The 57,249-nt window shown below is 70.8% G+C and carries 42 protein-coding genes and 3 pseudogenes; 20 read left to right on the top strand and 25 right to left on the bottom strand.

The genetic code is table 11. From position 1 onward, the window contains the following. Positions 1–836 precede the first annotated feature (836 nt). The 3 genes and pseudogenes from EF879_RS15635 to EF879_RS15625 all read right to left on the bottom strand — a co-directional run bounded on the left by EF879_RS15635 (position 837) and on the right by EF879_RS15625 (position 1,804). Positions 837–1,085, bottom strand: a complete 249-nt coding sequence (locus EF879_RS15635) for a GntR family transcriptional regulator (RefSeq protein WP_233604501.1) — start codon at positions 1,083–1,085, stop codon at positions 837–839. Positions 1,086–1,124: 39 nt separating this feature from the next. Further along, a pseudogene (locus EF879_RS15630) lies at positions 1,125–1,337 on the bottom strand (GntR family transcriptional regulator); the annotation flags it as partial. A gap of 233 nt (positions 1,338–1,570) precedes the next feature. After that, entirely contained in the window at positions 1,571–1,804 is a 234-nt protein-coding gene (locus EF879_RS15625) for a GntR family transcriptional regulator (protein ID WP_123559167.1), read from the bottom strand. 189 nt (positions 1,805–1,993) lie between these two features. Here EF879_RS15625 and EF879_RS15620 point away from each other — a divergent pair, with 189 nt between their 5' ends. The 5 genes from EF879_RS15620 to EF879_RS15600 all read left to right on the top strand — a co-directional run bounded on the left by EF879_RS15620 (position 1,994) and on the right by EF879_RS15600 (position 4,141). Next, entirely contained in the window at positions 1,994–2,194 is a 201-nt protein-coding gene (locus tag EF879_RS15620) for a hypothetical protein (RefSeq protein WP_123559165.1), read from the top strand. A 284-nt stretch (positions 2,195–2,478) separates the two neighbouring features. Next, positions 2,479–3,021: a hypothetical protein gene (locus EF879_RS15615; RefSeq protein WP_148086455.1), complete on the top strand. Its 543-nt coding sequence runs from the start codon at positions 2,479–2,481 to the stop codon at positions 3,019–3,021. 147 nt (positions 3,022–3,168) lie between these two features. Beyond that, on the top strand, positions 3,169–3,405 hold the full coding sequence (locus tag EF879_RS15610; RefSeq protein ID WP_233604487.1) for a hypothetical protein: 237 nt from the start codon (positions 3,169–3,171) through the stop codon (positions 3,403–3,405). Further along, positions 3,402–3,683, top strand: coding sequence for a DivIVA domain-containing protein (locus tag EF879_RS15605; RefSeq protein WP_123559161.1), 282 nt, complete (start codon positions 3,402–3,404; stop codon positions 3,681–3,683). Before EF879_RS15610 ends, EF879_RS15605 begins: the two co-directional genes overlap by 4 nt. Before the next feature lie 77 nt (positions 3,684–3,760). Beyond that, complete coding sequence (locus EF879_RS15600; protein WP_123559160.1) at positions 3,761–4,141, top strand: hypothetical protein; 381 nt, start codon at positions 3,761–3,763, stop codon at positions 4,139–4,141. A 126-nt stretch (positions 4,142–4,267) separates the two neighbouring features. On the opposite strand, the gene EF879_RS15595 is transcribed toward EF879_RS15600, so the two are convergent. From EF879_RS15595 to EF879_RS15570, 6 genes are all read right to left on the bottom strand, one after another. Then, a complete protein-coding gene (locus EF879_RS15595) occupies positions 4,268–5,161 on the bottom strand; it encodes a hypothetical protein (protein WP_148086454.1) in 894 nt (297 codons plus the stop codon). Continuing rightward, on the bottom strand, positions 5,161–5,712 hold the full coding sequence (locus EF879_RS15590; RefSeq protein WP_123559156.1) for a SigE family RNA polymerase sigma factor: 552 nt from the start codon (positions 5,710–5,712) through the stop codon (positions 5,161–5,163). The genes EF879_RS15595 and EF879_RS15590 overlap by 1 nt, the downstream gene beginning before the upstream one ends. Positions 5,713–5,847: 135 nt before the next feature. After that, positions 5,848–6,570, bottom strand: a complete 723-nt coding sequence (locus EF879_RS15585; protein ID WP_123559154.1) for an ABC transporter — start codon at positions 6,568–6,570, stop codon at positions 5,848–5,850. Beyond that, positions 6,567–7,367: an ABC transporter permease gene (locus EF879_RS15580; protein ID WP_123559152.1), complete on the bottom strand. Its 801-nt coding sequence runs from the start codon at positions 7,365–7,367 to the stop codon at positions 6,567–6,569. Before EF879_RS15580 ends, EF879_RS15585 begins: the two co-directional genes overlap by 4 nt. A gap of 135 nt (positions 7,368–7,502) precedes the next feature. Continuing rightward, positions 7,503–8,543, bottom strand: a complete 1,041-nt coding sequence (locus EF879_RS15575) for a sensor histidine kinase (RefSeq protein ID WP_148086453.1) — start codon at positions 8,541–8,543, stop codon at positions 7,503–7,505. Between the two features lie 86 nt (positions 8,544–8,629). Further along, the gene (locus EF879_RS15570) at positions 8,630–9,625 is read right to left on the bottom strand and encodes an aldo/keto reductase (RefSeq protein ID WP_123559148.1); all 996 of its coding nucleotides are present in this window, start codon (positions 9,623–9,625) and stop codon (positions 8,630–8,632) included. A 127-nt stretch (positions 9,626–9,752) separates the two neighbouring features. Here EF879_RS15570 and EF879_RS15565 point away from each other — a divergent pair, with 127 nt between their 5' ends. After that, the gene (locus EF879_RS15565; RefSeq protein ID WP_123559146.1) at positions 9,753–10,613 is read left to right on the top strand and encodes a helix-turn-helix transcriptional regulator; all 861 of its coding nucleotides are present in this window, start codon (positions 9,753–9,755) and stop codon (positions 10,611–10,613) included. Positions 10,614–11,150: 537 nt separating this feature from the next. Here EF879_RS15565 and EF879_RS15560 read toward each other — a convergent pair. Next, positions 11,151–13,853 carry an NACHT domain-containing NTPase gene (locus tag EF879_RS15560; protein ID WP_148086452.1) on the bottom strand — a complete coding sequence of 901 codons (2,703 nt, stop codon included), beginning with the start codon at positions 13,851–13,853 and terminating at the stop codon, positions 11,151–11,153. Positions 13,854–14,096: 243 nt separating this feature from the next. Between EF879_RS15560 and EF879_RS15555 the strand changes: the two are divergent. After that, positions 14,097–14,479, top strand: a pseudogene (locus EF879_RS15555) (hypothetical protein); the annotation flags it as partial. A gap of 69 nt (positions 14,480–14,548) precedes the next feature. On the opposite strand, the pseudogene EF879_RS15550 reads toward EF879_RS15555, so the two are convergent. Then, positions 14,549–14,719 (bottom strand): annotated as a pseudogene (locus EF879_RS15550) (GntR family transcriptional regulator); the annotation flags it as partial. Positions 14,720–15,176: 457 nt separating this feature from the next. Here EF879_RS15550 and EF879_RS15545 point away from each other — a divergent pair. Next, the gene (locus tag EF879_RS15545) at positions 15,177–16,319 is read left to right on the top strand and encodes a hypothetical protein (protein ID WP_123559142.1); all 1,143 of its coding nucleotides are present in this window, start codon (positions 15,177–15,179) and stop codon (positions 16,317–16,319) included. A 199-nt stretch (positions 16,320–16,518) separates the two neighbouring features. Here the strand turns inward: EF879_RS15545 and EF879_RS15540 are convergent, their stop codons facing one another. The 4 genes from EF879_RS15540 to EF879_RS27250 all read right to left on the bottom strand — a co-directional run bounded on the left by EF879_RS15540 (position 16,519) and on the right by EF879_RS27250 (position 20,785). After that, complete coding sequence (locus tag EF879_RS15540) at positions 16,519–17,223, bottom strand: phosphodiester glycosidase family protein (RefSeq protein ID WP_199736441.1); 705 nt, start codon at positions 17,221–17,223, stop codon at positions 16,519–16,521. An 18-nt stretch (positions 17,224–17,241) separates the two neighbouring features. After that, positions 17,242–18,066: a phosphodiester glycosidase family protein gene (locus EF879_RS15535; RefSeq protein ID WP_148086451.1), complete on the bottom strand. Its 825-nt coding sequence runs from the start codon at positions 18,064–18,066 to the stop codon at positions 17,242–17,244. A 1,466-nt stretch (positions 18,067–19,532) separates the two neighbouring features. Beyond that, on the bottom strand, positions 19,533–20,000 hold the full coding sequence (locus EF879_RS15530; RefSeq protein ID WP_123559139.1) for a transposase: 468 nt from the start codon (positions 19,998–20,000) through the stop codon (positions 19,533–19,535). Positions 20,001–20,068: 68 nt separating this feature from the next. After that, a complete protein-coding gene (locus EF879_RS27250; protein ID WP_233604486.1) occupies positions 20,069–20,785 on the bottom strand; it encodes a HEAT repeat domain-containing protein in 717 nt (238 codons plus the stop codon). Between the two features lie 184 nt (positions 20,786–20,969). On the opposite strand from EF879_RS27250, the gene EF879_RS15525 reads away from it, so the two are divergent. From EF879_RS15525 to EF879_RS15510, 4 genes are all read left to right on the top strand, one after another. Next, a complete protein-coding gene (locus EF879_RS15525; RefSeq protein ID WP_233604485.1) occupies positions 20,970–22,058 on the top strand; it encodes a hypothetical protein in 1,089 nt (362 codons plus the stop codon). A gap of 94 nt (positions 22,059–22,152) precedes the next feature. Continuing rightward, complete coding sequence (locus EF879_RS15520; protein ID WP_123559137.1) at positions 22,153–24,312, top strand: UvrD-helicase domain-containing protein; 2,160 nt, start codon at positions 22,153–22,155, stop codon at positions 24,310–24,312. 97 nt (positions 24,313–24,409) lie between these two features. Then, positions 24,410–24,733 (top strand): multidrug efflux SMR transporter, encoded by a 324-nt coding sequence (locus tag EF879_RS15515; protein WP_123559292.1) that lies wholly within the window; start codon positions 24,410–24,412, stop codon positions 24,731–24,733. Beyond that, on the top strand, positions 24,730–25,341 hold the full coding sequence (locus tag EF879_RS15510; RefSeq protein WP_123559135.1) for a TetR/AcrR family transcriptional regulator: 612 nt from the start codon (positions 24,730–24,732) through the stop codon (positions 25,339–25,341). The genes EF879_RS15515 and EF879_RS15510 overlap by 4 nt, the downstream gene beginning before the upstream one ends. A 219-nt stretch (positions 25,342–25,560) precedes the next feature. Here EF879_RS15510 and EF879_RS15505 read toward each other — a convergent pair whose 3' ends face one another. Next, on the bottom strand, positions 25,561–28,689 hold the full coding sequence (locus EF879_RS15505; RefSeq protein WP_123559133.1) for an EAL domain-containing protein: 3,129 nt from the start codon (positions 28,687–28,689) through the stop codon (positions 25,561–25,563). Between the two features lie 304 nt (positions 28,690–28,993). Between EF879_RS15505 and EF879_RS27670 the strand changes: the two genes are divergently transcribed. The 4 genes from EF879_RS27670 to EF879_RS15490 are packed head-to-tail and all read left to right on the top strand — an operon-like array spanning position 28,994 to position 32,370. Then, positions 28,994–29,968 (top strand): hypothetical protein, encoded by a 975-nt coding sequence (locus EF879_RS27670; protein WP_233604484.1) that lies wholly within the window; start codon positions 28,994–28,996, stop codon positions 29,966–29,968. Beyond that, entirely contained in the window at positions 29,965–30,528 is a 564-nt protein-coding gene (locus EF879_RS27665; RefSeq protein WP_199736440.1) for an ABA4-like family protein, read from the top strand. The genes EF879_RS27670 and EF879_RS27665 overlap by 4 nt, the downstream gene beginning before the upstream one ends. A gap of 10 nt (positions 30,529–30,538) precedes the next feature. After that, complete coding sequence (locus tag EF879_RS15495) at positions 30,539–31,720, top strand: sensor histidine kinase (protein WP_233604483.1); 1,182 nt, start codon at positions 30,539–30,541, stop codon at positions 31,718–31,720. Beyond that, on the top strand, positions 31,717–32,370 hold the full coding sequence (locus EF879_RS15490; RefSeq protein ID WP_123559131.1) for a response regulator transcription factor: 654 nt from the start codon (positions 31,717–31,719) through the stop codon (positions 32,368–32,370). Before EF879_RS15495 ends, EF879_RS15490 begins: the two co-directional genes overlap by 4 nt. A 108-nt stretch (positions 32,371–32,478) precedes the next feature. On the opposite strand, the gene EF879_RS15485 is transcribed toward EF879_RS15490, so the two are convergent. Next, on the bottom strand, positions 32,479–33,459 hold the full coding sequence (locus tag EF879_RS15485) for a hypothetical protein (protein WP_123559129.1): 981 nt from the start codon (positions 33,457–33,459) through the stop codon (positions 32,479–32,481). 579 nt (positions 33,460–34,038) lie between these two features. Between EF879_RS15485 and EF879_RS15480 the strand changes: the two genes are divergently transcribed. The 3 genes from EF879_RS15480 (at position 34,039) to EF879_RS15470 (ending at position 40,150) form a co-directional block, all read left to right on the top strand. Then, positions 34,039–37,143, top strand: a complete 3,105-nt coding sequence (locus tag EF879_RS15480; RefSeq protein WP_123559127.1) for a discoidin domain-containing protein — start codon at positions 34,039–34,041, stop codon at positions 37,141–37,143. Between the two features lie 480 nt (positions 37,144–37,623). Further along, on the top strand, positions 37,624–38,991 hold the full coding sequence (locus EF879_RS27660) for a peptidoglycan-binding protein (RefSeq protein WP_199736439.1): 1,368 nt from the start codon (positions 37,624–37,626) through the stop codon (positions 38,989–38,991). Between the two features lie 88 nt (positions 38,992–39,079). After that, positions 39,080–40,150: a metallophosphoesterase gene (locus tag EF879_RS15470; RefSeq protein ID WP_199736438.1), complete on the top strand. Its 1,071-nt coding sequence runs from the start codon at positions 39,080–39,082 to the stop codon at positions 40,148–40,150. Positions 40,151–40,225: 75 nt separating this feature from the next. Here EF879_RS15470 and EF879_RS28630 read toward each other — a convergent pair whose 3' ends face one another. Further along, a complete protein-coding gene (locus tag EF879_RS28630; RefSeq protein WP_123559125.1) occupies positions 40,226–42,706 on the bottom strand; it encodes a PEP/pyruvate-binding domain-containing protein in 2,481 nt (826 codons plus the stop codon). A gap of 464 nt (positions 42,707–43,170) precedes the next feature. Between EF879_RS28630 and EF879_RS15460 the strand changes: the two genes are divergently transcribed. After that, on the top strand, positions 43,171–45,633 hold the full coding sequence (locus EF879_RS15460; protein ID WP_123559123.1) for a tetratricopeptide repeat protein: 2,463 nt from the start codon (positions 43,171–43,173) through the stop codon (positions 45,631–45,633). A 61-nt stretch (positions 45,634–45,694) separates the two neighbouring features. On the opposite strand, the gene EF879_RS15455 is transcribed toward EF879_RS15460, so the two are convergent. The 7 genes from EF879_RS15455 to EF879_RS15425 form a co-directional block, all read right to left on the bottom strand. Then, positions 45,695–46,633 (bottom strand): serine protease, encoded by a 939-nt coding sequence (locus tag EF879_RS15455; protein WP_123559121.1) that lies wholly within the window; start codon positions 46,631–46,633, stop codon positions 45,695–45,697. A gap of 246 nt (positions 46,634–46,879) precedes the next feature. Continuing rightward, on the bottom strand, positions 46,880–48,034 hold the full coding sequence (locus tag EF879_RS15450; protein WP_148086450.1) for a hypothetical protein: 1,155 nt from the start codon (positions 48,032–48,034) through the stop codon (positions 46,880–46,882). Positions 48,035–48,045: 11 nt separating this feature from the next. After that, on the bottom strand, positions 48,046–49,593 hold the full coding sequence (locus tag EF879_RS15445; protein ID WP_199736437.1) for a glycosyltransferase family 2 protein: 1,548 nt from the start codon (positions 49,591–49,593) through the stop codon (positions 48,046–48,048). After that, positions 49,590–51,086, bottom strand: a complete 1,497-nt coding sequence (locus EF879_RS15440) for a glycosyltransferase family 39 protein (RefSeq protein ID WP_158624182.1) — start codon at positions 51,084–51,086, stop codon at positions 49,590–49,592. The genes EF879_RS15445 and EF879_RS15440 overlap by 4 nt, the downstream gene beginning before the upstream one ends. 163 nt (positions 51,087–51,249) lie before the next feature. Further along, positions 51,250–51,798, bottom strand: a complete 549-nt coding sequence (locus EF879_RS15435; protein WP_123559115.1) for a hypothetical protein — start codon at positions 51,796–51,798, stop codon at positions 51,250–51,252. Further along, a complete protein-coding gene (locus tag EF879_RS28835; RefSeq protein ID WP_370375509.1) occupies positions 51,795–52,169 on the bottom strand; it encodes a galactose oxidase early set domain-containing protein in 375 nt (124 codons plus the stop codon). The genes EF879_RS15435 and EF879_RS28835 overlap by 4 nt, the downstream gene beginning before the upstream one ends. 1,984 nt (positions 52,170–54,153) lie before the next feature. Next, the gene (locus EF879_RS15425) at positions 54,154–57,144 is read right to left on the bottom strand and encodes a family 16 glycoside hydrolase (RefSeq protein ID WP_123559114.1); all 2,991 of its coding nucleotides are present in this window, start codon (positions 57,142–57,144) and stop codon (positions 54,154–54,156) included. Between the last annotated feature and the right edge of the window lie 105 nt (positions 57,145–57,249).

Genomic DNA, 57,249 nt, shown 5'->3' with positions numbered 1-57,249 from the left:
ACTCATGAGCAGCTGCCTTATGGTCGATTCGGACAGCCTCGAGGCGCGGCTGACTGCCATTACCGACAGCCGGCGGTTCCGCATAAGCCCTTGAAGAACCCCGGAAAAATCGACGCTCATTCCTGCAGCTTATACCGAAACGGATCGACTCCACCGCCCCGACGAAGCTGCGAACTGATTGCCAAGGCCGCCGCTAACCGACGCCGAGCACTTCCGCCTTGGGAAGGACAGCTACCCCTGATACTGCCGTTGCAGTACTTGGGGAAGGTTAGCGCCGCCAGGTTCCCTGGCGACACCGAACTTCGGCGGCGTCAACGTACGCGGAGCAGGACGCGCATCAAGGAGGTGATCTCTCGTAGGACACGGACGGCATCGGCGCGGCGAGATCGATCCGGGTGAACTGCTGCCACCCCAGCTACCACGCAGAACAGTAGAGTCATCATCGCCATCATGCCGGCCAGCACCGCAATGGCGAGATTCATAGGGCACCTCTTTCTGGAGCGCACTAGGCACGCCGAACCAGAGGTGGGATGGCTGGCCTCGCACGGGCACTGATCGACCACCAAAGACGAAGTATGGAGTTGGGTGGTGGGCCGAATCCGGGTACTTTTGCCCCCGGTGGCGTTCCGTTACCACGCCGTACAGCGTGGTTTGGCCCGGGAAGTTGCGAGTACAAAGCAGTTGCCGCAAGCGGCAACCCCAGCCGATGCCATGGTATCGGGTATGTCCCTCCAGCAGCCAATACTAGGAGTCTCTATCAAGAGCACCGAGAGAGCATCTCGGATGCCAAGAGGGCGTGATCCGCCTCATCGCCGGCGGCTGCCCCAGCCAGTCGGTCATCGTGTCTGTTGCTCGTCTTCGGCGGCCACGAAGACTCCGAGACCTTGCCTGCCGACAAGTTCACCAGCCTCGATCATCGAGTCGACCGCTCGCCGGACAGTCGGCGAGGTGGTCGAGTACTGAGCCATCAGCTCACGTGTCGTCGGGAGCTTCTGCCCTGGCTTGAGCAGACCGACATTGATCTGGGCACGGAGATCATCGCGGATCGACCTCCACAGCGGCTTGCCATACCGAATGTTGTGCACCGGATTGGCAAGCCGCCACCTGCCCGGCCCGGAGCTCTCGGCAACGAAGACTCCTACCCCCTGCCGGCCCTTCAGGATGCCCGCCTCGATCAGCACCTCGACCGCTCTTCTGACAGTCCCGCGTGATGTCTGGTAGTGGTCAGCAAGCTCCTCGGTCGTGGGCAGCTTGTCTCCAGGCCGCAAGATCCCAGCATCGATCTTGGCCCAGAGCTCCTGCCGTATCCGCCGCCAGAGCGGCACGTAGGACGCCATGCGGCGAGTCCACCACGGACGGGCAACAGGTTTCGCTGCTCGCTTCCGGCAAGCCTGTCACACCCGTCGTCGGGCACGAGTGCTACGGAACGAACCGGTCGAACCCAACCGCCAAGATCGCCCGCCAGGTATGGGAGGGAGCTGCGAGCTGGCAGCCACGGCAGGCAGGAGACATCCAGCAGCTCCTGCACATCCTGGCTCGCCACCAGGCAGACCCCCGTGGGCTGCCGACGTCAGGACTCGTCCTGATCCTCGGCGACGAAGATCCCGATGCCCATCCGGCCGACCAGCTCTCCCAACTCGATCATGGAGTCGACGGCCCGCCGGACGGTCATGTGACTCGTGTCGTACTCCTCAGCCAGGAGTCGGACGGAGGGGAGCTTGCTGCCGGGCGGGTAGATGCCAGCCCGGATCTTCGCGCGCAGGTCATCCCTGATCTGGCGCCAGAGCGGCTGGGCGTACGGCATGAGTTCAGGAAAGCACCTAGATGATCGAGCGTCTAAAGCATCCCTCGTCTCTATTTACAGGTCGTATAGGTTTGATAGGCTCTCACCGTCGTCGGTCAGGTGTGGGACGGGAGAGAGATGGCTGGGCGGTGGCGGTGGTTTCGGTGTCGGCGGCGGGGCGTGGTCGACCCGCCTCGACCAGGTGCGGCGTTGCCCGATGGTGACGTACCCGGTCAGCGGCAGCGGTGGGTCGGGGCGGACGACGTACCCGCGTTGGTCGAGACCTCGCGGTGCGACGGCGCGCTCGTCTACGAGCGGCCCGAGGAGCGGCGGGCGGCGCTCGCCGCCAACCAGCGGACCGACCGCTACCCCGCCGGCCCGCTCGACCGGCGTAACCGGGGCTGGTGGTGATGTTCGCCCGCCAGGAGTTTCCCCTGTTCCCGGTGCCCCGCGGGGCACCCGCCGACCGTGACGTCGGCAGCGTCGCGCCGCCGGCCGGCCCGGCCGGCGGCGACGGCACCACAGACGTCGAGCGTCCCCCGTCGGCAAGCGGGCGGCGGCTCGACTCCCGGGATGTCCGGCCCGGGACACGTCGGGGCGGCCCGCAGCCGCCAGGCAGCAGCCCTACCCCGGTCCGGCCGGCGGCGGGCCGCCCCGACACCACACCCCCACACCCCCAACGGAAGGAGACCGGCGTGACGGTGCCGGAAGCGGCGACGACAGACACCCCAACCGGCCCGGCGGCTGCGGCCTGGACGGCGGAACAGGTCTCGGGCGAGCTACGCGACGCGTGGCTACTGCTGGCGACCGCGTCCGTGCTGCTGGAGCGGACCAGCGAAGGCTCGATGCACCCCGAGCTGCGCCGGGCGCGCCGCTGCGGCGAGGAGGCGCTCGACCTGGCCAGCAGCGTCGAACAGCTCATCGGCGGCGGGCTGGCGCAGCTTCGCGACCAGATCGGCGGCGGCGACGTGACGAGCATCGGCCGGGTCGTCGGCTCACTGAACGTCTCCCGCAGCCAGTTCGCCGAGGCGGCCGAGCGGATCACCGCGCTCCCCCAGCGGCTCCGCGCCGCCGAACAGCAGCTCCACGACGCCACCGGCCCGGAACTGGACGTCGCGGAGGTGACCCGGGACTGGGCGCGGGCAATCGAACACCTCGGCCTGCTCGCCGACAGCGTGACCGAGGCGGCCGGCGCCCTGGGGTCGTACGCCGACCGGGTGCTGGGCAGGTCCAGCTGACCGACTCTCCCGGCCGCCGTACCCCTTGCGGCGGCCGGGAGCCCATGCGGCCCGGGGCGGGTGCCGGGCCACCGTCCGCCGACCTCCCGGGCGGTCGACGGGCGACCCCGCCCGCCTCGGTGCCCCCTTCTCGCCCGGAGGAACCACGTGGACCAGGGACTCGACGAGCTGCCGCTGCCGCCGTACGTCACGGCCGAGGACGAGGAATTCGCCGTACGCGCGCTGCGCCGGCACGCCCCACACCCGGCGGCGGACGGCGGCCTGCGCTGCCGGCACGACGGCGCCGCCCACCCGTGCCGGCTCTACTCCTGGGGCCACCGGGTCCTGCTCGCCCGGGGCCACACCGACGCCGAGATCACCGCACTGATCGGAGACCGCGCATGATCTATCGCACCGGGCAGCGGATCCGCCCCTACCAGATCCGCGCCAAGACCTTCGGCCACCGGCGCCGCGGCCTCGACCCCGACGAGGTGTACGCCTACCTGCACCAGGTCGCCGACGAACTCGACCGGGTGCTTCGCGAGGAGTCGATCGCCCACACCGAGGCCGAACGCATCCGCCAGGGCCTGCGCCAGTGGCAGACCCGGCACGCCCGCTGCCACCTCAACGAGCCGGAACGCCGGCCCGCCCCGCCCCGCTCCCCCAACCGTGGCCCCTGGTGACCGGCCACCGCCCGGCGCACCGCCGGATGACGACGAAGCACCTCAGCGACGCACCCACACCCACGAGGAGGTCGACCATGGGCAGGCTGACCGCTGACCACGGGCAGTCACGTAACCGCGGCGCGCCGGAGACCTACGGTCTGGATGCCTCGGAGACCATGGTCGAGGTCGCCGCGCGACTGCTGATGATCCTGCTCCACTTCGGCTCCCTGAAGACGGTGCGTCGGATCGTGGTCGGCACGCAGTCCTGGGCCGAGTCCCTGCCCGAGTCCGACGTCGACCGGCTCATGACCGAGTTCGAGGCCATCACCGAGGCCCGGGGCCGGGCACCGGACGCCGTGTTCGCGGTGGCGGCCCTCCTTCAGCGGTGGCGAGACACCGCCGAGGCCACCCCGATGGTGGACGGCGCCCACGGCACGGCGAGCACGAGCTCTCGGCAGGACACGTCACCCTGCTGACCGTGCCGGCGTACCAGCCCGCACACCCACCATGATCGAGAAAACCGGCGCGGAGCCCCGGACCCGCCGCCACGGCTGGCCCGGGGCTCCGCGTTGCGGAACGCCTCTCGCTGCTACCTCTCGCTGTTACCTCGGTGCCCCCGGGGACGGGCAGGTCGGGTCCGGGGTGGCGGGTGGACTGGTCGGACCGACCGGCGATGCGTCCCTCGGGTTATGCACACTGCCGCCGACGCCGGGGCCGCCGGTGACGGTGTGCTGGGGCCGCCCGTCGGCGTCGTACGCCGTGAGTGTCACCTGTTCCGGGCCCTGGTAGAACTCCGGGACCGTGTGACGCTCCGGCGGCAGCGGGGTGGCCCGGCGCTGGGCCCAGAAGAGGGTCCAGCCGGTGGCGGTGTCTCGGGAGGTCGCGGCGTCGGTCGTGTCTCCCTCGGACGTGACCGTGATGCGGTGTGCCGTCCTGGTGTAGAAGCCGACGTCGAGGACCTCGTCCGGCCCGAGTGCGAGTTGGCTGCTGAAGAACTGACGGGACGGATCTCCGGTCCGCTTCCCCGGCAGGTCCCCGTTCCGGTCGCGCGAGACCAGCGTCGTGTCCCACATGTCGACCGTGCCGGTCTTCTGGTTGCGGAACGCCACGACAAAGCTGTGCGGTTCCCTGGTCCCGACGAGGCCGATCAGCACGTCGTACCGCGTGTTCGTGTTCGCCGCGTCGAGAACGGCGCCGGTGTCGACCAACTGACCGACGTCGTTGACCTCACCCGTCGGACCGACCTGCGGGCTCGGACAGGGGGGCGTACTCGCCGGTGGCGGCCCGGCGACCTCGAAGGCCGGGCTCGCACCGCTGGCCAACGTGACCGTGGTGACGGCGCCGGCCGCGACGGCCACCACGGCCGCGGCGGCCACGGTCCGCTGCCGGATCCGGATCCGGCGGGCACGGTGCCGCACCAGGTCCGGCGAGATGTGGACGGCCAGATCCGTGGTTTCGGCCTTCAGCGCGTGGCGTAGCTCGTGGATGTCTCGCATCAGGACTCCCGGGGTCGGGTCGGGGCTCCCGCCCACGACGGCAGATCGGTTGACCTCGACGGCTCGACGAGATCCGGAGAGACGCGCAGCTTGGCGAGTGCGCGCGCATTGGTGCTCTTCACCGTGCCGAGCGACACGCCCAGCTCGGCGGCGGTGTCCTGCTCGGTGAGGTCGAGGAAGTAGCGCAGCACCACCACGGCCCGTTCCCGGCGGGTGAGCTGCCGCAGCGCACGCATCACGCTGTCCTGCTGGGCGAGCCGGCCACCGTGGTCCGTGCCGTCGGCAACGTCCGGTACGACGGCGCTGAGCGTTTCGCGTTTGCGTCGCAGCCCACGCCACCAGTCGGTGTGCAGATTGACCATGGTGCGCCGGGCGTACCCGTAGCCGTCGCCGGCGCGTATTCGGTCCCAGGCCAGATAGACCCGGGCCAGCACGTCGGCGACCAGATCCTCCGCCTGGGCCCGGTCGCCGCCCGTGAGCAGGTATCCGACCCGGTACAGCCGGTGGGAGCAGGCGCGGACGAAGTCGTCAAAACTTTCCGGTTCCGGCATTGACCAGCCCTTCGTTCGTGTCTCACCGACGTACGAATCCCGGGCCTGAAAAGGTTGCGCGGGAGTGTCGCCGGGGTGGGACGGCGTCCCGGCGACCTTTGTCGATGCGAGGAACTGCGGGGCCCCCTTCTCCGCTCAACTGTCGCGGCGGACGATCAGGGCCCAGGCAACGCCGACGAACAGCAGCGCCCAGCCGGTGAGCACCAGCAGTCCGGCTCCCCGCTCCAGGCTGGTCGGCGGGTTGGCGGCGCGGCCGAGGAAGCTGAGCGTCGCCTCGTGCGGGAGAAACCTGACGACGCTCGGGAACAGCCCGGCGAGCGTCGTCGACACCAGCACCGGCAGGATGACCAGGACGGCCAGCGGCGTGACGAGCCCGCGGGCCAGGACCGCGAAACCGAGACCGACCAGGCTCAGCAGCAGGTAGGCGGTCAGCAGCGCGAGCAGGTCCGTGACGGTGCGGCCCACGTCCGTCTCGGGCGCGGCGGCGTGCTGGACGAGCAGGCCGGGAAGCACGGCGGGGATCGCGGCGACGAGGGCGACCACGGCGGTCGCGGCCAGCTTCGCACAGAACCATCGGGTACGGTCCGGCGCGGCGGCCAGGCTGACCCGAAGCTGGCCGCCGCGGTACTCGGTGCCGGCCGCGGCGACCGCGATCGCGACGAACACGTACCCCGGGGCGAGCATCAGCGTGCCGAACTGGTCGACGGCCACCGCGCCGTCCCGGGTGGCGATCCGGACGGCGTCGGTGGCGGCGACGACGCCGAGCACCGTGTTCGCGACCGTCGCGAGCGCCAGCGCGATCCAGGTCGCCGGCAACGTACGAATCTTGGTCAGTTCCGCGGTCAGCAGGACTTTCACCGCGCGTCCCTGCGGTGCAGCAGCAGTCCGGCGACCGCGACGGTGAGCAGCGGCCACAGCAGCAACACCGCGAGGGCGTGCGCCGGGCCGGCGGTGAGCCGGTTCTCCTCGGGGTTGAGCAGCAGGTTACGCCCGGCGCTGAGCGGAAACAGCGCGTCGAGTGCCGGCGCGAGCCCGGCGAGCACCTGGGTCATCGTGACCGCGATGAGCGCCACGGAGGCGACGACGCCGATCAGCGTGCTGCGCGCGATCAGCGTGACGGCGTACCCGACCAGGCCCCACAGCACGGCGAAGGCGAGGAACCGCGCCTGCCCCAGCAGCGCGGCGCCGCTGACGACGACCCCCGGATCCCAGTCCCTGACGGCGACGTACAGGACGGCGGTGCTGATGCCCGCGATCAGCACCGACACGAACAGCAGGTACGCGGCGACCGCGACGGTCTTCGCGGTGATCAGTACGCCCCGGCGTGGCACGGCCAACAGCGACCGTCCGAGCTGGTGAGCCCGGAACTCCTGGCCCGCCAGCACCGCCGCCAGACCGGGCAGGAACAGGCCCATCTGGAGTGACGCGGCGACCTGGAGGTCGACGATCGCCCGATGCGCCGGGCGTGGCCGGCCGGCGAACAGCTCGATCAGGCCATCGGGGGTGATGCCGGCGACCGCCGTGCTGAAGTGTCCCAGGTTCGCCACGTTGACCAGCAGGTGCAGGGCGAGGATGCCGCCGGTGACGATCCACGTGACGCGGAGCGTAAGGATCTTGGTGAGTTCCGCGCGGACGGCGGCGAGCATCGCGGTCACCGTCCCGGCCCCTGATCGGCGGTGAGCGCGAAGAAGGCACTCTCCAGCGTCAACCCTCGGTGCGGTCGAACAGCTTGCGGTAGACCCCGCGGAACCGCGCGTCGTCGTCGGCGAGCAGGACGGAGATCCCCACGGTCAGCCCCTCCGCATCGGTAGCCGCGCCTCGACCTCGAAGCCACCCTCCGGGGTATCGCCCCACGTCACCGTACCGCCGAGGGCCGCGACACGTTCCCGGATGCCGCGCAGGCCGTATCCCGTACCGCCGGAGGCCGGCGCCGACCCGGGTGCGCGGCTGTTGCGTACCCGGATGGCGATCGTCTTTCCGGTCTCCCACAGCTCGACCGTGCAGCGGGCCCGCGGGGCGTGCCGTACGACGTTACTCAGCGCCTCCTGCGCGATCCGCGTCACCGCCGCGCCGACCTCCGCGTCGACCGGGCCGTGCGGTCGCAGTCGGGCCTCGACGGAGACCCCGGCGGCGCGGGTGGTGGCGATGATCGCGGGTAGCTCGTCCAGCGCCGGTCCGGAGTTCCGCAGGGTACGCACCAGGCGTTGCGTCTCCTCGAGGGCGCCCCGGGCGTGCGACTCGATGTCGGCGAGCGTCTCGCGCAGCTCGGCCTCGCGCGCGTCCGGCAGCCCCCGGGTCACCGCGGCCTCGGCCGCGATCACCCCGAGGGTGTGTCCCACGACGTCGTGCACCTCACGGGCCAGGTTGATCTGCACCCGCGCCCGCTCCGCCTCCCGTTCGGAAATGATCCGCCCGCCCACGGCGGTGCCGAGCAGCCACGCCAGGCACAGCGCGGCCGTGACCACCACCACCCGCGCGCCGAGGCCCGGCGAGACCGCGGTCACCAGGGCGAGCACGGCGAGCACGCCGACCAGCGCGGTCACCAGCGACCGGACGTGCGGACCGCGTTCCACCGCCACCAGATACAGACACCAGGAGGTGGCCAGCATCGGGTCCTGACAGACGTCGAGGGCCATACCCAGCACGGTCGTGGCCGCGACCGCCACGGTCGCCGCGACCGGCGCGCGCCGGTTGAGCACCAGCGCGGCCCCGGTCAGCGCGGCCAGCGCGATCCCGGCGCCGATCCGGGGCCCGTCGCCGACCGTGATGATGGGTGGCGCCCACAGCACGGCGAGCACGGCGACCGCGACCAGGAGACTTCTGCGCAGCACGGTCACCCTGCCCGTCTTGCCGACCCGGAGGGCAACTCCTACACCACCGACACCGGGGCCGCCCGGCCCGTCACCGGGTGCCGGCTTCAGTTCCCCACACCGAGGCTGGCCATGAACGCGGCCGGGTACCGGTCGCCACGCGCCGAACCCGGCGGCACCGCCTTCTCGATCTCGGCGAGGTCGTCCGTGCTGAGGCTCAGCTCCAGGGCGGGAACCGCCTCGGCCAACTGCGTACGGGTGCGGCAACCGACCAGCGGCACGATGTCGCTGCCCTGCGCGGCCACCCAGGCGATGGCCATCTGGGCGACGGTGCAGCCCTTCGCCTCGGCGACCCGACGCAACGCCTCCACCAGGGCAAGGTTGTGCTCCACGTTCCCCCTGGCGAACCGAGGGCTGAAGCCGCGGGAATCGGTTGGCCCGGCCACGTGGCCGGCGGTCCAGCGCCCGGAGAGGAGGCCACGGCCGAGAACCGCGTACGCGGTCAGGCCGATGCCCAGCTCCCGCAGCGTGGGCAGTACCTCCGCCTCCACCGCGCGGGACAACAGCGAGTACTCGATCTGCAGGTCGGCGATCGGGTGCACGGCGTGCGCCCGGCGGACCGTCTCGGCGTCGACCTCCGAGAGACCGATGTACCGGACGTACCCGGCGTCGACCATCTCCCTGATCGCGCCCACGGTCTCCTCGATCGGCACCGTCGGGTCCAGCCGCGCCGGGCGATAGATGTCGATGTAGTCGGTGCCGAGCCGGGTCAGCGAGTACGCCAGAAAGTTCCGCACCGCCTCCGGACGGCTGTCCTGCCCGCCGAACTCCCCGCGCGGCCCCCGCATCTGGCCGAACTTGACACTGAGCAGGTAGCTGTCGCGCCTCCGGCCGCGCAGCGCCTCGGCGAGCAGCAGCTCGTTGTGCCCCATGGCGTAGAAGTCGCCGGTGTCGATCAGCGTGATCCCGGCATCCAGGGCGGCGTGCACCGTGGCGATGCTCTCCGCCCGGTCGGCCGGCCCGTAGACACCCGACATGCCCATCGCGCCCAGGCCCAGCGCGGAAACGGCCGGCCCGCCCCGGCCCAGGGTCCTCGTCTGCATCGCGTTCTCCTCCGTCGTCGACGTCGCTTCCACCCTGTGCCGGCGTCGGGCCCGGCGGGAGAGGAGCGGCCGTCGTGGGAGCACCGCTCCCTGGCTCGGGTCGCTGACCGTGCGGGAGCATGGACGCGTGCAGCGTGAGCAGCTCGCCGACTTCCTTCGCCGCCGCCGGATGGCGATCCGCCCAGCCGAGGTGGGTCTGGCCGACGGGCCCCGCCGACGCACCGCCGGCCTGCGCCGGGAGGAGGTGGCCATGCTCGCCAACATGTCGGTCGACTACGTCGTACGCCTTGAGCAGGGCCGCAGCAGCCAGCCCTCGATCCAGATGCTGGGCGCGCTGGCCCGGGCGTTGCGCCTCTCCGACGACGAGCGCGACTACCTGTTCCACCTGGCGGGCCACCGGCCACCGCCCGCCGACGGGGTGGCCCGGCTGGCCCGCGCCGGCCTGATCCGCATGCTCGACCTGCTCGGCGACACCCCGGCGATGGTGCTGTCCGACCTCGGGGAGGTCCTCGCCCAGAACCGGGCGGCCCTCCTGTTGGCCGGCGACCACACCAGGTTCACCGGCGACCGGCGCTACCTCGTGTATCGGTGGTTCACCGAGCCCGCCGCCCGCGCCGTCCATCCGCCCGAGGAGCAGGAGCACCACTCCCGCCAGTTCGTGGCCGATCTGCGCGCGGTCGCCGGCCGCCGCTCCGGCGACCCCACGGTCACCAGACTCGTGAAGCGGCTGCAGGCCGTGAGCCCCGACTTCCGTCGGCTCTGGGCCGAACACGAGGTGGGTGTCCGACGCATCGACCGCAAGACCATCCTCCACCCCCGGGTGGGCTGCCTGCTGATGAACTGCGAAACCCTGGTCACGCCCGACCAGGGTCAGCAACTGTTGGTGTTCACCCCGGCGGACGCCGAAACCCGCGAGCGTCTGGAGTTGCTGCGGGTGCTCGGCAGCGAGGAGTTTCCGGAGCAGACCACCGACGCGTCCGTGCGGTGAAGCCCGCCGGGCCACACCGGCCCTTCTTGAGGTCGTACGGCGTCATTCCGAGTCGACCCGATGCCGACGGCGGAGGCCGACCAACTCGGCTGGCGCTATGCGACGAGTCGATCGCCCAGACCAGAGCGAGATGTGCCATGTACAGCGCCATCGGCAGATCTCACACAGTTGTCCCTCAATGAACGCACCGATGGTCACTCGGCTGGCCCTGGTAACCCGGCAGCACCGCGGGAGCTGTCGGCGCCACGAACACACCAATGTCGCCAGTCATCGTTGATACGGTCCGTATGGCTGGGCTGGCACATACCGCCGCACCAATACCCGGCTCAAGCCGCCTACCAACGACCCACCGCCTCGCACCCGATGACTGATGACTATTAACGATTAGCCGCTACGTAGCCTGCGCGGGAAGACGAACACGGCTCACAGTCTTAACCGGACGTTGGAACCCGCTACGACACGCCACCGTCGCCTCACCGATTCAGGGTGTTGTCCCCGCCGCTGCACCGGCCTATTTGCGTCATCGCCGAGAACACCTCAGCGGACGTCAAACTTCTCCGTCCGCCGGAGTCGAACCTTTGGACGCCCACTCGCGCTCACCTTCTCCAGTGTGATCTTTCCTTCCTCCCGCATCCTGTTGATAAAACTCTGCCAAGCATCGATGCCATATTCCAAGACCCAGTTGAGCCGACCATCGCCATCTGGAGCGTAGTCACGTGCGCTCACAATGATCGGTCCACCGGCAAGCACAATGTTCGACTTGAAGTAGTTGTCGATCTCGATAGCGCTGTCCGCCGTGTCGTCGGTTAGCCCGAGCACGTGCTTAATCCTCGGTTGCCCAGTCGCCAGCTCGCTCTGTGTCAGCAGCTCATGAATCTGCTTGTAGGAGTCTCTCAGCAGAGCGGCACCCGATGACTTCGACAGATCCAGTCGAGCTACCGTGCTGGACTTCAGCAGAAGTTCGACGCCTGGCCCCAGGGTCAGGTTCTTGATGCGCGCCTCATCGAGGACAACGCGGCCGGAGCCACCAAGTTCCAAATCATCGACAGTTATACGTCGCACGGTGCGAGGACCATCAGCAATCCCGTAAACCTTGGCCCACAGCTCGCCAAGGCTGATGGCCCCGGGTATTCCATCATAGGTTTCCGTCGCATTTACCTTCTCTTGGAGTGCCGCAATCAGCTCGGTCGGCAACCCACCGTGCTTGGCTCTCCACATGGAGACGATCAGCGTGGCGCAAAGCGAGGAGATGGCAACGGTGAACAACAGGGAGACAGCCTGGTTGAGCGGCAGCCGAACGACCTGCCGTGCAAGGAACTGCTCGGCGATGGCGAGATGGGTGAACCGGAACGAGAGTTCCTCCTCAGCCCATTCAGCGCTCATCCCGCACAAGGCGATCAGCCGGCGCTTCTCTTCCCTGTTGAGGGCACAGTTCAGAGCCTGTGACGCTGCCAGCTCCAAGTCTTCCTCAGAGATCTCCGGTACGGCGTTACGGGCGATCATCTCCGCCACCTCGGAAAAAATGTCGGCGAGTTGGTCCGAGTCGAAAATCGGCTCACCTTTTTGGCCCACCAGTTTGCGTCGTTCCCGCTGCAGATAGATCTCAACCACGAACTGCAGGAAGTCTCCATTTCTACCGGCTCGTGCCCAAGCAGCGAATGCGAGGCAAAAGAAGGGCGTGGTAAGCAACTGCCGAATCTCCAAGGGCATCTCCTGCTCCGCCACCTCGACCGACAGCTGACTGGTCAGCCTTTGCAGTTGCTCCCGCCGCCACGGCAGCAGCTCAAGCGTCACCGGGTACGGCGGCCAGTTTAGTGTGGGGTGCAGATCTAAGTTCCGGCGGAGCCGGGCCTCGGAGTAGCTCGACCGCGCCGACAAGAGAATCGTTCCCTTCCCCCGCAAGGCATCCAAAATCGGCCTCAGACCGCTCAGCGGGTTGTCGTACGTGCGGAATCCGAGTAGCTCGTCGAAGCCATCGATCACCAAAATCGCAAGACCTGCGCGGCACAACGCCAGCACGGAACTCTTGTCGAGAATCCGCGTACGGGCCATGCGGGCGTCAAGAAGCGTGTCGAGACTGTTTGCACTGACCCCGCTCGAGGATATGTAGATAGCGATCGGATCAAGATCACCGCTTTGAGAAAGTGACTCTCGAGCAAACTGAAGAAGGCTGTGAGTTTTTCCTGACCCAGCCTCGCCAGTCAATATGATGAGGTTCGTGCACGAGCTGTAAACGCCGGCTCGAGCGATAATCCGCTCACACGCCTGGGCGATGGTGATGTCGCCGCCAGAACCGAATGAGCTGTCAGCGACTCGGACGTGGGCGGGAACGTTCGGGACATTCCGCTTGATATCTGGAAACAGCTCCTCGCTAATTTTGCTTTCCAGCTCGACCTGCTCCTCAAGCTCTTCGAGAAGTCGTTCTTTGAGCAGCTTCCAGTTGCAGATATCTGCCAGGAACGCCTTGTACGGCTTTCGACCTGACTCCGACTGCCAAATCCGGGCATGGTCGACGTCTAGTTCAAATCTGTCGATACGTGTAGTCGTGCCGTCGGAGGTACGCAAGTCCCAGCGCACCACAATAGGTCGAGAAGGAACAACGAGAATGTCGATCGAGTCTCGCTCAGCGAAACCGCGGAGATCCCTCTGGATGTCCTGCGCGAAGCTCTCTAGCAGCCGGTCGCCAGACTGCGGTGCGCGCTTCTGTAGTTCATCAAGTATCTCCGGTCGAGCGACGTCCGTGGCTGGTCCACTGCGGGGCCAATAGGTAGCGGACCCCACGGAGTAGTCGACAAGGGCAGCGAGCTCGCCTCCGATCGTGATGAAGAATGGCTCCAACCGGGCGACATGCCCATGCTCATAGATCGCCACGATGCGCTCTGCATTGGCCAAGACCACCTGCTGGAGAGCATCGAGGTCGATGTCCTTCGGATCCGGTCCGCCGTGGAAGACCTGGTTGCGTACCTGACGGACCGACATGTCGGGAGCTATCTCGACATCAACGCTGTCAGCGACGTCGACGGCAGCAGACCGGCAGGTTGGACAACCCAGCAAACTGCAATGCAGTGCAATAAAGCGTGACCACAAATCGAGGGATCCAGGTGTAGTCAACTTGGTCGGCTCGCCAGCTGCGGCGGCGCATAGCAGGCCGAGCACCCGCAGCTGAAACTCGACATGAGCTAAGGTCTTGAGCGGCGCATGACGGCTTTCTGGCGCGGCAACAAGATCCGCAATAGTCACGTTGTCTCCACTAAGAGATAGTGTTGGCCAGAGCGGGGTTGTACCTGTCGACCTAGCTGCCAGTCGTCGACTGCGACCATGCTGATCGTGGTAATGGAGACAGCCGGTCGATCACCTGCAGGGCCAAGATCCTGCCCACTGAGGGCAAGTTGGGGTCATGAATTGGAGGATAACATAGAATGTCCTCGGAGGACGGTTGGTACGACCCGCGCTAAGGGGTTAGCTCAGCCTGAGACACTTGGAATGTCTCGTAACCCTTTGCTGGTGCGACGGTGGGGTGCAGGTGATCTCGGAGCTCACCCGGAGTGGATCTTCCCGTTCACCCGGCTGCAGCCCGCCCAGATCCGCCGCCTCGTCCGGCTGGTCGCCGAGCGTGACAGGGATGCGATCGCTGACGGCCGGCCGGGCCGGCAGTGGTCCCTGGGCCTCGCCGATCGGTTACTGCTTGTCGCCGCGTACTGGCGCGCGAACCCGACCATACGCCAGACCGACCCGCTGAATGGGTGTCGCACTCCGCTGCCCACCGGGTCATCGACACCGTCCCCTGCTCGCCCTCGCGTCGGTACGCCGACGCCGCCTCAACCAGATCGCCATCGTCGACGGCACCCCACCCGACCCGCGACCACTTCCATAGCGGCTTGCCATACGGAATGTTGTACACCGGCAGGCCGCCACCTGCCCGGCCCGGAGCGCTCGGCAACGAAGACGCCTACCCCCTGCCGGCCCTCCAGGACGCCCGCCTCAATCAGCGCCTCGACTGCCCTTCTGACAGTCCCGCGTGATGTCCGGTAGTGGTCAGCAAGCTCCTCGGTCGTGGGCAGCTTGTCTCCGGGCCGCAAGATCCCAGTGCGGGAACAACCCGACAACCTGCGGGAACCGTCCGGCGACCATTGCCGACACCAACACCCGAAGGACGACCAGGACAGCCAGCGACGTGACCAGGCCGCGGGCCAGGACCGCAAGCCCGAAACCAACCAGACCCAACATCAGGTGGGCGGTGCGGGTCGCGGGCGTGACCGGGGACGGGTCGCGATCGGGTCACCAGCCGGACCGATCACTCTTCCCGGCCGCTGCCCCCGTACCCCGGATCATGGCCCCTGGTGGCCAGACCCGGCCTTTGTACGCCGGTGTCCCGATCGTTCGATAGCGGTTGATGGAGCAGATTTCACGTAACCGCAGGAACCGACATCGGCACAATTCCTCCTTCCGAGAGTTCAGATCATTATTCGACGCATGTCAATATGCGGGGTGTCGGCTCGCGCGCCGACCACGACGCTCGTTAGGGGTCCCCCGATGTCAAGCCCAGCATCAACACGGCGACGGGTGTCGACCGCGACAGCGGCTCTCCTGCTCGCCCTGACACCGATCGTCACCACCCCCACCCCCGCCAAAGCCGTACCACTACCACTGACCGGATTCGTGGTCGCCAACGACGGACGGATCTACCAGGCCTCCGGAACACCGAACGGCCAGTTGAGCCTGGCCGACGGCACGGTCACGGTCCCGCCCGGCGCCGGCATCAGCGCCATCCGCCAGGGAAGCGGCTACCTCGCCCTGTTCCTCATCGGCACCCACGGTGGAATCGTCGCGGGCACGACCGCGTACAACGCGCCCGGCCTCACCTTCACCCTCTTCGGGCCGAGCGGTGTGGCGACACCCGGCACCAAGATCTCCGCCATCAGCACCCCCGAGGGCGTTTACGTCTCCTTCCCCGGAAGAAACGGCAGCGTCTACACCGCGCTGTTCGGCTCACAGATCAAGCCCGGACCGGTCGCGTGGCTGTCAACCCCGCCCGGGCTGGCACCATCAACCGCGAGCATCGCCGCCAGCTGGGACCCCACGACAGGCCCGAACGTCGTGTTCGTCGGCCTCGACGGCGCACTGTACTCGGCAGGGCACATCGCGACCGGGGCGTGGACCACCACCCCGATCAGTCCAGCCGGCGTGGCCCCACCCGGCGGCGGCGTGGCCGTCCTGTCCGACCCCGATCCCGACCGGAACAAGAAACGGGTGGTCTACGCCGGCAACGACGGCACCCTCTGGGAGACCGTCCTGGGTCCGCATCCGGAGCCGTGGCTGCCACAGGCCATCTCCGCGGCCGGCGTCATCAACCCCGGCGCCGAACTCGCCGCCACCCCGTACGGCCCCAAGCCCGACCCGTGGTACGCGGCGGTGTTCTTCGCCGACCCCAACGGCGCCATCACCGTGGCCGCCAACCTGGGATCCGGATGGCTCACCCCCACCCCCCTCACCCCACCCGGACTGGCCCAACCAGGAGCCGCGCTGGCCCTGGCAACCGACCCCGAATACCCAGTCATATACGTCGGATGGTGCAACAACTACCAGTGGTGGTGGCTGTACTGGACCATCAGCCCGCCACCATTCCAACGCTCCATCTACACGGTGCGCTCACCCAACTTGATCCGCGACGGCGCCAACGTCACGGTCGCCAAGTGGAACTCCTGACGCATCGTCCGACCACAGTCCGGTCGAGGAAAACCTCGACCGGACCGGCTCGGCGCACCACGCCGCTCCGATCCCGACCGCTGACGGCAGGCTGGTGCCGGGGAGTCGGCACGCCGGCCCTCCGGCACCAGCCGTGATCGGTCACTCCGCCCCGGGGCGCGTGGCGGCGTCGGCGCCGCCGGCGGACACCGGACCCGGGTCAGACCCGGGTGACGCGGATCGCGTCGGCGATGACGTACCCGGTGCCGCTGGTCCACCGGCTGACCCCGACCCTGTCGCCGTCGCCGGCGGCGAGGTGGAAGACCCCGAGCGAGACCCACCGGCCGCCGTTGGTGCGCTGGTTCACGCGTACCGTCTGGTTGCCGCTGGTGGTGGCCACGATGAACGGCGTCGAGTCGTTGTAGCCGGGGTCGGCCGGATACCAGACCTCCACCCGGTAGTTGCCGGTCTCCGGGATGTTCACCCGGTACCAGGCGGGGTCGCTGGCCAGCACCGGGTTGGCGAACCGGTAGTCGGTGCCGTACCGCTGGCCGGAGTAGCTGGAGGTGCCCCAGTTGCCGCTGGCGGTGAACCGGCCGGGGGTGGTGTTGTCGATCGTCGTGCTCCACGGCTGCGCGGTGGAGACGAAGCCGAGCCCGTTCGGCACGGCCCGCTGCGAGCCGTCCGACGGGGTGTTGCGCACGGAGACGGAGGTGGCGCCGGGCATCCGGGCCACCAGGGTGCTCGACCCGCCGCCGTCGAGGTTGATCGCGTCGTCGGCGCCGAGCGACCTCATGTAGTTGGCCAGTTCGACGTACGTCATGCCGACGCTCGTCGTGGAGCGCCCGTCCACCACGACCAGCCACATGGTCAGCCCGTCGGCGGAGAAGCCGACCGCGGTACGCGGGTTCTTCGGATGCGACACCGTGGTGGGTACGCCGTCCTAGAGCAGCACCAGGTTGCCGCCGATGGCGACCCGGGGCGTGCCGCCGCCGCCACGCGGGGCGTAGTTCACCGTGACCGCGTCGCCGACCGCGATGCCGGCGAGGGCGTCGGCGCCGGTGCCGACGCCGAGCACGACGACGGTCCCGTTGGCCACCTTGCCGCCGGGGGTGGTGCTCACCCTGGTCACCCGGCCGTTGGTGATCTCGATTTCCCGGGCGCGGGTGGCGCCGTCGAGCACCTGGCTGCGCGGCTGGTCGCCCCACAGCGGGTTGTAGACGCCGATGCCGTTCGCCGCGATGTCCGGCGAGTTGAGGTTGGTGGCGGTCAGCCGGGTCCCGTTGGGCAGGGTGACGGTCGCGTCGAGGAAGATCTGGGTCACCGCGCCCCGGCTCGCCGCCCCGTTGGCGAAGAGCGCCGCCACGTTGTTCCACCCGGACGCCGGGCCGTGGATCAGCGTGCCGTCGGAGATGCCGATCCCGCGGGGCGCTCCGGTCGCGCCGATGTCGAAGAAGTCACCGTTGACGGCGGCGACCGCCCCGACCCGGTTGGCCATGGTGGTGAGCGTGGCGGTCGCACTCACCGTGCCCGGGTTGAGGTACGTCGGCTGGAGGGTCGGCTCGGCGAGGTTGGCGGTGAGGATGGTGACCCGGTTCGGTCCGCTGATGGTGGCGTCGGTGAGCGTCAGACCGGGTGCGAGTGAGGTCGTGGCGAACACGCCCACGTCGGGTGCGGTGACGACCGCACCCACGGGGGTGGGGAGCACGCCGACGCCGGGGATGGCGAGCAGTGCGGAGAGGAGGACGGCAACGGCTGGTCGTCTCATGTCATCTCCCGCGTCAGGGCCGCGTCGGGGACCAAGGGATAGATATAGGTGCATGGAATGAAGATTAGTGTCATCTAGGTGTGGATCGCTGACAAGAACCTTCGTACTCCCGGGACGACCCCGTCCGCCTCCACCCATCGTCGGCCGACCACCTTGCCCCGACACGCCACGCTGTGTTGAGCAAAGGCGAACAGAGAGCAAGGGGATGTCCGGGTGGACAGCGCCGTACGCGCCCGTCACGCCACCCCCGATGGACCTTGGAGGGTTCGGATGTACGGGGATCCGGACGAGTTGAACCGGCTGACCGGCCAGCTCCGACAACGGGCCGCGCGAATACGGCAGCTCGCCACCGACCACGAGCGGGCGGGCCGGGCCGCGCGCCGGGTGTCGGTGTTGGGCGCATCCGGGCCCGCCAGTTGCTGGCCTGGTACTGGTCAAGGCCGGCCTGGTTCTTCGCCTGTTGGAGGCATTCCTCGATTGCCCAGCGGGTGCCGGCCACGCGGGTGAGGTCGACCGTGGGTGCGGCCGGATCCCGTGCCAGGATGTGGTAGGCGATCTCCCCGGTGGAGATACCGCAGCTGGGGTTGGCAGCCAGTGCCCCGGGCCCGGGTTGTGCAGCGGGCGGGTGACCGGAACCGCCGTCCTGGTCCAACGAGTACTCGCGGGTCCTGTGTGCACCCGCACCGCGTGGACAGGCGGCACCACACTTGGGCGGGTAGCGCGGCGATGAGCTCGTCGGCGCGGGCCTGCCCCATCGTGGCGGTGGTGGCCAGGTCGTCGTTGCGACGGGTCGCCTCCACGTACGGCACGCGTCCTGCTCCTCGAGCCACGCCCGTAGCGTCGTCGACTGGCCGTATGCCTCGTCCCGTCGTCACCCAGCCGACCGGCACCCCCGCCGCGAAGGCGCGGGCGACCATGACCGCGGGCGATCTCCACCGCGGTCGCGAAGGCCACCGCATCGGGGACGCCAGCCGCCGGGCACCGCTTTCGGTCGTCGGTCCACGACGCCGGCAGATGCACCTGGCGGTCGGTTACGGCGTGTCCTTTTGGCGGACCGGTAGGCCAGGAAGACCCCCACCCGGCAGTTCTCGATCCGGCCGACGGCGCCCGGGTACTGTCGGGCCACCGCCGGCCGAGCGGATGCCCCTCTTCACAAAGGCCGGTGTCGTCGACGACCAGCACACCGTGGGGGTCGCCGAGATGCTCGACCACATAGTCCCGTACGTCGTCTCCGATCGCGTCGACGCCCCCAAGTCCGCCCGCCGCACCAGGCGCTGCATCCCGTCCGGTGACACGTCCCCGGCATGCTCGGCAAACGTCCACCCGTTCTTACGGTCCAGGCGGGAAACCAGCCCACACAGGTGTCCGCCGCGCCCGCCTGCGCGGCCGCACCCGACGAAACCGTGACCCGATCCGACCATGCAACCATACGTGGCCAGCAGGGCACCCCTCGCACCGTCACGGTTCTACCAGCAGGCAGCAACCACCCAGACCACGACCACAAGCCCCAGGGAGTCGGTGACGACGAACCGCCTCCGTCCGTTGATCTCCTTCCCCGCGTCGTAGCCGCAGCTGCCGGCGGGCACGATGTCGGCGGCCCGCACACCCTGCGAGTCGATGACCCCCGCGGTGGGCTCCGACACGCGGCCGCGGGCCAGACCGACCCGCCCACACAACTCGGCGACCATCCGGTCGACCACACCCCGCTCGTCGAGTCGCCCAAAGTGCCCGCACACCGTCTGCCAGGACGGGAAGTCCCCCAGCAGATACCGCCACGAACACCTGGTACGCAGCACGTACAGAATCGCGTCGATGACCACACAGCGGGAATGTTTCTCCGGCCTGCCCATACACCGCGGCAACGGCAGCACCCGCTCGACGATCTCCCACAGGGCATCAGCCAGGCCGGACGGATAGCGGCGGGCACCGTCCACACCCGCTCACCGAACCAGCAACCCCCACCGACCGCACCCCTGCGCGACACACACCCCAAGACGCGCTCTCAGTGATGTTGATAAAGCGCTGACATCAGCGGGTGGCACAGCCACGATGTTATCCAACCGACATCTAGTTCCGTTTGTTCATGTCGCCCCGTTGGCGTAAGAGACCGACAATACTCCTCTAACCATTGCTGCTCGGCGGAGTACAGTTTATTCCAGCCACCAACAACCACATCTACGAGCGCGCTTCGACGATTCGGCGTGGTCAAATGACGGGCCAAGTAGCCGATCGCCGCAAGATTCTCCGACTGAAGCGAAAGCGTTTTGAAGCTTAGACTGTCGGGGAATCTCGGAGGTGCCCCGCTCAACGCGACCCGAAGCAGCTCATACACCTGAGCCCAGCCACGATCATCACCCACACAAGCGAGACATTTGAGTGCGTAGCGCCGGACCGACTCATTTTCGTCAGTCAAGCAGTCGACCAACACATCTGACGCTTCGACCCCGATCCTCTTACTCAGGGCGACCAGGCCGGCGCACCGCACGTCGACGTCCTCGCGTTTCTCTTGTGCGAGCGATCTGAGAACCGGGACCCCAAACGGCCCTTCAGCCTCACCCAACGCCGCGACGATTGTGACACGCCGATCACCGCCAACCGCCAGCAGCGCCCGTGCCAATGCTTCGTCACCAGCGGCACCTCCGCGAACAGCTTCCGCTACGCCGGTTTCGAATTCGTTAGCATCCGCTGCGTACCGCAGTCGCAACCCAATATGCGACATTCTCGCCCCTCGCGTCGGCCAACCAAGCCCCGATAAGTGGTGGATTTGCTGTAGTAAAGCAGGTTGTCCAGGTCATCATAAACGTAATCTGTCCGCCTTCCTGGTCGGCGGAGCCGACCGGTATTACCGACGGGCACGGCTGCGGGCGAAGGACGCGGAACTGCTCCCACCCCGTCAGCGGTCGGTGGATCCGCCGAAGGACGGCTTCGCCGACAGGATCGACCGGCTCTTCAACTACTACTTCCGCCGGTACGTCCCGCGCGGGACCGACCGCGAGTACTGGCTGGCCCAGACGGCGGGCATCCGGTGGCGTCTCCGTTACGAGATCGTCGAGCTGTATCGCGAACAGCGGATCGGCGCCGAACGAGTCGCCTGGCTCGTGCGATACCTCGTCGGTGATGTCCGCAAACGGTGGGAACACGACACGTTGACGGCGTATCGGATACAGCTGCGCGTACCGCCTCGGACCATGGGCCTCCACGTCGGCGGGCTGGCGACCCTCACCGCGGCGGGTCTCTGGGCCGTCTCCGCCGCGGTGTCGGCCGCGCCCCTGCCCGGCGTGACGTGGTCTCTGCTCGCGGCGGCGTCGGCGGTGCCGGCGATCCGCTCGTCGTTCCGGATCGTCGCCGAGTACCGCAGGGTCGCCGACGATCGCATCGAGCGGGCCGAACAAGACCGGGCCCGCTGGGACGCGTACCACCGGTGGGTACACAAGCTGTCCGACAAACCCTCGGACATCGAGATGGCCGCCTGGTTGGAAGGTGACCGCAAGGTGCTGGTCGACGAGGCGATGCGACAGTGCCGGCTGCGCCCGAGTCAGGTGATCGCACACGCCTTCATCGAGGCACCGGCGCCGTCGTGCAAGAAGGCGCGCTACCCGCACGGTCCGTGGCGGTACAGCCACTACCGCCTGCTGCTCTTCCTGCTCACCGACGACGGGGTCCGGCAGGTCAACATCGACCTCGACTTCGAGCACGCCGTGAGCCGTACCACCCAACGCCTCAACTACCGCTTCGACGCGGTCGCCTCCGTCCGGATCGACGGAATCGCCGCCCAACAGCAGATCTTCGAACTGACGCTGGTCAACGGAGACCCGATCTCGATCCGGGTCAGTGAGTCCAACCAGGAAACCCGTCAGGAGGACGAGGACCCCACCAAGATCGCCGAAACTGTCGATGGACGCCGCCGGGCTCGGCCACACCCTGCACGTGCTCGAAGGAATCGCGGCAGAGGGCAAGGAATGGGTGAAACACCGGCGCCGCCGCGCGGATGACAAACTCGCCACGTTGGCAAATACCCTGCGCGGACTGATCGACTGAGCAGCCGTCGCACCCCGCCACCTCGACCCACCACATCGGAGGTCCGCCGTGCCGCAACTCGCGCTCGCCAACACCTTCTTCGCAAGCTGGGAGCAGCTCGAAAAGCCGGTCCGGGCCGGCGTGCGCAAGGCGATGGACAAGTTCCAGCGGCTCAGCATCGCCGAGCTGTACGCCGACAAGGGCCTGCACCTGGAGGCGGTCCAGAACGCCCGGGACCCGCGGATGCGGACCATCCGGATCAACGACTTCTGGCGTGGCGTGGTGCTCGCCCCCGACGACGGCAGCGAGACGTTCCTGCTGCTCAACGTCGTCCCGCACGACGCGGCGTACGAGTGGGCGGCGAAACGGCTGTACACGGTCAACACCGCGACCCGGGCGCTGGAGGTCCGCGACGTCGTCGCGCTCGAACAGCTCACCCCGACGTTGGAGGAGGCCGCCGCGGCCGCGCCGAGCCTGCTCTTCGCCCGGTACTCCGACACCGTGCTGCGCCAGCTCGGCATCGACGACCAGGTGCTCCGCGCGGTCCGGACGATCATCGACCGGCCGCAGTTGGAGGCGTTCGGCGCGCTGCTGCCCGAGGACCAGTACGAGGTGCTGGAGCACCTCGCCGCGGGCTTCACCCCGGACGAGGTCTACCGGGACATCGTCGCCGTACGCCGCCCGGCCGACGCCGACGACAGCGACCCGGGCGACGACAGCCTGGCCCTCGCGATCGCCCGGACCACCAGCCGGATCGCCCTGGTCAGCAGCGCCGACGAACTCGCCGAGATGTTGGAGAAGCCGTTCGCCGCCTGGCGGATCTTCCTGCACCCGTCGCAGCGCCGGGTCGCCTACCGGACGACGTACAACGGGCCGGTGCAGGTGACCGGCGGACCCGGCACCGGCAAGACGGTGGCGGCGCTGCACCGGGTCAGGCACCTGCTCTCCCGCTCCCCCGACTGCCGGGTGCTGCTCACCACCTACACCACGGCGCTCGCCCACTCCCTGCGGGAGAACCTGGCGCTGCTGCTCGACGACGATCCCACACGACTCGACCGGGTCGAGGTGACCACGGTCAACGCCTTCGCGGTGCGGACCGTCCGCGAGCTGGCCGGGCGGGTGCCGAGGCTGCTCGGCGACGCCGACGAACGGCAGCTCTGGCGCCGGGTGCGGCGCCGCCTCGACCTGCCCTGGACCGAGCAGTTCCTGGCCCAGGAGTTCCGGCACGTGGTGCTCGCCCACCAGATCGAGGACCTGGCCGCGTACCAGAAGGTGGTCCGGCGGGGTCGCGGCACCACCCTCGTCGGCCGGCAGCGGGAGCGCGTCTGGGCCGCGGTCGAGGCGTTCCGGGCCGAGCTGCGCGCCGCCGGGGCCACCACCCACCTGCAACTGTGTGCCGACGCGGCGCGGCTGCTCGCCGACGCCGACCTGGCCAGGCACGGTTTCGACCACGTGGTGGTCGACGAGGCCCAGGACCTGCACCCGGCGCAGTGGCGGGTGCTGCGCGCCGCCGTGCCCCGCGGCCCGGACGACCTCTTCGTCACCGGCGACCCGCACCAGCGGATCTACGACTCGCGGGTGTCGCTGTCCGCCCTCGGCATCCCCACCGCCGGGCGCAGCTTCCGGCTGCGGATCAACTACCGGAGTACGGAGGAGATCCTCTCCTGGTCCACCCGGCTCCTCGACGGTTCCCGGATCGACGACCTCGGCGGCGACGGGACGCTCGACAGCCTGGTCGGCTACCGGTCGTTGCTGCGGGGCCGGCGGCCGGACGTCGGCGGGTACCCGAACGAGCAGGCCGAGGTGGCGGCCCTGGTCGCCCGGGTCCGCCAGTGGCTCGACCAGGGGGTACGCCCGGCCGAGATCGCCGTCTGCACCCGGTTCAACCTGCTGCTGGGGAAGGTGGCCGACGCGCTCGCCGACGCCGGGATCCCGGCGGTGCGGGTCAAGGACCAGCCGACGGCCGACGTCGACGGGGTACGGCTGGCCACCATGCACGCGATGAAGGGGCTGGAGTTCCGGTGCGTCGCCGTGCTCGGGGTGACCGCCAGCGCCGTACCGTTCGGCAAGGAGGTGACCCCGGCCGAGGTCGACCCGATCCAGCACGCCACCGACCTGCTCCGGGAGCGCTGCGTGCTCTTCGTCGCCTGCACCCGGGCCCGGGAGGCGCTGCACATCTCCTGGAGTGGCGCCCCGAGCCCGTTCCTGCCGGCCGAGGTCACGGGGTGACCGGGGCGGTGACCTCCGTCCGTCCCGCCCTCGTGTGGCCGACCGTCCACGGGATACAGTCCATCTTGTACGTTTGTACAAGACGGAGGTGTGGCACGTGGCCTACCTGTACCTGGCCTTGGCCATCGGGGCCGAGGTCTTCGCCACCAGCATGATCAAGAGCACGGACGGGTTCTCCCGGCTCTGGCCGACCGTCGCCTGCCTCGCCGGCTACGGGGTCTCCTTCGCCGCCCTCTCCCAGGCGGTCAAGGGGGTGCCGGTCGGCGTCGCGTACGCCATCTGGTCCGGCCTCGGCACCGCCGCGATCGTCGCCATCGGCGCCGCCTTCCTGCACGAGCCGATCACCCTGGTCAAGGTGGTCGGGATCAGCCTGATCGTGGCCGGGGTCGTCACCCTCAACCTGGGCGGGGCGACCCATTGACCGGCCGCCACCGCCGAGACGACGGCGGCACCGGCCGCGCGGGGAACGGCGCCGGAGGCGGCCGGCGTAGCCCGCGCCCCCGGGACCCGCAGGCCCGCCGGGACGCGCTCGCCGCCGCGGTGCTCGACGTCGTCGCCGAGGTGGGTATCGGCCGGACCACCCACCGTGCCGTCGCCGCCCGCGCCGGCCTGCCCCTCGGCGCCACCACCTACTACTTCCCCACCCTCGACGACCTGATCGCCGCCGGGCTGCGCCGGGCCAGCGAGGCCCTCCAGGCCGACCTGCGCGACTGGGCCGCGCAGGTGGCCGCCGCCGACGACCCGGTCGCCGCGCTGGTCCGGCTCGTCGAGTCCTACCTGGCCGACCGCAACCGCGCCCGGATCGAGTACGAGCTCTACCTCGCCGCGGCGCGGGACGCCCGGCTCCGCCCGCTCGCCGAGACCTGGGTACGCGGCCTGCGCGAACTGCTGGAGCCACACGTCGGCGACGTGGCCGCCCGCGGCATCGTCGCGCTGCTGGACGGTGTGCTGATCCAGGCACTCGTCACCGGTGCCGATCTCGACGGTCCCGCCCTGGCCACCGCCATCCGCCGCCTCGCCGGCCGCTGACCGGGACGCGGGGGCGGCACACCGTCGGGCCGGAGGCGACGGCGTGCCGTCGGCCGGGGACGGGCGGCGACACGACCGGCCGCGGAGATGGCCGCCTCCGACGTCGGCCGGAGACGGACGGTTTCGACGTCGGCCGGAGACGGCCGCTATCGACGGCCGCCTCCGACGTCGCCGACCGGCGTCGGGACGGGTCCGGTGCCCGCCCCGACGGGCGGCCCGTCACCGGGTGACGCCCACCGTCAGCCGGGGCAGGCCGAGCGGCGTACCGCTGCGCAGGATCGCCTCGGCCGCCGTGGCGACGACCGGACCCGCGAAGAGGTAGCCCTGCCCGAGGTGGCAGCCGTACCGCTGAAGCCAGTCCCGCTGCGCCGGGGTCTCGATCCCCTCCGCCACCAGCTCCAGCCCGAGGTTGATCCCCATCGCCACGATCGACCGGACCAACTCACGGCTCCGGCCGGCGGTCGCCATCGACGCCACGAACGACCTGTCGATCTTGATGGCGTCGATGGTGAGGTGGTGCAGGGCCTGCAACGAGGAGTAGCCGGTGCCGAAGTCGTCGATGTGCAGCCGGACACCCAGGTCGTGCAGCGCCGCCAGCTTCGTCCGGGCCGCCGGCAGGTCGTGCCCGATGACCCCCTCGGTGATCTCGATGATCAGGCCCGACGGGTCCAGGCTCGCCGCCCGCAGGCACTCCTCGACGTCCTCCAGCAGCCGGGTGTGCCAGAACTGCCGGTTGGAGATGTTCACGCTCATCCGCAGCCCGTCCGGCGCCAGACCACCGTGCCGCCAGGCGCCGAGCTGCCGACACGCCTCGGCCAGGACCCACCGGCCGATCGGGGGCATCAGCCCGCTCTCCTCCGCCACGGGCAGGAAGTCGTCCGGCGTCACCAGCCCGCGCACCGGGTGCCGCCAGCGCACCAGTGCCTCGTACGCGCAGGGACGTCCGTCGTCGAGCCGGACGATCGGCTGGTAGTGCAGCTCGAACCCTCCGGTCTCCAGGGCCCGGCGCAGCTCCGCCTCGGTCCGCAGCCGCCCGACGACCCGCTCGTGCATCCGGACGTCGAAGACGGCGTGTGAACCCTTGCGCTGCCATTTCGCCGCGTACATGGCCGTGTCGGCGTCCCGGATCACGTCCTCGGCGTGCTGGTAGCCGCTGCTGCTGCGCGAGATGCCGATGCTGGCCGAGACGACGAACTCCTCCTCGTCGAGCCGGAACGGCACCTCCAGCGCGGTGCGGATCCGCGCCGCCACCTCCACCGGATCCACCCCGCCGGGCAGGTCACGGAGCAGTACGGCGAACTCGTCCCCGCCGAACCGGGCCGCGACGTCCGCCTCGGCGGCGCTCGCCCGGATCCGCTCGGCGACCTGGACCAGCAACCGGTCGCCGGCCAGGTGCCCCAGGCTGTCGTTCACCCACTTGAAGCCGTCCAGGTCGAGCAGCAGCACGGCGTAGTGTCGGTCGGGGTGCCGCCGGTGAGCGCTGATGGCCTGCTCGAGCCGGTCGAGGAAGAGGGTCCGGTTGGCCAGCCCGGTGAGCGGGTCGTAGAGGGCGGCCCGGCGCAACAGCTCCTCCTGCGCGCGCAGGGACCTCAGCACCGCCGCGTGGTCGAGGGCGATCGCCAGCAGCGCCGCCCACTGGTTCATCATCTCGCGCCCGGTCTCCAGCTCGGCCTGGATCGGACCGACGAGGGCGAGCATCCCCCAGTCGCTCGTGCCGATGGTCAGCGGCGCCACGTACACCATCTGGTCGGCGTCCGGGTCCGCCCGGGCGACGAGGTCGGCGGGTGGGAAGGACCGCGGCGGCACCGGTGTGGCCGGGGTCGGCAGCGGTCCCCGGTCGCGCTCGAACATCGTCACCACCTCCAGCGTCCGCTCGGCGCCCTGCTCGGGGCCGCCCGCGGGCGACCACAGGCCGAGGCAGGCGGCACGGGCGGTGGTGTCCTGGATCCAGGCCAGCCCCTGGGGATCCGTCTCGTGGCTGCGCAGCAGGTTCGTGCTGACGGTGTAGAGCATCTTGAGGGTCGCCAGGAAGTCGACCTCCTCGACCCGCCGGGCCCGGGACCGACTCTGCGCCAACACCTCGAGGACGTACGCGGTGCTGGCCCGGACGCGCTCGGCCGCGGCGGGGTCGCGTTTCGCGACACGCCGAGCCAGGTACGTCCCGAACCGACGGATGTACGGCGTCAGCTGGACGACCTCTTCCGGGTGCCGTCGATGCAGCTCGTGCAGTGCGGTCAGCGCCTGACGGAGTTCGAGCGGTGCCGGCCCGTCCCGCCCGTCGGCCGCGCCCTCGATCGTCCGCGCGACCAGTTCGCCGGCCCGGGTGAGGGCGGCCCGACGCGGCGGGTCGGCGGTCTCCGGCGCCATCGGCGCGGTGAACCGGGCGACGAGCGCCTCGGCGGAGTCGACCTCCGGAGCCGGGGACCCGCTCGGCACCGCCGCGCCCGCCAGCGCCGGCGTTGCCGGCGTCAGGGGATCGGGGCAGCCACAGGACTCCCGGGGTTGGAACGACGTCGGCACGCGGTACGTCCGCGCCTCGACCTCGGCGCCGGCCAGGGCCCGCAGCGCCAGCGTCGCCGCGAGGTGGCCGAGTTGCGCGAAGCTCTGCCGGACGGTGGAGAGGCTCGGCGTGAGGTGGACGACGCCGTCCATGTCGTCGAAGCCCACGACCGCCTGCTGCCGGGGTACGTCGATCCCGGCCGCCGCGAACGTCCGCAGCAGCCCGATGGCGTTGAGGTCGTTGCCGGCGATCACCGCCGTGGAGGGCAGCCCGGCGGCGATCATCGCGCGGGCGGCACGGTCTCCCCCGCTCTCCCGGTTGTCGCCGGTGTCGAACAGGAGCTCGGGCCGGGGCGTGACGCCACATTCGACGAGTGCGTCCTGGTAGGCCGCGTACCGCTCGCGAAGGTCGCGCGGTTGGAGGAATCCGGCGAACGCGATGTCGCGGTGCCCGTGCGCGACGAGATGCCGGACGGCCTCGCGGATACCGGTGCGGTTGTCGGGGAGGACCACGGGGCAGGAGAAGCCGGGCAGCTCGCCGCTGATCATGACGACCGGTCGGCCGTCGCGCCGAATCGCCTCCAGGTACGTCCGCGAGGCGGAGTTGAGGATCACCACGAATGCGGAGATGTGGTCCCACGCGACGGGGTGCCGAAAGTCGGGCGGCTCGGGCGGATCGACGTCGAAGGTCCCCGCACCGAGGGTCTGGATGGCGATCATCCGGCCGCCCGCCGCCGCGGTGGTACGGGCGATTCCCCCCAGGATGCCGCCGAAATAGTCGCACCCGATGGACATGGTGAGTACGCCGATCGTGGGACCCTCGACCACGGGCACGATCACCTCCTGCACGCGAAAACGGTGCGCCGAAGATCAGACCGGCCAGGAAATGCGGCGCGTCGCCCGCAAGAGCTTCCGGAACTGTTTCGGATATCGCGAGGAGCCTATCCGATCACGTTTCCGCCGTCGATACGTCAGGAACGACGGACACACAGGTCGATGGTGGTGCGACCAGAGGCCGACAACGTGAAAGTTTCACGCTTCCGGTGCGCCGATCCCCGCTCCTCCCTCGGGAGGAGAAGGGCTCGTCCCGGTGGCCGCCGGCCGGGACTCCGGACGGGTGTGTCAGGGCCACGGCCGGCGCGACCGTGGGAGCATGAGCCATTTCCCAGTCCCGCTACGTCAAGCCTTTCGCTGGCACCCGCCGCTCATGGTCGTCGCCGCCGCGATGGCGGCACTCAGCGTCGTCTCCCTGGTCGGGCTCGTCGTCGACGACCGGATCCTGGTCGGGGCGCCGATCTGGCTCAAACCGTTCAAGTTCGCGGTCTCGTTTCTGATCTACGTCGCGACGCTGGCCTGGATGATCTCGCTGATGCAGCGCGGCCGGCGGGTCGCCCGGCGGGCCGGCACCGTCGTCGCGGTGACCGGGTTCATCGAGGTCGGACTGATCGCCATGCAGGCCGCCCGGGGCCGGCAGAGCCACTTCAACATCGCCACCACCCTCGACACCGCGATCTACGCGGCGATGGCCACGACCGTCGCGGTGCTCTACGCCGGCACGATCGTTCTCGCCGTCCTGCTGCTGATGCAGCGGATCCCCGACCGGGCGACCGCCTGGACGCTGCGGCTCGGCCTGCTGATCACGTTGGTCGGGATGGGCCTCGCCTACCTCATGGTGATGCCGACCCCCGAGCAGCGGGCCGTCGGCGTGTCCACCATCGTCGGCGCGCACAGCGTCGGAGTGCCAGACGGCGGGCCGGGTCTGCCGCTGATCGGCTGGAGCACCACCGGCGGCGACCTGCGGGTTCCGCACTTCGTGGGGATCCACGCCCTGCAGGCGCTACCGCTGCTCGCGATCGCGCTCACCGCGCTGGCCAGGCGCTTCCCCCGGCTGCGGGACGGCGACGTACGCCTGCGGCTGGTCCTGGTGGCCGCGGCCGGCTACGCCGGCCTGGTCGCCCTGGTGACCTGGCAGGCGCTGCGCGGCCAGCCCCTGATCCGCCCGGACGGGGTCACGCTCGCCGCGGCCGGCCTGCTCGTCGCGCTTGTCGCCGGCGGAGTCCTGGTCGCGCTCCGCCGCGCCACGCCGACCTCCACGAACGGAATCGAGCGAGTCGAGGTGTACGCGTGACCACCACTCTCTTCGACATCACGTTCTGGTTTGCCGCCCCGTTCTGGGCGCTAATGGTCTTCGCTCCGGGCTGGTCGTGGACTCGCCGGATCGCCTCCTCGCCGTGGATCATCGCGCCGCCGCTGGTGGTGTACGCCATCCTCACCGTCCCCCAGCTGGACGTGCTGATGCCGGTGGTGACCAGACCCACGCTGGAAGGGCTCCGGGACGCACTCGCCGTCCCGGAGGTGACCGCCGCCGCCTGGGCGCACTTCATCGCCTTTGACCTCTTCGTCGGCCGATGGATGTACCTCGACAGCCGGGAGCGCCGGATCTCACCGCTGGTGATGGCACCCCTCCTGGTGGCGACCATCCTGCTCGGACCGCTCGGCGCCTTCGGCTACCTGCTGGTCCGGGCCGTCTACCCGCGTCGGCCGCGGACCGGCGATCCGGATCCCGCGGGCACCGGCGACCGGGATCGGGCGACGCCGACCGGTGAGCCGGCCGGGCCACGGACGGGCGCGGAGGCGGCGGCGCTGACGAGGTCACGCGGCCTCTCCGGCCCCGAACCGGCTGCCTAAGCTGGGTGCCGTGGTCACCCGCTGGGTCTTCCGGCTCTTCGACGACCGGTACGCGTGGCTGCGGATGACGCTGCTCGGCCTGAGCGGCATCGGATACCTGCTGCTGCGTCCGTATCCGGACGAACCGTACGCCCCGGTTGACTGGGCCTTCGCCGCCGCCGCCCTCTCGCTCTGCCCACTCGGCGTGCGGTGGCCCCTGGCCAGTGCCCTCGGGTCCGCGCTGGTGTTCGGCCTCGCCGGCTGGTTCGGCGAGGCCGCGCCGACCGTGCCCCAGGTCGGCGCGACCTGGGGCGTGCTGGAGCTGACGCTGCGGAGGCCGATCCGGCAGGTGGCCGTCACCGCGGCGGCGGTCCTCGCCGCGTGCCTCGTCGACTCGCTCGACCACCTGCCGGCCACCTGGCCGACCTGGCTCTACGGCGTCGCCGTGACGGTGGGGGTGCCGGTGCTGATCGGCCTGAACATCCGGGCGAGCCGCCAGTTGGCCCGGCAGGCCGAGCAGCGGGTGGCGATCGAGGCGGAGGCCGCCCGGGCCAGCGAACGGGCCGCGATCGCCCGGGAGCTGCACGACCTGGTGGCCCACCACGTCGCCTCGATGGTGCTGCGGGTCGGCGTGGCCCGGCACGTGCTGCGGGACACCGACCCCCGGGTCACCGAGGTCTTCGACGACCTGCACGACAGCGGCACCAACGCCCTGGCCGACCTGCGCCGGCTGGTGGCGGTGCTGCGCGACCCGGCGACGGTCGGCACCGGCCCGGGATACGTGCCCATCGAGCCGGGCGCGCTGCCGGAGGCACTGGCCACGACGGTGGACCGTGCCGTGCGGACGGGCCTGACCGTGGACGCCTCGATCGACCCGGCGGTGGCGACCCTCGACACGGTACGCGGGCTGACGATCCTACGGCTCACCCAGGAGGGTCTGGCCAACGTGGCCAAGCACGCCGGCCCGACGGCGCGGGCCCGGGTCCGGGTCCGGGTGCTCGACGACGCGGTGCACTGGGAACTCACCGACGACGGCGCCGCTTCGCACCGCGGCGCGCGGCGGTCGGAGTCCGGATCGGGGACCGCCGGGTCCGGGCACGGGCTGGTTGGCATGCGGGAGCGGGTCGAACTGCTCGGCGGAACCTTCACCGCCGGTCCGGAGGGTGCCGGGTGGCGCGTGCGGACCGTCCTGCCGATGGCGGTGAGCCGATGATCCGGGTCCTTCTCGTCGACGACCAGCGGCTGGTCCGGGCCGGCCTGCGGATGCTCTGCGAGTCCGCACCGGACATGACGGTGGTGGGCGAGGCGGAGAACGGCCAGCAGGCGCTCCGGTTGGTCGAACAGGTGGCGCCGGACGTGGTGCTGATGGACCTGCGGATGCCCGTACTGGACGGGACGACGGCGACCGCCCGGATCCACGCCAGCCGCCCCGCCGTCCGGGTCGTGGTGCTGACCACCTTCGACGACGACGACCACCTCTTCCCCGCACTCGCCGCCGGGGCCTGCGGCTTCCTGGTCAAGGACGCCGCCCCGGACGAGCTGCTCGCGGCCATCCGCGCGGCCGCCGCCGGCGAGACGCCGTTCAGCCCGACGGTGCTGCGACGGCTGGTCGACCAGGCGGTGCGGGCCCGACTCGGGGAGGCACCCACGCCGGCGCTGCCGGACAACCTCACCGCCCGAGAGCGCGAGGTGCTGGCCCTGGTCGGCGCCGGCCTCTCCAACCGCGAGATCGCCGACCGGCTGCACCTCGGGGTGACCACGGTGAAGACGCACGTCGCGAGCCTGCTCAGCAAGACCGGGGCGACGAACCGCATCCGGCTGGCCCTGCTGGCCGCCCAGTCCGGCCTGGTCCCACAGGAGTGATCGGCGCCGGCCTGGCCTCGCACGCCAGGCCGGCCGGGACGGGCGGCTGCCGCCCCGCCGGGCCGGTGACGCTCGCGGACGGACGCCGGCCCGGCCGGCGAGGATCCGCTACGCCGGGCCCCTCCGGGGCGCCCGGACCGATCGGGCCAGGCTGGACCGGACCAGGTGCCGCACCGGTTCCGGGTCGGCGCCGAGGACCGCGGTCAGCCGCGCGAGTTCGCCGGCGGTGGGCGCGCGGTGGGCGGCCATGATCGCGGCCACGGCAGCGAGGGTGAGGTGGGCCCGGACGGCGAGTTCGGGAAGGCCGGTGGCGGTCAGGTCGGCGTAGGCGCAGAGGTACTGGGCCAGGGCGCGTCGCGGCAGCGGCGCGGTGGGGTCGATCCGCTCGGCGAGGTGTCCGAACCGGCCACGCGGGTCGCGGTCGAGCCCGGCGGTCAGTTCCCGGGACGCACCGGCCTCCGCCAACGCCACCCGGACCCGGAGCCGGGCGCACTCGGCCCGCAGCTCGGCGACCTCCGTGGCGAGGTCCCGGAGCACCACCGGGTGGCGGTCACCCCGGCCGGGCCGCTCCCCGTACCGGTGACCGACGCCGTGGGCCGCCTGGTTGGCCTGCCTCGGGATGACCGGTGCCGGAACGGCGCCCGGCTCGGGCGTGCGGGTGGGTCGGGGACCCACCGGGCGGACCGGGCCGGCGTTCGGGCTCTGCCGTCGCTGCCCGTCCCAGCCTCGGAATCGTCGCTCCGGGTTGTCGGAGCGGGCGGCGGTCCGGGGAACCGCCGCATAGAGCGCCGCCGCATGGTTGCGGATCAGCGACCGAGGCGCGGAGTCCGGCAGGCAGTCGATGATCAGTTGGGCGGTCGTCCATGGCGGCCCGTGTCGGTACCGGCCGGAGAGGTGCTCGGACAGGGTCTGTCGGGTGTAGGCGTGGGGCAGTACTCCGCGGGCGGCGGCGGCCCGGAGGATCCCGGCCTGTCCTCCGGCGTGCTGCGCGACGAGGCGGCGGAGATAGAGCGTGTACTCGGCCGCCTCCGGGCTCGAACAGCGGGTTCGGATGGTCTCCTCATCGATACTGCGCGACGTGCGGGGCATGCGGTGTCGTCCTCGCCGAGTGGTTCCGACAACCGCCGGCTGTCGGATCTTTGGGGGCTGTCGGCGCCGTCCTCTGGTCCGACACGGGCTCGGTCGGCCAGAGTACGTGCCGGTCGCTCACGGGATCTCGGACCGCGGGTGGCCCGGTTCCCCCCGTCGGTTCGGTTCGCGGGCCAGCCGGCGGGGTGGAACCGTCCTCCGTGGACGCCCAACGGGCGACCGGGGAGGGAACCGGAGACAGCATGCCGCATCGGCGCCACGTCCGGCAGCCCGGTCCGCCCACCACCGGGCGCGGTCTGCCGGGCTGGCCAGCCCGGTCGCACTCCGCGCCCCGAGCCCCGCGCCCGGCGGGTCCGGGAACCCCCGCGGTCACGGCCACCGGCGGACGGGGATCGGCCTAGAGAGCGCTCTCACACCGCAAGCCACCCGATGCCCAGGCAGACCGCACAGCGGACCACGGCTCGGGCCACGTCGACCGACAAACCCGGGCAAGCATCCTTGACCGATCGAGACAACCCAATGAGTCTTATAGAGAGCGCTCTCTGACCCGTCCCCCACCACCCGCCCCCGGAGTCCTGCATGCCGACCCCACCACCCCCCACACCGCCCCGTGCCCATCCCCGCCGCCTCCCCCGTCCGGTCACGGCGCTGCTCGCTGTGATCGCCATGCTCGCCGCCTCCCTGACCGTCCCCGCCCCGGATGCCGTGGCCGCCGGACCGCTGATCTCGCAGGGCAGGCCGACCACGGCCTCCTCGGTCGAGTCCGACGGCACCCCGGCCGCCGCCGCCACCGACGGCGACCCCGGCACCCGCTGGTCAAGCCAGTTCAGCGACCCGCAGTGGCTCCAGGTCGACCTCGGCACCACCGCCACCGTCGACCAGGTCGAACTCGTCTGGGAGGCCGCCTACGCGCGGTCGTTCCAGATCCAGATCGCCGCCGCGCCGAACGGTCCCTGGCAGACCATCCACAGCACGACGGACGGGACCGGTGGCACCCAGACCCTGGCCGTCTCCGGCACCGGCCGGTACGTCCGGATGTACGGCACCGCCCGGGCCACCGGCTGGGGCTACTCCCTGTGGGAGTTCAAGGTCTACGGCACGACCGCCAGCAACCCCGACCAGCCCGGCGGCCGGCCGATCTCCGAGTTCAGAAAGGTTGCCGCCTCGTCCTGGGAGGGCGGCAACGCCCCCGCCGCCGCGGTCGACGGCCAGACCACGACCCGCTGGTCCAGCGAGTTCAGCGACCCGCAGTGGCTACGCGTCGACTTCGGCGGCGTCGCCACGGTGAACCGGGTCGTCCTCAACTGGGAGGCCGCGTACGCCACCGGCTACCGGCTGGAGACGTCAAACGACGGAAACACCTGGACGACGATCTACTCCACCACCTCGGGCCGCGGCGGCGTGGAACAGCTCACCGTCACCGGCACCGGCCGCTACCTGCGGTTCTACGGCACGGCCCGCGCCACCGGCTACGGGTACTCGCTGTGGGAGTTCCAGGTCTACGGCAGCGTCGACGAGGCGTCGACCACCCCGCCGATGCTCTCCGGACCCACCCGGCCGCCGGGGACGCTCAACCAGTTCGCGCTGACCGCGCCCGCCGACGGTGCCATGATCACCACCACCCGGCGGCCGACCCTCTCCTGGACGCCCGTCGCCGGCGCCACCCGCTACCAGGTGTGGATCAACATCAGCCGTACCGACTACGACTTCACCGCCCCGGGCAGGCTCCTCGACCTCTACACCAAGGTCGCCGAGCCGACCGGCACCTCCTACACGCCGACCTGGGACCTGCCGGACCGCTGGACCTACCAGTGGTACGTCACCGCGGTCAGCGGTTCCGGCGCGACGACCACCTCGAACATCCGCCGGTTCAGCGTCTACCTGCCCACCCTGGAGACCGTCGCCGACGGCGTCGACATCGTCGCCGGCAGCCGGGACCTCAACCGGAACGGCACCATCGAGCCGTACGAGAACTGGCGGCTCCCGGTCGAGACCCGGGTCGCCGACCTCCTGGGCCGGATGACGGCCGAGGAGAAGGCGTACCAGATGTTCTACAACGCCCAGGCGTACCCGCGGGCGGGCTGGCACTTCGGCCCGGCGCAGGCCCAGGACCTGCACAACCTCCTGCTCGCCTCGTCCGGCACCCGGCTCGGCATTCCGTTCGTCTCGGCGGGCGACACCATCCACGGCTACCAGACCACCTACCCGACGCAGAGCGCGCTGGCCGCCGGGCAGAACCACCCGCTGGCGTACCGGCTCGGCGACATGCAGCGGCGGGAGCAGCTCGAGGTCGGCACCCGGGGCGTCCTCGGGCCGCTCGCCGAGGTCGGCACCAAGGTGATCTACCCGCGCATCCAGGAGGGCAACGGGGAGAACGCACAGGTCGCCGCGGCCCAGGTACGGGCGCTGGTGGCCGGTCTCCAGGGCGGCCCGGAGCTGAACCCGAACTCCGTACTGGCGACCGTCAAACACTGGCCCGGCGAGGGCGCCGGCGGCGAGGCGCTGATCGTCTACGACGAGGTCACGATCAAGTACCACATGATCCCGTTCCGGGCGGCGATCGAGGCGGGCGCGGTCAACATCATGCCCGGGTACGCCGGCAGCTCGTACCTCGACCCGGGCGGCCCGGGCGCCGGGGACAGCGCCCCGATCCTGCGGTACCTGCGGGAGAACCTCGGTTACCAGGGCCTGATCACGACCGACTGGCTGCCGTCCGGTTCCTGGATCGGCGCGGCGAACGCCGGCTCCGACGTGATGGGCGGTGCCGACCCCGGCGCGACCGGCTTCTCCATCGCGACGTTCCTGGCGAACGTGCCGGCGGCCCGGATCGACGACGCGGTACGGCGCGTACTGCGGCTCAAGTTCCAGCTCGGGATCTTCGAGAACCCGTACGGGGACCCGGTCAACGGCCCGTACCGCTTCCACACGCCCGCCTACACCGCGCTGGCCAACCAGGCGGCGCGCGAGGCGATGACGCTGCTGAAGAACCGCGGCGGGGTGCTGCCGATCCGGCTGGGCGCGGGCGACAGCATCGTGGTCGCCGGTCCGCGGGCGGACGACACCGCCGCCTGCTGCGTCTGGACCAGCTTCTTCCACACCGAGTACGGCTCGCAGACCATCCTCGGCGCGATCCGGAGCCGGGCCGCGCAGGCCGGGGTCACCGTCCACTCCGGCGACGGGCCGGCACCGAAACTCGCGGTCGTGGCGGTCGGGGAAACCTCGTACACGCACGCGACCAACTGGCCGAAGGAGCAGCCGTACCTGCCGCCGGACCAGCTCGCCCTGATCCGGGACTTCCGGTCCCGGGGGATCCCGGTGGTCGTGGCGCTGGTCATGCCCCGGCCGTACGTCATCACCGAGTGGCACGACCTGGCCGACGCCATCGTCGTCACCTACCGGGGCGGCGAGGAGATGGGGCCGGCACTGGCGAGTCTGCTCTTCGGCGACTACCGGCCGAGCGGGAAACTGCCGTGGCAGCTGCCGCGCAGCCTGGACCAGGTGCTCCGGCCGGGCGGCACCGACGTGCCGGAGGATGCGACGGAGGCCTGGGACCTGCCGTACGACCTCGGCGCCACCGCCGCCGAGCGGGCGCAGATCCGGGCCAGCATCGACGCCGGCCGGCCACCAGCGACGACGTACGGCAACCCGCTCTACCCGTACGGTGCCGGGATGACGAACTTCTGACCGGTCACGGCGGACCGGCCGCGACCGGCGTTCGCGGCCGGTCCGTGACCACCGGCGGGGGCCGCCGGACCACGTGGTCCGGCGGCCCCCGCCCGTTTCGCGTCGCCGTGAGCGACGGGTACGGCCCTCACCGTCCAGGACGACGACTGACCCCGGTCCCCCGTCCGTTCCCGCGCCAGGGGTATCCCTCCCGCCCATGACCCGGGCCGCCTGGCACCGACATGTGCGAATTGTGTGCCTTGGCTCCGGCATGCTAGCGGCGTCCGTGAATGTCTGCGGGCCGGCGAGTGGATCGAAGGGTGAGTGTCGATGCACGGATCCGGTCGCCGGCGTCCCGCAACGCTGCGCGGGCAGCCTCCGTGCGCGCCCCACGTGGTCGCCCGGTGCGGTGCCATCCCGCGTCACCGGCATCGCGGCCGGGGACGACGCCACGTACGTGGAAGGTCCGGGCGCGCCGGGTTACGGGTGAGAGGAGAGCTCATGGGGAGGCACCGAAAACTCGCCGTCGTGGCGGCGTCGGTGGCCACGGTCGTGGCCGCGCTCGGCGGAGCGCCCGCCGGGCACGCGGCCGCACCACCGGCAACCGGCCCGGCCGGCGACGTGACCGAACCCGTCAGGGACCCGGGGCCGGTGACGAAGTGGGCACCGGACACGCCGGCGTCCCGCGCCGCCGCAGCCGCCGCGACGGCCTGTGACGGCGATGGCACCTCCGGCAAGCGGGTGCAGATTCTGTACGCCCGCGAGCCCCAGCAGGCCGACCGGCTCGGTGAGTACCGGGCGACGTTCCAGCAGTGGGCCAGCCAGGTCGACGAGGCCATCCGCCTCGGCGCCGAGGACACCGGCGGCTACCGCCGGATCCGGTACGTACACGACGCGTCGTGCGTGCCCACCGTGACCGGCGTCGTGGTGCCGACGGGCGCGTTGGCCGACTTCAACACCACCTTCACCGCGCTGAAGAACGCCGGCTACAACCGCACCGACCGCAAGTACGTCCTCTACGCCGAGACGACCGCGTGGTGCGGCCTCGGCGGTGGCGGGCCGGGCGCCGGCGACGACCGGCCGGGCGCGGAGAACCGCTACAACTCCGGCCCCGATCTGGCCACGGTGGGCACCGGCTGCTGGGGCTGGGCCCCCACGCTGCACGAGCTGCTGCACACCCTCGGCGCGGTGCTGCGCGGCGCGCCGCACGCCACCTCCAACGGCCACTGCTGGGATGACGAAGACGTCATGTGCTACGACGACGGCGGCATTCCCAACCCGCCGGGCGACCTGGTGAAGAGCTGCCCGACCGCGCCGGAGAACCAGGTCGACTGCAACCACGACGACTACTTCAGCACCCGGCCGACCGCCGGAAGCTGGCTCGCCAGCCACTGGAACGTGGCGAACAGCCAGTTCCTCATCACCGCCCCGCGGCTGGACTTCACCGCCTACCCGGCACTCGCCACCGGGGCGACCGGGCCCGCCGTGGAGGCCGCCGAGTACCTCGTTCAGCAGGCCGGCCAGCGTCCGGGGCCGGTCGACGGGGTGTACGACGCCGCGACCGCGAGCGCCGTCACCGCGTACCGGCAGGCGCGCGGACTGCCCGCGGGCGACACCGTGGACCGGCGGGTGTGGACCGCCCTGCTGGCCGCCGGCTCGACGCCGACCCTGCAACGCAACTCGACCGGCACCAACGTACGACGGTTGCAGCGGGCGCTGACCGCGGCACTGGGGCGCACGGTGGCGATCGACGGCATCTTCGGCCCCGACACCGAGCGGGCGGTGCGGGACTACCAGTCGTCCCGGGGCCTCGACGTGGACGGCATCGTCGGCCGGAACACGTGGGCGGCCCTGCAGGCGGGGCGGTGATGGTCGGCACGCGCACCGCACCGTCGCCCGGCTGCCGGGCGGCGGGACACACCGGTCGGGAGAAGACACCGTCGAAGGGAGTACGCGGATGAGGAAGTGGATCGCCCGGGCCGACCGGTCACGGATCGCGGCGAGCGTCCTGGCCGGGCTGGTGGGCGTGACGGCGGCCGCCGTGGTGGGTTCGGCCGGCACCGCGGCGGCGCAGCCCCCGAACCTGCCGGCAACCGACACGACGTTCACCCTCGCGGTGGTGCCGGACACCCAGAACGAGGTTGTCTACCGGTTGTCCGACGCGTGGTTCACGCGGCGCATGTCGTGGCTGGTCGAGAACGAGGACGAACTGGACCTGCGCTTCGTCACCCACACCGGTGACCTGGTGAACTGGGACCGCGTCGACGGTCCGGACACCATCACCCACGACCAGTACGAGCGGGCCAGCGCCGGCCTGCGCCTGCTCGAGGACGCCGGCATCCCGTACTCGCTGAGCATCGGTAACCACGACGCGGCGGCGACGTGCCAGGGCGGCAGCGCCTGTCCCGGAGACGCCCACGCCAACCTGCGGAACACCGAGAGCTTCAACCTGTTCTTCCCGCCCTCACGCTTCCAGAATCTCGGCGGCCTGTACGAGGAGGGGAAGATCGACAACTCGTTCCACACCTTCACCGCCGGCGGTCTGCAGTGGCTGGTGCTGAACCTCGAGTTGTGGCCGCGGACCGGTGTCGTCGAGTGGGCGAAAGGGGTGGTGGCGGATCATCCGTACCACAACGTGATCGTCAACACCCACTCGCACCTGACCGGGAACGGGCAGATCAGCCAGTCGGGCTCCTACGGCGACAACAGTCCGCAGTACCTGTTCGACGAGCTGTACTCGCGGTACCCGAACATCCGGATCGTGGTGTCCGGGCACACCGGTGTGTACGCGTACCGGGTCGACACCGGGGTGCACGGCAACCGGATCCACCAGATCCTGAGCACCTACCACGACGTCGTCTCGACCCGACTGATCGAGGTCGACGCCGCCACCGGCTCGTTCACCACCCGGGTGTTCAACCACGAGACCGGCCGGGATCACGCCGACGGCTCGGCGTTCACCGTCACCGGCGTGAACTGGGTACGGCCCCCCGCCGCGCCCGACGAGCGGCTCGCCGGCCGTCGGTGACGTAGCCGCGAACATGGCGAGGCGTGGCGCGGTGGTCTCGGCCGGGGTCGACGGCCGCCTCGGGTCGGGCGGCCCTCAGGTCAGCAGCTCCACCGTGCCACGCCCGCCGTCCACCCGCACCCGGGCACCGTCGCGGAGCCGCGTGGTCGCGTTGCCGGTGCCGACCACGGCGGGAATGCCCAGCTCCCGGGCGACGATGGCGGCGTGCGACAGCGGCGCGCCCATGTCGGTCACGATGGCGGCGGCGCGCGGGAACATCGGGGTCCAGCCCACGTTGGTCAACGGGGTCACCAGGATCTCGCCCGGTTGCAGCCGGTCGCCCTGCTCAGGGGTGGTGATCACGCGGGCGATACCCTCCACCACCCCGGAGGCGCCGGGGAACCCGGTCACGGTGTCGCTGACCGGGACCGTGGCGCCGCGGGCGTCGTACAGGTCGGTCCGCCGGTGGGGGTCGGCGGCCCAGCGTACCGGGTCGAACCGGCCGACGATCAGCGCGGGATACGGCGGCAGGGCCGCGTACCGCTCGTAGGTCGCGCGCCGGTTCGGCACCCGTGCCAGCGCCGCCGCGTCGCCGCGCAGCAGGTCCAGCAGCTCCGTGAGGTGGAGGTAGAACACGTCGTCGCCGCAGCCGGTCAGCTCGCCAGCCCGGAGGACGAACGCGCGCAGCACCCAGAACGTGCGAACGGTCTCCGAGCGCGTGGCCTCGCGATCGCGGACGACCCTGTTCCAGCGCCGCACCCGCTCCCGCATCCTGGCCACCCTGCGGGGGTAGCGCGCGGCAAACCGCGCCCAGGCCTGCGCTCTGGCCTTCTCCTGCGAGGCGAGCAGCGCCTCGGCACCAATCTGCTGGCCGCGCAGGCCCGCGAGCTGGGCGTCGATCCAGTCGGGGTCCTCGCCGGGGCGGGGAATGGAGATCTCGAACTCGTGTGGGCCACGGTGCCCGTACCGGCGCACGAACTCGGCCCGGGTGATCTCTCCACGCGCCAGTTGGGTCAGCCCGATCACCAGGCCCAGGCTAACCAGCTCGCCGTCGGCGGTGCCGCCGGTGAGCATCGCCTCGGCGTCCACGTCGCCCACCGCCTGACGCAGCGTCCCACGGGTGCGGATCAGGGTCATGCCGCCCTGACGGTTCGCGGCCTGGAGCATCCGGGAGGCCGTGACGAGGTGCGGCTCGATCTCCCGCTCGTACAGGTCGGCCAGCTCGGGTCCGAGGCGGACGGCGGCGACGCGTTCCCGCAGCTCCTCGCACCGCTGCGCGGCGGTCTCCAGAAACGCCCGCATGCCCCGTAGGTGCTTCCACACGCGAAGCCGGACGTGGACCGCCCGACGCGCGCCGGACACGGCGGTGCGCCAACCGAGCAACTTCACCCTCGGTACGTCGAGGCCGGGCGGGATCCTGCCGTAGACGTTCTCGACCGCACCGAGCCAGCTCCGCGCGCCGAGCGCCGCGACGACCGAGTAGATCGGGCTGAGGTTCAGGTAGAAGCGCCCGCCGATGTTGCCCGCCAGGTCGACGCCCAGCCGGGACGCGCCGGCCATGGCCTCGCGGATGAACAGCCGCACGAACGACCAGGTGATGGGGGTCATGACGTCGGGGATGGCCTCCCCGAAGTTGCACGCCGTCCACAGGTAGTCACCCTTGAGGCTGTCGTTCCACTCCTCCAGCTCCGGGGTGAGCCCGGTGACCGGGCGGGCCTGCACGATCGCGACGACGCCGTGGCGCCGCACCCACTCCACGTCCATCGGCGCGCCGAACAGCTCCTGCACGCGTGCCCCCAGCGCGGCCAGCTCCACCGCCTGGGAGTCGTCGAGGACCGGCCGGCGGCGCAGCTCGTCGGGAACGGGCCGTTCCTCGGTCCCGTCCCGGGTGCACACGGTCATGACCGCCTTGTCGGCCGTGACCGCCTGCGTCACCGCGCCGCCCGAGACCACGATCGTGTCCGGCGTGACCTGCCCACCGACCACCGCGGCCCCGAGGCCCCACGAGGCGTTGATCACCGTCTCCCCGCGGGCGCCGGTGACCGGGTTGACGGTGAACACGACCCCCGCCGCCTCCGCCTCGACCAGCCGCTGCACCACCACCGCCAGCGCCACGGCATCGTGGGACACGCCGTTCCGCTCCCGGTAGGCGATGGCACGCGCGTTCCACAGCGAGGCCCAGCAGGTCCGGACCGCATCCAGCAGCGCGGCGCCACGGACGTTGAGGACGCTGTCCTGCTGGCCGGCGAACGACATCTCCGGCAGGTCCTCGGCGGTGGCCGACGAGCGGACGGCGACGGGTACGTCCGGACCGAGGGCCCGGTAGGCCTGCATGATCTCCTCGGCGACGGAGGCCGGGATCTCGTGGCGGGCGAACAGCGCCGCCGTGCGGTCGGGATCGGCCGTGTCGATCTGGTCGCGGAAGGCCGACACGAAGATCCGGTACGCCTCGGTCGTGATGTGGAACCCGCCCGGGACCGGCAATCCGTCCCGGAGCAGCCGAGCCAGCGCGGCGCCCTTGCCGCCCACGCTGGGCAGATCGGCCGCCGCGTCGTCGAGCGGCAACACCAGCTTCACCGTGCACGCTCCTCAGTGCCCAGGACGGCCGTCCGCGCCGCGACCCGCACCGGTCGACGCCCGCGCCGAGAGCGCGGGAGCCGTGCGCGACGCGGCGCTCGCCCCGCCTCGCGGACAACCCGGGCGCGGTGCGGGCCCGCCGGATCCGGGACGCACCCGTCGCGAGGCGGTCGCGGCGCTGACCGCCCCTCGGCCGAACGCATCGCCGGACGTGGACAGAACAGAACGCATCTATGATAACAACCAGGAGCGATCAGGAACCATTGCGACAATTTGCCGACACCGGGCACACGACCGCGGTGGCTCCGACGGCGGCGCATGCGCCCGACGCCGTCGCACCCCACGCTGGACCTGCGAAGAAACGCCTACCCGAGATATGCCGACATCACGGGATTGCCACGCCAGCCTCCCGGGCCAGGACATCGCATAGTCTCAATGACTCCGCCGCGGAAAGGTGCAACCGCATGAGTGGACCCGGCCGGGAGGCGCAGGAGGCGTTGGCCTGGTTCGTCGGCGAGCTCACGCGCCTCCGGCAGCTCTCCGGAGCCCCCTCGTTGAACACGCTGGTCGCCATCTCGGCATCGCTGGGGCAGCCGCTGGCCCGATCGACGCTGAGCGACAAGCTCAACGCCAAGTCGCTGCCCGAGTGGCCCTTCGTCGTCTCCTTCGTCCAGGCCTGCCTGGCCCACGCCGACCGTGCCGGCATCCACGTGCCGGCCGAGCTGGCGGATCTGCGGCGGTGGGACGCGGCGCACTGGCGGCTGCTCCGGATCGCCGACGCCGCCCGTACGGAGCATCGGCTGCGGTCCGCCGCGCACGCCCAGCTCGGCCGGCGCTCCGGCGGCACCGCACCGCCCGGGCAGCCCGAGCCGTCGTCCGGGCCACGGGCGGCCGTGCTCACCCATGTGACACCTCGGCAACTGCCGGTGGCGATCCCGCACTTCGTCGGCCGGCGGGCGGCGCTCACCGAACTGGCCGGGCTGCTGCCGCAGCGGCACGGCACACCGGGCACGGTGCCGATCGCGCTGATCAGCGGCACGGCCGGCGTCGGCAAGACCTCCCTGGCGGTCTACTGGGCACACCAGGTGGCCGACCGCTTCCCCGACGGGCAGCTCTACGTCAACCTCCGGGGCTACGACGCGACCGGGCCGGCGACGGACCCGGCCGAGGTACTCCGCGAGTTCCTGGAGGCGCTCGGGGTGCCGGCACGACGCATCCCGGCGGGGCTGGACGCCCGGTCCGGACTGTTCCGCAGCCTGCTGACGGAGCGGCAGATGCTCGTCCTGCTCGACAACGCCAGCGACTCCACGCAGGTGCGCCCGCTGCTGCCGAGCTCACCGGGGTGTCTGGTGCTCGTCACCAGCCGCAGCCACCTGCCGGGACTGGTCGGCCTCGACGGGGCCCGGCCGCTCGTCCTCGACCCGCTGTCCCGGATGGAGGCGTACGAGCTGCTGACCCGCCGGCTCGGCACGGACCGGGTGGCGAACGAGCCGGAGGCGGCGGACCGGATCGTCGCCGCGGCGGCGGGGCTGCCGCTCGCACTGGCGATCGTCGCGGGACGGGCCGCCGCCCATCCGGGGCTCGGTCTCCACCGGCTCGCGGACGAGCTGGCCGAGCCGGGTGGCCTCGACGGGTTCGCCTACGGCGACGCGGTCGCCGACCTCCGCGCGGTCTTCTCGTGGTCGTACCGGAGTCTGGACGTGACCTCGGCGCGAGCCTTCCGCCTGCTGGGGCTCCACCCCGGACCGGACGTCTCCGTTCCGGCACTCGCCAGTCTCGCCGGCGTACCCGTCGCCGAGGCCGGCCGGACCCTGGCGGTACTGGTCCGCGCGAACCTCGTCTCCGAACAGCTACCGGAGAGGTTCGTCCTGCACGACCTGCTCCGCGCCTACGCGGCCGAGCAGGTCGCCCGGCACGATCCCCCCGAGGTACGCCAGGAGGCGCTCGGGCGGCTTCTCGACCACTACCTCCACACCGCGTACGCCGCGAGCCTGCTCCTCTACGACCAGCGGGATCCGATCAGCCTCGCCCCCGCCCGGGAGGGTACGGCGGTCACCCGAATAGCCGACCGGGACGAGGCGTGGCGCTGGCTCGCCCGGGAGCACCGGGTCCTCCTGGCCCTCGTCGCCCGCGCCGTGGACGCCCACTTCGACACGCACGCCTGGCAGCTCGCCTGGACCATCAACACGTACCTTGATCGCCTCGGGGCGTGGCAGGAGCAGCTGGTGGTTCAGGAGCTGGCGCTGGTCGCCGCGACGCGGGTGGCCGACCGGGACGGCGAGGCCCGCGCCCACCGGAACCGGGCCGTGGCGTGCCTGCGGCTGGAGGACTACGACCAGGCCGACGCCCACCTGCGCCGGTCTCTCCACCTCTACACCGACCTCGGCGACGTCGTCGGCAGCGCCCGGGCCCACCTCAACCTCGGCATCCTGGCCGAACGCCGGGGTCGTTACGAGCAGGCGCTCCGGCACGCCGAGCAGGCGCACGACCTGTTCGCCGCCGCGGAAAACACCAACGGCAGGGCGAACGCGTTGAACAACATCGGCTGGTACCACAGCCAGCTCGGGCACTACCAGCAGGCCCTCGACTACTGCACGCAGGCGCTGGTCCTGCAACAGCAGGTCGGCAACCGGTACTGGCAGGCCCACACCTGGGACAGCCTCGGCTACGTGCACTACCGGCTCGACCGCCAGCCGGAGGCGATCCGCTGCTACGAGAACGCGCTCGCCCTGTGGCGCGAGGCGGCGGAGCGCTACTACGAGGCGACGACGCTCACCCATCTCGGCGACAGCCACCGCGCCGCCGGCCAGCCAGACCTCGCCCGCGGGGCCTGGCGCCGCGCGCTGGAGATCCTCGACCAACTCGGCCACCCGGACGCCGAGCAGATCCGCGCCCGGCTGGGGTCCGAGGCCACCCGGACGGCCTGACCGCGGTGCGCTCCCGGAACGGACGGCTGCCGTCCGCCCCGGGAGCGGTGGTCACGCGGGTTCACCGCCACTGCATGAGGTTGTTGATGGCCTGCGGCGTGATCCGGGTGACGACGTTGTTGGTGAGCCCCGGCCCGGTGCCGAACGGACCACCGGTGAGGATCCCGAACACCGTCACGATCTCGCACGGGCAGGGCAGGGGCGGGCACGGACACGGGATGATGATCCGCGGTGGCGGGCACCGGTCCGGGTCGGGCGTGTAGAAGACGGGGCTGCCGTCCTGCCCGGTGGTGAAGTCGTTCTGGACGTAGATGAAGTTCGCGTCCTCGGCGCGGACGACGGCGGTGCTCGCCCACTGTCCGGGCCGGTCCACCGGGTACCCGTGCGTGGTGGTGCAGGATCCGGTCACCTGCCCGGCCGGGTATCCGAGGCCGTACCAGCCGGTCCGGTTGCCGATCGCGCAGTTGAGCTGCACGGCACCGTAGTCGTAGGCCGGGTCGCCGCCACCCGGGGCGTAGACGGATCCGGTCCAGCCCTGGGGCGCGAAGAGCCGGGTCGCCATGCACCCCCCGAAGGGAGCCGTCGTCCCGTTGTGACCCGGGTACGCGACGATGTTGGTACGCCACTGACCGTTCGAGCCGCCCGTGTGGACGCAGTGTCCGGCGGTCGCGACGGTACGTTCGCTGATCATGAAGCCCGTGCACCGGCCACCCGGGAACGTCAGCAGGACGGTGGCGCTGGCGGGGTACGTCGTGGTCTCGTCGACCGGCACCCGGTCGTCGGGACCGAAGATCGCCTGTGTTCCCACGGTGGGAGCCGTGGTGCCGGTGCTGCCGGCCGGGTCCACCGTGATGCTCGTGGCCCGGTGACCGGACGACACCGCGTCGCTGCTGACGGCCCGGTCCCGGCTCATCGCGGCCGCCGCCGGGCCCGCCGGAGGTGCCGCGGCACCGAGCGCTACGGCGGCAAGGGCTACGACCGCCCATCTCTTTCTCAGCATGGTGTCTCCTTACGGCCGGGCGGGGATCACCCCGTGCTCGTGTCTGTGGAGACCAGGCTGCGGAAGCGCCGCGGTGTCCGGCCGATTCCCGGACACCGGAGTCCGGCCGGACACCGCCGGCCGGCATGGGTCGGCCCGCCCGCCGGCGTCGCCGGTGTCGACCCGGCGGGGGTCGGTGGTCGACCCCGGGCGACCTCGATCGGTCGGCGCGCCGGGCGGCGGCCCGCCCGGTGGGCGTCGGTGAGGTCAGTCGGCCCGGCGGGCGTCCTCGGCGAAACAGCGGGCGATGGTCCGCTCGCTCGGCCGGCCCAGGAAGTCCATCGGGGACGTACGCGACGGCTTCGCCGTCTTCGGGTCGGCGTCGAGGTTGATCATCCAGAAGTAGATACCGGCGAGGTCCCGCTCGCGCATCACCCGGCACGCCGCGTCGAACCAGCGCTGCTGGATCTCCGGCTTGATCGAGCCCTTGGGGTGTGGCGACCACGGCTCCCGGTACGCCCCCGAGCGGGCACCGATCGCCACCTCGGCCAACACCAGGTCGGGAATCCGCCCCTCGCCGCGGTTGTCGTCGAGCCACTCGTTCCACCCGGCGACGAGCCGGCTCACCGAGGCGCCATCGCCCACGGTGAGCGACGGGTACGCGTCGACCGAGAGGGTGATGCCCGGCGCCGGACCGGTCTTGCGGAGCCGGTCGTGGTTGGCGCTGTAGCCGATCTCCCCCTGGTACACCGCCCGCACACCGGTGGCGACCGTACGCCAGCCGGTGGTGCTGTTCTCCAGCGAGTTGAGCTCGGTGCCGACCACGAACGTGGCGACGCCGGTCGCCTCGGCCACCTTCGCGTACTCGACCAGGAAGTCGCGGTACGAGGCGAACCACGTCGTACGGTTCCGCGGGCGGATCGAGCCGCGCCACATGTCCGGGTCGTCCCTGGTCAGGTTGCGCTCGTTGAGCATCGGCCGCACCGTCGTCCGCAGGCCGCGCCTGTTCGCCTCGTCCAGCACGATCTCCAGCCGGGCCGGCGGCGGGGTGATCGGATGGTCCGTCCGCACCGTGCTGGCGTACGCCGAGTCCATGACGAAGGAGAACGAGATCGAGACCGAGTTGGCGCCGAGCGCGACGACGTGGTCGAGCACCTTCTGCGCCTTGGCGCGCACGATCTGGTCGGTGTCGTCCCTGTTGTTCTCCCAGTAGACCGCGATGCCGTACTGGCGCATGCCGGGTTGCCACGGCTGCCGGACCTTCGCCGGCCCGGCCGGGGCGCTGGTGCCGGGCGCACCGGAGGCGCCGGCGGGCGGCGCCGAGGAGAGCCGAGCCAACGGGTCACCGTCGCCGGACGAGCAGCCGGCCGCCAGCAGCACCGCCAGTGCCACGACGCACCGCGCCACGAGCCTCCCTGACATGCCGACCGTCCTCACACCGGCTTGGCGATCACGACGAACTGCTGTTGCCCGCCGCGCAGGTGGCGGATCAGGCCACGGATCGCGCCGATCCCCTCCATCAGCGAGAAGACCGGGACGAGCAGGATCACGGCTATCCTCTCCCACCACCGGTACGTCGCCCGGCGGGAGACGCTCACGTTGATTCGCAGACCCTCCGAGTAGAGCCAGATCGCGTACGCCATGTTGAGCGCCCAGATCGGGAGCACCCAGAGGGTGACCGGCACGGTGTCGTACGACCCGAGCACCCAGCCCAGCAGCATGATGGCGCCGAGGTGCTGGAACGGGCTGATCACCCAGGTCAACGTCGAGTAGCCGATGTAGAGCCGGTCGCGCAGCGGGATCCGGTCGTCGAGCGCCAGCCCGATCAGGCCCCACGCCCACCGCTCCCGCTGGCGGAAGAAGTCACGCACGGTGGCCGGCGAGGCGCCGTAGCACCGGCCCGCGAACCACGCGCTGCGCCCGGGGTACCGCCGGCTGAAGATCAGCGCGAACTGGGCGTCCTCGACGATCGCCTCCGGGCCGAAGTCCCAACCGATCTCGGCCTCGACCGAGGCGCGGACGAGCAGGAGTTCACCGTGCACGCCGGCCAGCGGATAGCCGCCGCCGGTGAACGCCGAGTACACCGTCACGTCCGCGACCGGCCGACTCGCGTCGGCGAGCCAGGTGAGCCGGTTGCGGGCGTTCTCGCGCGGATAGGTGAGGATGCCCTGGGCGAGATGGCAGGCCCGGTCGCCGAGGGCGCGCTGCTGCTCGATGAGGCGGGCGAGCGCGATCGCGGTGTCCAGCCCCACGCCGGTGTCGTCGTCCATGTGCAGCACCCAGACGTCGTCCCGGTCCTCCTGCTGGGCGATGCGCAGCTCGTGGGCGTAGTTGTTGGCGCGGGACTTGAACTTGGTGCCGTTGACCGTGTGGTAGCTCTCGGGCACCGTGATGACCCGGATGTACCGGCTGATCTCGCCCAGCTTGTAAATCTTCTCCGCCGCCTCGCAGCCCTCCTCGATGAGGACGTCGACCCGCAGCTTCGGGAAGCATTCCGGCAGGTACGTGATGTACGAGCGGACGACCCGGTCGAGCGCCGGGTAGGTGTCGTTCCGGCCGATGGTCGGCACCACCACCACGAGCCGGTCCCGGCACTGGATGATCTGGTCGTCGGCGGCGGTGAGCCGATCCCGGCGCAGCCGCCGCCGGGTGATGAGCGCACCGGCCACCCCGATGACGGTGCCGATCACCGGGTACGTCCAGACGACGGTCACCACCGGGCCGAGCGGCCCGGTCGACTTGACGCTCAGCCCGAGCGTGACGCCGAGGATGACGACGAACCACACCACGAGCGGCCAGATCCGCGGCAGCCACCCGGCGTGCCGCTGCAACATCGTGGTCGCCCGCGGGGTGATCGGCATCCGGACCGCGGGCAGGACGTGCGTCTCACCGGCGTAGGTCTCGCCGGTGCGCTGGCGTGGGATGATCTGGGTCCGCTCGCCCGGCTCGTCGCGTCGCGAGGCGGCGACGTGTGTGGTCACCCCGGGTCCTTCCGGGTCAGCAACGCCACGGTGTAGCCGGTGGTCCACCAACTGCCCGCGATGTCGTAACGTTCCTTCAGGACGTCTTTCTTCGTTCCGTCAAGCTCATCCAGGGGATCGCCGTACTCGCCCAGACGCAGTACCCAGATCCGCCGGGTCTCGCCGAGCCGGGCCGCCACGTCCTGGTGTTCACTCGCCACCATCCACCCGTCGGTCCGCATCGGGCGGTCGACGAGCAGGTCGATGGGGCGGCGGTCCGGCGGCAGGTAGTGGGCGATGATGTCCCGGTTGAGCGCCCCGGGTCCGCGGTCGGCGAGCCCGTAGACGATGCCGTCGCCGGGCTGGAGGTTGCGCTCGATCAACGCCACGACCGCCTTCGTGTCCTGGTACCGGAACGAGGGCTTGCGCACCTCGACCTGGCCGGGCAGGGCGAGCACGGCCAGCGCGGCCATGGTCGCGCCCGCCGCGAGCAGCCCGCGCCGGGCGAGGAGGAGGCCGACGAGCACGGCCCAACCGACGATCGTGTAGAGCACGTACCGCTGCTGCCAGATGTGCGTGACCGCGCCGAGCGCCATGAGCAGCCCCACCGGCACGACGCCGAGGGTGATCGCCACCACGGCACCCCGTTCGCGGGAGACCGCCGCCACGCCGAGGGCGAGCACCGCCCCGCCGATCAGCGCGCCGCCGAAGAACTCCAGGCCGTACGCCTCGATCTGGTGCAGGTCGGTGAAGGGGATCCACCCGATCTGGCTGCCCTGCTGCCGGCGTCCGATCACGATGATCGGGATGAGCGGGATCAGGCCGGCGAAGGCGCTCGGTGTCCACCGCCACAGCAGCTTCCGCTTCGTCAGGAGCACGGCCAACCCGTGCGCGGCGAGCATCAGCAGCGCGACGAGGTGCATCAGGCCCAGCGCGGTGACGGCGGCCGCGTAGAGGAGCGCGATGCCGAGCGTGAACCCCTCCAGCATGCGGATCAGGAGCAGCGTGGCCACGGCCGCGGCGAGCGTGGCCAACGCGTACGGCCGGGCCTCCTGACCGAAGCGGGTGGTGATCGGCAGGATCGCGAAGGTGAGCCCGGCGAACAGACCGATCCGGGGTGAGCCGAGGCGGATGCCGATCAGCCCGACGACCGCGGCGGCGCCGACCATCGCGAACAGCGACGGCAGGCGCAACGACAGGTCGGAGTCGCCGAGGACCGTCGTCCAGACCCGGATCAGCACGTAGTACGGGCCGATGCTCGCATCGGTGCCCTCGAGCTGGCGCCACAGCTCCGGCCACGACACCGTGGTGATACCCCAGGTGGCCAGTTCGTCGGCCCACAGCCCCGGCCTGGTCAGGCCGATGACACACAGCACCAGCGTCACCAGGGCCGGTGCGCCCCAGGCGATCCGGCGCTGCCAGGCCTCGCGGCGCCGCCGGCGCTCGGCCTCCTCCTCGGTCGGCGACTTCGGCAGCACCATGGTGGCGTCCGCCTCGGGCGACGGTGTCTCCACCAGGCCTACTCGACGAGGCAGGGGGATGTACACCTGACCGTTGGGGGTCGCCACCGGAAGCCGCGGACGAGCGGCCCTAATCATTGGAGCAGGCCCTCATCATCGGAGCAGGATAGAACCAGCATCGGCACGAAAAAATCCTCTTGTCGGGCAGGTAACTCGGTCAGTCCCCGGCGCCACACGCGATTCCGTCGCCGTTGCGGTCCAGACCGTGCCGGTCACGCCCGCCGGTGATCCGGAGCGGCTCGTATCCCCGCTCGCGCAGCCAGCCGCACTTGTCGGTCACACCGTCCGGAAACGTCCACGGCACGCAGACGTTCCGGTCGCCGTACGCGTGGTCGCAGCCGTCCGTCCCCTCGTCGATCTTGAGGCCGGCGGTGGGCGACGGCAGCGGCGTCCGCGGCGTGACGCCGGGCTGCTGGGCGAAGGAGTGCACGTACGGCGGCGGCGACCCCGTCGGCCCCGTCGGGCCGACGTCACGGTCCCGCCTCGCCCCCGGCGTGTCGGCGCGCTCCGTCGTCGGCTCAGGGGTCGGGGCCGCGGCCGGGGTGCCGTCGCGCCAGTGAGGGTCGCCGGCGCCTCCGCCGACCAGCAGCACGGCGGCGCCCGCCGCGAGCACCGCGACCACCGCGAGTCCCACTCCGATGCCGACGCGGGCACGCCGGCTCCGCGCCCCCAGCCAGCGGGCGAGGGCCTGGTACGGGCGCCTCATCCGAGCTTGACCCACTTCGCCACGGACGGGACGCCGTTGGCGTTGTGCACGAAGAGCATGTACCACCCGGGCGGGGCCAGGTTGGGGTTGCTCGTCACGTTCAGGTCGATGGTGTTGGTGCCCTTGACCGTCATGGGCAGCTCGACGAAGCGCTGGTTGGGGTCGGACGAGTGGGTGACGGCCGCCGGACGGATCAGCGACGCCCGGGTCACCGGCGAGTTGACGGTGATCCGCTGGGTGCTGCCGTACGCCCAGGTGGTGCTGGCCACGGACCGGATCTGCGGCCGGGGACCCTTGAAGAGGTACGGCGGCGAGTAGATGGAGATGCGGGTGTCGAACGACCCGTTGCCGGGGTTGTCGCCGACCGCCATGACCCGCCCGTCGGGCAGCAGGAACGCCGAGGAGTGGTAGGTACGCGGCACCGGGTCGGTGGCCATGCCCGCGCGGAACGTGTTGGTGGTCGGGTCGAAGATCGACGCCTCGAAGACCGGGTCGGCCCGGTTGTGCAACGCACCGCCGGTCTCGAAGACGGTGCCGTCCGGCAGCAGCACGAGCGAGACGTACATCTTGCCCTGGTCACCGCTCTGCGGCACGCCGCCGGTGAGGGTGCCCTGCGGCAGCAGCGGCCCCGGCTCGTACCGCGGGTTGGCGGCCTTGAGGTCGATGATGTCGGTCAGCCGGTGCGCGGTCGCGCCGATGTCACCGTTACCGCCACCGACCGTGAGCACCCGCTGGTCCTGCGCCGGTGGGAGCAGCACGCTCATCGACTGGTCGCGCTCGTCCTTGCGCCGCAGGCCGGGCACGTCGGTGATGGTGCCGGTGGCGTAGTCGTAGATGGAGGCGCCGCTGCCCGGCAGGCCCATGCCGAACGTGTGGCTGCCGGTGTAGAAGAGCCGACCGTCCTGCATCAGCACCATCGCCGGGTAGAGGCCCCACCACGACCAGGTCTGCTTCACCTCGTTCATCGACAGCCAGCGCTGCTCTGCCGAGCTGAAGTAGTCGGTGGTCGTGGTGCCGGTCGAGTCCTCACCGAGGCCGCCGAGCGAGAGGACGTCGCCGTTGCCGAGGATGGTGGCCGACGGGTACCAGTGGCCGGCGAGCATGTCGTTGGTCCGGACGTACCGGTTGGTCGCCGGGTCGAAGATGTACGAGTTGCGCAGGCCCTTGTAGCCCACGGTACCGTCGGCGCTCGGGTAGTCCTTGTTGCCGCCCATCACGAGCACGCGGCCGTCGCGCAGCTGCACGTGCCCGGCGCAGAACAGGTCCGCGGGTGTGGGGACGTCGGTGAAGGTGCCGTTCGTCGGGTCGTACACGGCGGTCTTGAACGTGCCGGCGGCAAAGGCGCTGGGGTCGTTACCGGAGCCCGCGACGAGCAGCACCTTGCCGTTGTGCAGCATCACCGCGTGGATGCCGCGCACCGTCGCCTCGTACGGCATCACCTGCCACTTGCCCCTGGTGCAGCCGATGGCGTCGGTGCAGCCACTCGGCGTCGGCGTCGGCACGCTCACGTCGACCATCGAGTAGTCGTCGGTGGTGAGCGTGCCGGTGCTGTAGATGCTGACGCCCCAGGTGATCTGGTCGGTGTTGGCCGGGATCGGGGGCGTGCGCACCACCTTCTGCTGCCACGTGCCGGTCGCCGGCAGCGTCGCCGGGTCCAGCCAGTACTGCCAGCCGAGCTCGGTGTCGTGGCGGAAGAGCGTGACCGCGTTGGCCGCGGTGGTCGACTTGTACCAGACCGAAAGATCGTATTGGTGGCCGACCTCGACGCGCGGAGCGCACTCGGCGTTTTCCAGCATCATTGCCTTGCGGTCGCCGTTGGTCAGCTCGGTGATGGTGACCCGCATCGCCCGGCTGCCGCTGTGCGCGTCGGTCGTGGTGCCGATGGTGAACGTGTTGTCGCCGTGCCCGGAGCGCTCCCAGCAGACCGGAAAACCGTCGGAGCCGACGATTTCCAGTCCCGGGTTTTGCACGAGGTTGGTCGCCGCGTGTGCCGGCGTGGCGACGAGCCCAATGGTCAGCATGAGGGTGAGGGCGAGCAGCCGGCCGAGTGTGCGGCGGAGCTCCGGGCTGAACATCGGAACGACTTCTGCGGGCGGCACGGTGTCTCCTGTCGATACCTCGGCAAAATGTGGGCCGTGCGGTCTACACCTGGGCCGTCCGCAGGGTACCGGTCATCGCCGTTCCGGCCAACACGGGTCTGCCCGTACTTGTCCGGGTGGAGCGGACTGTCCAAATTGGATTCATCGCCCGGGTGTCCGCGCCGACACCTCCGGTGGTGGCGCGGTCTGCCTGCCCACCCGACAACGCGACGTGCCGGGTCGGGTCACCCCGACCCGGCACCGTCCGGTACGCCGCTCAGGTCAGCGGCTCAATCCAGATATTGCGGTACTGCACGGCGTTCTGGTGATCCTGGAGTCGGATGGACCCCGTCGCCGGACCTTCGGGGATGCTGCCGCCCGTCGGGCCGGTTATGGCGACGTCGTCGTGAACGAGCACACCGTTCCAGATCACGGTCACCCGGGCATTGTCGATTTTGGTTCCGGTGCTGTCGTAGCGGGCTGCGCGGTACTCGATGTCGTAGGTCTGCCACGTTTCCGGAGGCGTCGCGGCGTTGACGTCGGGCGCCTTCTGGAGATAGATGGCGCCGGCCTCGTTGGTGTCCAGCGTCGGGTCGCCGTACGAGTCCAGCACCTGGATCTCGTACCGCTCCTGGAGGTAGACCCCGCTGTTGCCGCGGTCCTGGCCGGTGACGTCCGGCGGCAGCAGCGGCACCTTGAACTCGACGTGCAGCCGGAAGTCGCCGAACGCCTGCTTGGTACGCAGGTCGCCGTCGCGGACCTCCATCGCCCCGCCCTCGACCTTCGCCCAGCTCGCGGTACGGCCGTCGGTGTGCTGCCACTCCGAGAGGTCGATCCCGTCGAACAGGACGATTCGCTCGCCCGGCTTGCGTACCGTGACCAGGTCCAGGTTGACGTGCCCGGTGTCGGGGGCGTCAACCCGGTACTCGATCGCGTTGATGCCCCGACGCAACGTGAGCAGCTCGGTCTTGGTGGCCCACTCCTTCCAGGTGATGGTCGAGGGCAGCACCGTCTGCCGCACCTTGCGACCGTTGACGTAGATGCTGATCGTCTTGTCGCCCTGGAACGGGTGGGGGCCGTTGCTGTAGCGGAGCCCGACCTCGTACTCCCCGGCCCTGGAGACCTCGACGTGCACCGTGGTGGAGGCGTTCAGCGAGCCAAACCCGTCGACGAAGCCCACGCCCGAGAAGCCGGCGTGCTCGGTGTCGATGTCGGCGGAGCCCTTCCGGTGCCCCTCCTCGGCCTCGTAGAAGACCCGGTCCGGCTGGGGTCCGGGAATCTCGTTGAGCGTGTACCACGCCTCGGTGCTCCACAGCTCCTCACCGTTGGCCGCGGTGAACGGGCGCGGTGAGCGCAGGTGCACGACCCGGTCGCGCTTGAGGCCGGGGACGGTCAGCGTCACCTTCTTGCGGTCGGCGGAGACCCTCACCCCGGTGACGGTCAGCTGCTCCTCGTCCACCTTGGGACCGCCGTACGCCGGGGTCGGCGCGTACCGCCACTGGCTCAGGCGGTAGCCGCGCGCGATGTTCTGGATCGTCGCCGTGGAGAGCGGCCGGGTGTACTCGATCGTGAACCCGGTCCGGGTGGCACGCATCGCCTTCATGTCGAAGGTGCTGGTGCCGTTCGGGGTCAGCTTCTGGAGTCCGTAGGTGAGCTTGCCGGGCTGGCCCCAGTTGCCGCCGGCGCCCAGGCCGCCGACGTAGATGGCGCCGTCCGGCCCGATGGAGACCTCGTTGACGCCCGCCTCCAGGCCCTGGCTGTGGCGGAACACCGCACCCTGCTGCACGCCGTCCACCTCCTCCAGGTACGCCCGCTGCAGGCCGCCGTAGGTGACGTCACCGATCAGCAGCTGCCCACGGAACGGCCCCTTCTTGAGCAGCACCGGCGTGCTCGGCGAGTTGGCGATCTCGTTCTGCGGCAGCCAGAGCACGGGCCTGGTCACCGGGTTGTCGTCGAACGGGCCGGCGGGGTTGGTGTAGTGGTTGAAGAAGCGGTCCTGTTCGATGCGGACGAGCTTGGACGCGGGCAGCCAGCCGCCCTGGTTGTCGGTGACGTAGAGGGCGTTGTCCGGGCCCCAGCCGATGCCGTTGGGCGTACGCAGGCCGCCGGCGACGTAGCTGACCTTGCCGGTGCGTCGGTTCACCACGATGCTGGTGCCCCGGTTCGGCGCCGGTTGCGGGTCGGTGGTGGCGCCGCCGAGGTTGATCGCCACCGAGAGGTTGAGGTAGAAGTTGCCGCCCCGGTAGAGCAGGCCGAACGCGAACTCGTGGAAGTTGCCGCCGAACGGCCAGGTGGCCACGGTGCGGTACTCATCGGCGACCTCGTCGCCGTCGGTGTCGCGCAGCTCGGTCAGCTCGTGTTTCTGCGACACGTAGATGGTGCCGTCGACGACCGCGACCCCCATCGGTTCCCTGAGCCCGCTGGCGACCCTCCGGTACGTGACCTGGTCGGGACCGGTGTCGCCGGTCACGTTGTCCAGGATGTACACCTCGCCCTGCACCTGGTCGGATCCGCCCCAGGTGGAGATGACCAGCCGGCCGTCGGCGGTCCACGCCATCCCGGTCACCTGCGGCTCGAAGCCGGCGGGCCGCAGGTCGGTAAGGGTGTAGTTGGGGTGGACCGCGTCCAGCGGAAGGCCGTCCCCCGGCGCGTCGGACATGCCCTGGCAGGCCTTGAATCCGGGCGCGGTGACCCGGACGACCCCGGCGTCCGTGCTCAGCACCGAGTTGGGCACCACGGCGAAGTCCGACGCGCCCGGTGGCTGCCACGAGAGGGTTAGCTGCTGGCCGCCGCCCGCCTCGAAGTACTCCACCCGCAGCGCGTGGTAGCCCTCGGTCAGCGTGACCGTGCCATCCTTCGACGTGGCACCGTGTAGCCCGTCGTGGTCGATCACCAGCGCGTCGTCGATGTAGAGCCGCGAGCCGTCGTCGCTGGTCAACCGGAACGTGTACGCACCAGCGGCGGGAATGTTGATGTTGCCGAGGGCGTGCGTGACGAAGTTGTCCTCGAAGCCGAAGTCGGCCGCGGTGTGCCAGTCGATGACCGGCATCAGCTTGTCGACGTTCGGGGTCTGGCCGGGCTTGAGCGTGCAGATCGCGGTCAGCGGCACGCGCACGTCGTACGTCCGCAGTGTGACACCGGGCTCCTGGGGTGGCAGGTCCGCCGCGTGCGCGGCGCCGGGCGCCAGCCCGACGGCGACCGCCGGCGCGAGGAGGGCGGCACTGAGGAGCGCGACAAGACGTCTCGGGCGCGAGGGGGGACGGGACATCGATCCTCCAGAGACGAGGGTCAGGACGCCGCCACGATCGACCCGCGCCGAGGGTGCCGGCCCGGCGCAGCACCGATCATGGGTCAGGAGACATCATGGACCACA

Source organism: Micromonospora sp. HM5-17, assembly GCF_003762835.1.
In the GTDB taxonomy this organism is placed as follows: Bacteria; Actinomycetota; Actinomycetes; order Mycobacteriales; family Micromonosporaceae; genus Plantactinospora.
Note: the sequence above shows the minus strand (reverse complement) of the source record. Positions and strands in the feature narration are given on the sequence as shown.

Bases quoted from the DNA above. Each gene is read 5' to 3' on its own strand.
- EF879_RS15625 (WP_123559167.1), bottom strand. From the start codon at position 1,804: ATGCCGTACGCCCAGCCGCTCTGGCGCCAGATCAGGGATGACCTGCGC.
- EF879_RS15605 (WP_123559161.1), top strand. From the start codon at position 3,402: ATGATCTATCGCACCGGGCAGCGGATCCGCCCCTACCAGATCCGCGCC.
- EF879_RS15600 (WP_123559160.1), top strand. From the start codon at position 3,761: ATGGGCAGGCTGACCGCTGACCACGGGCAGTCACGTAACCGCGGCGCG.
- EF879_RS15595 (WP_148086454.1), bottom strand. From the start codon at position 5,161: ATGCGAGACATCCACGAGCTACGCCACGCGCTGAAGGCCGAAACCACG.
- EF879_RS15590 (WP_123559156.1), bottom strand. From the start codon at position 5,712: ATGCCGGAACCGGAAAGTTTTGACGACTTCGTCCGCGCCTGCTCCCAC.
- EF879_RS15570 (WP_123559148.1), bottom strand. From the start codon at position 9,625: ATGCAGACGAGGACCCTGGGCCGGGGCGGGCCGGCCGTTTCCGCGCTG.
- EF879_RS15535 (WP_148086451.1), bottom strand. From the start codon at position 18,066: ATGAGACGACCAGCCGTTGCCGTCCTCCTCTCCGCACTGCTCGCCATC.
- EF879_RS27250 (WP_233604486.1), bottom strand. From the start codon at position 20,785: ATGTCGCATATTGGGTTGCGACTGCGGTACGCAGCGGATGCTAACGAA.
- EF879_RS27670 (WP_233604484.1), top strand. From the start codon at position 28,994: ATGAGCCATTTCCCAGTCCCGCTACGTCAAGCCTTTCGCTGGCACCCG.
- EF879_RS15490 (WP_123559131.1), top strand. From the start codon at position 31,717: ATGATCCGGGTCCTTCTCGTCGACGACCAGCGGCTGGTCCGGGCCGGC.
- EF879_RS15485 (WP_123559129.1), bottom strand. From the start codon at position 33,459: ATGCCCCGCACGTCGCGCAGTATCGATGAGGAGACCATCCGAACCCGC.
- EF879_RS15480 (WP_123559127.1), top strand. From the start codon at position 34,039: ATGCCGACCCCACCACCCCCCACACCGCCCCGTGCCCATCCCCGCCGC.
- EF879_RS27660 (WP_199736439.1), top strand. From the start codon at position 37,624: ATGGGGAGGCACCGAAAACTCGCCGTCGTGGCGGCGTCGGTGGCCACG.
- EF879_RS15470 (WP_199736438.1), top strand. From the start codon at position 39,080: ATGAGGAAGTGGATCGCCCGGGCCGACCGGTCACGGATCGCGGCGAGC.
- EF879_RS15460 (WP_123559123.1), top strand. From the start codon at position 43,171: ATGAGTGGACCCGGCCGGGAGGCGCAGGAGGCGTTGGCCTGGTTCGTC.
- EF879_RS15455 (WP_123559121.1), bottom strand. From the start codon at position 46,633: ATGCTGAGAAAGAGATGGGCGGTCGTAGCCCTTGCCGCCGTAGCGCTC.
- EF879_RS15450 (WP_148086450.1), bottom strand. From the start codon at position 48,034: ATGTCAGGGAGGCTCGTGGCGCGGTGCGTCGTGGCACTGGCGGTGCTG.
- EF879_RS15435 (WP_123559115.1), bottom strand. From the start codon at position 51,798: ATGAGGCGCCCGTACCAGGCCCTCGCCCGCTGGCTGGGGGCGCGGAGC.
- EF879_RS28835 (WP_370375509.1), bottom strand. From the start codon at position 52,169: ATGGCGGTCGGCGACAACCCCGGCAACGGGTCGTTCGACACCCGCATC.
- EF879_RS15425 (WP_123559114.1), bottom strand. From the start codon at position 57,144: ATGTCCCGTCCCCCCTCGCGCCCGAGACGTCTTGTCGCGCTCCTCAGT.